At 72.6% G+C, this 43,623-nt stretch carries 30 protein-coding genes; 17 read left to right on the forward strand and 13 right to left on the reverse strand.

The genetic code is table 11. The features are described 5' to 3' along the window. The first annotated feature begins 460 nt into the window (after positions 1-460). From ACZ407_RS24795 to ACZ407_RS24805, 3 genes are all read left to right on the forward strand, one after another. Positions 461-1,687, forward strand: a complete 1,227-nt coding sequence (locus ACZ407_RS24795; protein WP_468131791.1) for an MFS transporter — start codon at positions 461-463, stop codon at positions 1,685-1,687. Positions 1,688-1,719: 32 nt separating this feature from the next. Beyond that, complete coding sequence (locus ACZ407_RS24800; RefSeq protein WP_468131793.1) at positions 1,720-2,229, forward strand: MarR family winged helix-turn-helix transcriptional regulator; 510 nt, start codon at positions 1,720-1,722, stop codon at positions 2,227-2,229. Positions 2,230-2,311: 82 nt separating this feature from the next. Continuing rightward, positions 2,312-2,644 (forward strand): DUF3817 domain-containing protein, encoded by a 333-nt coding sequence (locus ACZ407_RS24805; protein WP_468131795.1) that lies wholly within the window; start codon positions 2,312-2,314, stop codon positions 2,642-2,644. 37 nt (positions 2,645-2,681) lie between these two features. Here the strand turns inward: ACZ407_RS24805 and ACZ407_RS24810 are convergent, their stop codons facing one another. Next, complete coding sequence (locus tag ACZ407_RS24810; RefSeq protein WP_468131797.1) at positions 2,682-3,977, reverse strand: serine hydrolase domain-containing protein; 1,296 nt, start codon at positions 3,975-3,977, stop codon at positions 2,682-2,684. Positions 3,978-4,135: 158 nt separating this feature from the next. Here ACZ407_RS24810 and ACZ407_RS24815 point away from each other — a divergent pair, with 158 nt between their 5' ends. Then, entirely contained in the window at positions 4,136-5,836 is a 1,701-nt protein-coding gene (locus tag ACZ407_RS24815; protein WP_468131799.1) for an acyl-CoA mutase large subunit family protein, read from the forward strand. Between the two features lie 108 nt (positions 5,837-5,944). Here ACZ407_RS24815 and ACZ407_RS24820 read toward each other — a convergent pair whose 3' ends face one another. Beyond that, positions 5,945-6,565 carry a TetR/AcrR family transcriptional regulator gene (locus ACZ407_RS24820; protein WP_468131801.1) on the reverse strand — a complete coding sequence of 207 codons (621 nt, stop codon included), beginning with the start codon at positions 6,563-6,565 and terminating at the stop codon, positions 5,945-5,947. 243 nt (positions 6,566-6,808) lie between these two features. Between ACZ407_RS24820 and ACZ407_RS24825 the strand changes: the two genes are divergently transcribed. The 4 genes from ACZ407_RS24825 (at position 6,809) to ACZ407_RS24840 (ending at position 10,986) form a co-directional block, all read left to right on the forward strand. Continuing rightward, positions 6,809-7,786 (forward strand): tetratricopeptide repeat protein, encoded by a 978-nt coding sequence (locus ACZ407_RS24825; RefSeq protein ID WP_468131803.1) that lies wholly within the window; start codon positions 6,809-6,811, stop codon positions 7,784-7,786. A 565-nt stretch (positions 7,787-8,351) separates the two neighbouring features. Next, positions 8,352-8,984, forward strand: a complete 633-nt coding sequence (locus tag ACZ407_RS24830) for a DUF6230 family protein (RefSeq protein WP_468131805.1) — start codon at positions 8,352-8,354, stop codon at positions 8,982-8,984. A 126-nt stretch (positions 8,985-9,110) separates the two neighbouring features. Continuing rightward, a complete protein-coding gene (locus tag ACZ407_RS24835) occupies positions 9,111-9,713 on the forward strand; it encodes a DUF6114 domain-containing protein (RefSeq protein ID WP_468131807.1) in 603 nt (200 codons plus the stop codon). After that, a complete protein-coding gene (locus ACZ407_RS24840; RefSeq protein WP_468131809.1) occupies positions 9,703-10,986 on the forward strand; it encodes a hypothetical protein in 1,284 nt (427 codons plus the stop codon). Before ACZ407_RS24835 ends, ACZ407_RS24840 begins: the two co-directional genes overlap by 11 nt. Positions 10,987-11,116: 130 nt before the next feature. Here the strand turns inward: ACZ407_RS24840 and pyk are convergent, their stop codons facing one another. The 3 genes from pyk to pta all read right to left on the reverse strand — a co-directional run bounded on the left by pyk (position 11,117) and on the right by pta (position 15,940). Further along, a complete protein-coding gene (gene pyk / locus ACZ407_RS24845; RefSeq protein WP_468131811.1) occupies positions 11,117-12,544 on the reverse strand; it encodes a pyruvate kinase in 1,428 nt (475 codons plus the stop codon). Positions 12,545-12,607: 63 nt separating this feature from the next. Beyond that, on the reverse strand, positions 12,608-13,816 hold the full coding sequence (locus ACZ407_RS24850; protein WP_468131813.1) for an acetate kinase: 1,209 nt from the start codon (positions 13,814-13,816) through the stop codon (positions 12,608-12,610). 39 nt (positions 13,817-13,855) lie between these two features. Next, positions 13,856-15,940 (reverse strand): phosphate acetyltransferase, encoded by a 2,085-nt coding sequence (gene pta, locus ACZ407_RS24855; protein WP_468131815.1) that lies wholly within the window; start codon positions 15,938-15,940, stop codon positions 13,856-13,858. A gap of 281 nt (positions 15,941-16,221) precedes the next feature. On the opposite strand from pta, the gene ACZ407_RS24860 reads away from it, so the two are divergent. Beyond that, a complete protein-coding gene (locus tag ACZ407_RS24860; RefSeq protein WP_468131817.1) occupies positions 16,222-17,247 on the forward strand; it encodes an ATP-dependent 6-phosphofructokinase in 1,026 nt (341 codons plus the stop codon). A 175-nt stretch (positions 17,248-17,422) separates the two neighbouring features. Here ACZ407_RS24860 and ACZ407_RS24865 read toward each other — a convergent pair whose 3' ends face one another. After that, the gene (locus ACZ407_RS24865; RefSeq protein ID WP_468131819.1) at positions 17,423-18,118 is read right to left on the reverse strand and encodes a helix-turn-helix domain-containing protein; all 696 of its coding nucleotides are present in this window, start codon (positions 18,116-18,118) and stop codon (positions 17,423-17,425) included. 211 nt (positions 18,119-18,329) lie between these two features. On the opposite strand from ACZ407_RS24865, the gene ACZ407_RS24870 reads away from it, so the two are divergent. Continuing rightward, positions 18,330-18,935, forward strand: a complete 606-nt coding sequence (locus tag ACZ407_RS24870; RefSeq protein WP_468131821.1) for a TIGR03086 family metal-binding protein — start codon at positions 18,330-18,332, stop codon at positions 18,933-18,935. 99 nt (positions 18,936-19,034) lie between these two features. On the opposite strand, the gene glgB is transcribed toward ACZ407_RS24870, so the two are convergent. The 4 genes from glgB to ACZ407_RS24890 all read right to left on the reverse strand — a co-directional run bounded on the left by glgB (position 19,035) and on the right by ACZ407_RS24890 (position 26,797). Beyond that, entirely contained in the window at positions 19,035-21,425 is a 2,391-nt protein-coding gene (gene glgB / locus ACZ407_RS24875; protein ID WP_468131823.1) for a 1,4-alpha-glucan branching enzyme, read from the reverse strand. A 130-nt stretch (positions 21,426-21,555) separates the two neighbouring features. Continuing rightward, positions 21,556-23,007 (reverse strand): maltokinase N-terminal cap-like domain-containing protein, encoded by a 1,452-nt coding sequence (locus ACZ407_RS24880; protein WP_468131825.1) that lies wholly within the window; start codon positions 23,005-23,007, stop codon positions 21,556-21,558. A gap of 89 nt (positions 23,008-23,096) precedes the next feature. Beyond that, positions 23,097-24,791, reverse strand: coding sequence for a maltose alpha-D-glucosyltransferase (gene treS / locus ACZ407_RS24885; protein ID WP_468132050.1), 1,695 nt, complete (start codon positions 24,789-24,791; stop codon positions 23,097-23,099). Next, a complete protein-coding gene (locus ACZ407_RS24890; protein WP_468131827.1) occupies positions 24,785-26,797 on the reverse strand; it encodes an alpha-1,4-glucan--maltose-1-phosphate maltosyltransferase in 2,013 nt (670 codons plus the stop codon). The genes treS and ACZ407_RS24890 overlap by 7 nt, the downstream gene beginning before the upstream one ends. Positions 26,798-27,140: 343 nt before the next feature. Here ACZ407_RS24890 and ACZ407_RS24895 point away from each other — a divergent pair, with 343 nt between their 5' ends. The 3 genes from ACZ407_RS24895 to glgP all read left to right on the forward strand — a co-directional run bounded on the left by ACZ407_RS24895 (position 27,141) and on the right by glgP (position 31,320). Further along, positions 27,141-27,737 carry a Uma2 family endonuclease gene (locus tag ACZ407_RS24895; RefSeq protein ID WP_468131829.1) on the forward strand — a complete coding sequence of 199 codons (597 nt, stop codon included), beginning with the start codon at positions 27,141-27,143 and terminating at the stop codon, positions 27,735-27,737. Positions 27,738-27,852: 115 nt separating this feature from the next. After that, positions 27,853-28,557: an antibiotic biosynthesis monooxygenase gene (locus tag ACZ407_RS24900; protein ID WP_468131831.1), complete on the forward strand. Its 705-nt coding sequence runs from the start codon at positions 27,853-27,855 to the stop codon at positions 28,555-28,557. 117 nt (positions 28,558-28,674) lie between these two features. After that, positions 28,675-31,320, forward strand: a complete 2,646-nt coding sequence (gene glgP / locus ACZ407_RS24905; RefSeq protein WP_468132052.1) for an alpha-glucan family phosphorylase — start codon at positions 28,675-28,677, stop codon at positions 31,318-31,320. A 175-nt stretch (positions 31,321-31,495) separates the two neighbouring features. Here the strand turns inward: glgP and ACZ407_RS24910 are convergent, their stop codons facing one another. After that, on the reverse strand, positions 31,496-32,512 hold the full coding sequence (locus tag ACZ407_RS24910) for an Lrp/AsnC family transcriptional regulator (RefSeq protein WP_468131833.1): 1,017 nt from the start codon (positions 32,510-32,512) through the stop codon (positions 31,496-31,498). Positions 32,513-32,629: 117 nt separating this feature from the next. Here ACZ407_RS24910 and ACZ407_RS24915 point away from each other — a divergent pair, with 117 nt between their 5' ends. Next, complete coding sequence (locus tag ACZ407_RS24915) at positions 32,630-34,201, forward strand: MFS transporter (RefSeq protein ID WP_468131835.1); 1,572 nt, start codon at positions 32,630-32,632, stop codon at positions 34,199-34,201. A 115-nt stretch (positions 34,202-34,316) separates the two neighbouring features. Here ACZ407_RS24915 and ACZ407_RS24920 read toward each other — a convergent pair whose 3' ends face one another. Beyond that, entirely contained in the window at positions 34,317-36,590 is a 2,274-nt protein-coding gene (locus ACZ407_RS24920; protein ID WP_468131837.1) for a M4 family metallopeptidase, read from the reverse strand. Positions 36,591-36,975: 385 nt separating this feature from the next. Between ACZ407_RS24920 and ACZ407_RS24925 the strand changes: the two genes are divergently transcribed. Then, positions 36,976-38,451, forward strand: coding sequence for a sugar transferase (locus tag ACZ407_RS24925; protein WP_468131839.1), 1,476 nt, complete (start codon positions 36,976-36,978; stop codon positions 38,449-38,451). An 18-nt stretch (positions 38,452-38,469) separates the two neighbouring features. On the opposite strand, the gene ACZ407_RS24930 is transcribed toward ACZ407_RS24925, so the two are convergent. Beyond that, positions 38,470-39,414, reverse strand: a complete 945-nt coding sequence (locus ACZ407_RS24930) for a GDP-L-fucose synthase family protein (protein WP_468131841.1) — start codon at positions 39,412-39,414, stop codon at positions 38,470-38,472. Between the two features lie 89 nt (positions 39,415-39,503). On the opposite strand from ACZ407_RS24930, the gene gmd reads away from it, so the two are divergent. Then, on the forward strand, positions 39,504-40,517 hold the full coding sequence (gmd, locus tag ACZ407_RS24935) for a GDP-mannose 4,6-dehydratase (protein WP_468131843.1): 1,014 nt from the start codon (positions 39,504-39,506) through the stop codon (positions 40,515-40,517). 218 nt (positions 40,518-40,735) lie between these two features. After that, a complete protein-coding gene (locus ACZ407_RS24940; RefSeq protein WP_468131845.1) occupies positions 40,736-43,522 on the forward strand; it encodes a CBM96 family carbohydrate-binding protein in 2,787 nt (928 codons plus the stop codon). Positions 43,523-43,623: the final 101 nt, after the last annotated feature.

Raw genomic sequence — 43,623 nt, forward strand, 5'->3', positions numbered from 1 at the left:
CAGACGTTTGCTCTTCCGAGCTGGGCTCCGCCCCAGACCCCGCGCCTCAAACGCCGGCGAGGCTGAAATGTGCCCGGCGGGGCTGGAATGGGCCCGGCGGGGCCGAAAAGCCCGGGGCTCCGCCCCAGACCCCGCGCCTCAAACGCCGGCGAGGCTGGAATGTGCCCCGTCAAGCTGGAGGTTGCCCTGCGAGGCTGGAGCGTGCCCGGCGGGGCCGAAAAGCCCGGGGCTCCGCCCCAGACCCCGCGCCTCAAACGCCGGCGAGGCTGGAAGCGTGCCCCGCGAGGCTGGAGGTTGCCCCGCCAAGCTGGAGCGTGCCCGGCGGGGCTGGAGCGTGCCCCGCGGGGTGGGAATGCGCCCCGCGAGGGGCGTGCCCCGGTGGGGCCGAAAAGCGCGGGGGTCGGATTCGGGGTGGGGCGAATGTGTCGTCTCGGGCGGGGCGGCCGGTCAGGGTCGGGGCATGGATGCCATCGAAGCGGTGCCCGCGCGCGGGTTCCGTGCCGCGCTGCACGCAAAAGAGTTCCGGGCCGTCTTCGCGGCCCACCTCGTCTCCCTCCTCGGCCTCGTCGTCGCCGAGATCTCGCTCACCGTCCTCGTCTACCGCCTCACCGGCTCCCCCCTCCTGAGCGCCCTCACCTTCGCGCTCGGCTTCCTCCCGTACCTGCTCGGCGGCACCCTCCTCGCCGGGCTCGCCGACCGGTACCCGGTCCGCCGGATCCTCGTCGCCTGCGACCTCGTCTGCGCCGGCTGCGCGGCCCTGATGGTGCTGCCCGCCGTGCCCGTGGCCGCGCTGCTCGCCCTGCGCTGCGCCATGGCCTTCGTCGCGCCCCTCTTCCAGGGCGCCCGCAACGCCTCGCTCCCCGACGTCCTCGGCACCGGCGAAGCGCTCGTCCTCGGCCGGTCCCTGCTGCGGATGGTCGCGCAGAGCGCCCAGCTCGCCGGCTTCGGGCTGGGCGGGCTGCTGCTCGTCGTGGTCCCGGCCCGCGGGGCCCTCGCCCTGACCGCCGCCGCCTTCCTCGGCTCGGCCCTGCTGCTGCGCTTCGGCACCCGGCGCCGGCCGGCCCGGGCCGCCGCCGGGCCCCGCCCGGGCCCGCTGTCCGGGTTCCGCGCGGTGTTCGGGAACCGCCGGCTGCGCGCCCTGACCCTGCTCTTCTGGGTGCCGCCCGCCTTCGCCGCCGCGCCCGAGGCGCTCATGGCCCCGTACGCCGACGGCATCGGCGCCGGGACCGCCGCCCTCGGCCTGCTGATGTGCGCCCTGCCCGCCGGCACGATCGCCGGGGAGCTGTGGGCCGGCTCGGTGCTGGGCCCGGCCGCCCGGGCCCGGATCGTGTACCCGTGCGCCGCCGCCGGACTGCTCCCGCTGCTCGGGTTCGCACTGCGCCCCTCCGCGGCCCCGCTCGTCCTGCTCCTCTTCCTCGCCGGGCTGGCGCACGCGTACACCATCGGCCTGGACCGCTGGTACGTGGACGCGGTCCCGGAGGAGCTGCGGGGACGGGCGATGACCCTGCTCAGCACCGGGATGATGACCCTCCAGGGGGCCGGCATGGCCCTGGCCGGGCTGGCCGCCGAGGCCGTTCCCCCGCACCTGGTCTCCGCCGGCGCCGCCGCCCTGGGCACGCTCTGCGTCCTCGTACTCCTCGGTGAACTGCGGGCGACCGCAGGTGACCGAAAGCCGAGACGGGGCTGAACCGCGATGTTCCCGGGCGGTAGGGTCGCCGGGTGTCCAAACCGCTCAGCCTTCCCTTCGATCCCATCGCCCGCGCCGAGGAGCTGTGGCAGCAGCGCTGGGGTGCGTCCCCCGCGATGGCGGCGATCACCTCGATCATGCGGGCCCACCAGATCCTGCTGGCCGAGGTGGACGCGGTCGTGAAGCCGTACGGGCTCACCTTCGCCCGCTACGAGGCCCTGGTGCTGCTCACCTTCTCGAAGGCCGGCGAGCTGCCGATGTCGAAGATCGGCGAGCGCCTGATGGTGCACCCGACCTCCGTCACCAACACCGTGGACCGGCTCGTGAAGTCGGGCCTGGTCGCCAAGCGCCCCAACCCCAACGACGGCCGGGGCACCCTCGCGACGATCACCGACAAGGGCCGCGAGGTGGTCGAGGCGGCCACGAAGGACCTGATGGCCATGGACTTCGGGCTGGGCGTCTACGACGCGGAGGAGTGCGCGGAGATCTTCGCCCTGCTGCGCCCCCTGCGCGTGGCGGCCGCCGACTTCGAGGAGAAGTAGCCCGGCCCCGGGCCCCAGCCCCCCCGCCCGCGGGGGTGGCCCCGGTCAAGATCGGCCATATCGGGCGGCTACGCTCGTGGGCATGAAGAAGAGCGTGCTGACCAGGTACCGGGTGATGGCCTTCGCCACCGCCGTCATGCTGCTCGTGCTCTGCACGTGCATGATTTTCAAGTACGGCTTCGACAAGGGCGCCGACCTGACCTTCGTGGTCTCCCAGGTCCACGGCGTCCTCTTCATGATCTACCTGGTCTTCGCGTTCGACCTCGGCTCCAAGGCCAAGTGGCCCTTCGGGAAGCTGCTGTGGGTCATGGTGAGCGGCACCATCCCGCTCGCCGCGTTCTTCGTCGAGAAGAAGGTCCGCGCCGAGGTCGAGCCGCTGCTCGCCGACGCCGAGCCCGCCGTGGCCAAGGCCTGACCGGCCCCCGCCGCGGCGGGGGCGGGCGCCCCGCCGGCTACGACGCCGACGGGGTCGGCTTGCCGGGGGTCACCGGCTTCTTCAGGAAGTAGACGTTGTCCGGCGAGACGACCTGCGTGATCGCCTGGCCGATCAGGGTGCTCGGCTCGTGCCCGTCCACCGTGATGTCCGTGTTCAGGATGACCACCATCGTGGCGTCCGCGTCCGGCAGGTGCATCACCAGGTCCTCGTAGCCGGGCAGCGAGCCGTTGTGCCCGACCCAGCCCCGCACGTTGAACAGGCCCAGCCCGTAACCGGCGCCCTCGATGCCCGTCGGGAGGGTCTTCAGGCGCTGCAGCTGGGTGGGCTCGGAGACCAGCTCCGTGCCGTCGGGGGTGCGCCCGGTGGCGATCACGGTCGCCCACGTCCGCAGGTCCTCCAACTTGGAGATCATCGCGCCGGCGGTCCAGCCCCAGGACGGGTTCCAGTCCGTCGCGTTCGCCTCCTTGCCCGACAGGGTCTGGTTCGTGTAGCCCTGCGGGTGCGGGGAGGGGAAGGCGGCGTCGGTCGGGAAGATCGTGTTCTTCAGGCCGGCCTTCCGGATCACGTTCTCGGTGATGTAGTCGCCCGCGTCCTGCCCGGTGATCCTCTCGATCAGCAGGCCGAGCAGGACCAGGTTGGTGTTCGAGTACTCGAACCGGGCGCCGGGCTCGAAGCCCACCGGCTTGTCGCTCCTGAAGGCGTAGTCCAGCAGCTCGTCCGGCGTGTACGGCTTCGCGGGGTCGGACAGCAGGTCGCGGACGAACGCGTCCTCCGTGGTGTAGCTGACCAGGCCGCTGCGCATCTCGGCGAGCTGGCGGACCGTCACCCTGTCGGCGTTGGGCACCTTGGTGCCGTTCGACAGCTCGGAGATGTACGTGCCGATCGGCGCGTCCAGGTCCACCTTCCCCCGGTCGACCAGCTCCAGTACCGCGGTGACCGTGAACGTCTTCGTCACGCTGCCGATGCGGCTGTACATGTCCGGCGTCATCGGGGTCTTCTCGGCCTTGTCGGCCACCCCGAAGGTCTTCACGTACGTCTGGTCGCCGCCGGGCCGCCAGACGCCCACGATCGCGCCCGGCACCCCGGCCTTGCGCAGCGCTTCGGCGACGGCCGTGTCCAGCCGCTGCACCACCTCCGGGTCGCCGAGGTCGGCGAAGTCCCCGGGCTCCACGGCGGCCGCGGCCGCGGCGCGGGGACCGGGCGGCCGCCCGTCGTCCCCGTGCGCGAGCCCCGGGGCCAGCGGTACGGCGATCAGCCCGGCCGTCACGGCGCCGGCCCAGGTCCTGCGCAGCCGGATGCTCGAGTACCTCACGGGAACCTCCTCGCACCCCGAGTGCCCCGAGGACAAAGACGCCTCCCAGCGTAGGCACGTCCCGATCAAGGCCGCACGGCGAGCCCGCCGGGGCCTTCCGGCGACTCTCCGGGATCCGCCATCGACATTTACTAGGACGTCCTAGTAAATTCGAAGCCATGGACGCTGACGCCATCGAGCAGGGCCGCCTCCGCTGGCAGGCCCGTTACGACCGGGCCCGCAAGCGGGACGCCGACTTCACCACCCTTTCCGGCGACACCGTGGAGCCCGTGTACGGGCCGCGGCCGGGCGACACCTACGAGGGCTTCGAGCGCATCGGCTGGCCGGGCGAGTACCCGTACACCCGCGGTCTGCACCCCACGGGCTACCGCGGCCGGACCTGGACCATCCGCCAGTTCGCCGGCTTCGGCAACGCCGAGCAGACGAACGAGCGCTACAAGATGATCCTGGCCGCCGGCGGCGGCGGGCTCTCCGTCGCCTTCGACATGCCCACCCTCATGGGCCGCGACTCCGACGACCCGCGCTCCCTGGGCGAGGTGGGCCACTGCGGCGTGGCCATCGACTCGGCCGCCGACATGGAGGTCCTCTTCAAGGACATCCCGCTCGGCGACGTCACCACCTCCATGACCATCAGCGGTCCGGCGGTGCCCGCCTTCTGCATGTACCTGGTCGCCGCCGAACGCCAGGGGGTGGACCCGGCGGTGCTCAACGGCACCCTGCAGACGGACATCTTCAAGGAGTACATCGCGCAGAAGGAGTGGCTCTTCGAGCCGGAGCCGCACCTGCGCCTCATCGGCGACCTGATGGAGTACTGCGCGCAGGGCATCCCCGCGTACAAGCCGCTCTCGGTCTCCGGCTACCACATCCGCGAGGCCGGGGCCACGGCCGCGCAGGAGCTCGCGTACACCCTCGCCGACGGCTTCGGCTACGTGGAGCTCGGCCTCTCCCGCGGCCTGGACGTGGACGTCTTCGCGCCCGGCCTGTCCTTCTTCTTCGACGCCCACCTCGACTTCTTCGAGGAGATCGCGAAGTTCCGCGCCGCCCGCCGGATCTGGGCCCGCTGGATGAAGGAGGTCTACGGGGCGAAGACCGACAAGGCCATGTGGCTGCGGTTCCACACCCAGACCGCCGGTGTCTCCCTGACGGCCCAGCAGCCGTACAACAACGTGGTGCGCACCGCCGTCGAGGCCCTCTCCGCGATCCTCGGCGGCACCAACTCCCTGCACACCAACGCCCTCGACGAGACCCTCGCCCTCCCCAGCGAGCAGGCCGCCGAGATCGCGCTGCGCACCCAGCAGGTGATCATGGAGGAGACCGGGGTGGCCAACGTGGCCGACCCGCTGGGCGGTTCCTGGTACGTGGAGCAGCTCACGGACCGGATCGAGGCCGACGCCGAGAAGATCTTCGACCAGATCAAGGAGCGCGGCCTGCGCGCCCACCCCGACGGCAGGCACCCCATCGGCCCGATCACCTCGGGCATCCTGCGCGGCATCGAGGACGGCTGGTTCACCGGCGAGATCGCCGAGTCGGCCTTCCGCTACCAGCAGGCCCTGGAGAAGGGCGAGAAGCGGGTCGTCGGCGTCAACGTGCACCACGGCTCCGTCACCGGCGACCTGGAGATCCTGCGGGTCAGCCACGAGGTCGAGTGGGAGCAGGTGCGCGCCCTCGGCGAGCGCAAGGGCCGCCGCGACGACGCCAAGGTGAAGGCCTCGCTGGACGCGATGCTCGCCGCGGCCCGCGACGGATCGAACATGATCCCCGCGATGCTGGACGCGGTACGGGCCGAGGCCACGCTCGGCGAGATCTGCAACACGCTGCGGGACGAATGGGGCACCTACACGGAGCCCCCGGGCTTCTAGCCCCGGGCTTCTAGCCCCCCGGGCTTCCGGCCCCCGGGCTCCCGTCCGCCGGCTTCCGGGCCGCGGGCGGGCGCCCGCGGCCGCCGTGCCACCGGGGCGCCGCGCAGCTCACAGCTGCGCGGCGCCCTTCAGTCCGTGCATGAGCAGGGCGGTGAACGAGGACACCCACAGCCCGTCCACCGGCTCGGAGCTGACCAGCGCCCGGTGCACCACGGTCCCCGCGATCACGTCGAAGATCAGGTCGGTGGTGTGCCCGGCGAGGCCCGCGTCCTGCTCGTACGGCAGCTCCCCGCGGGCCTGCGCCCGCTGCCGGCCCAGCACCACCAGGTGCTTCTGCCGGTCCACGATCGCCGACCGGATCCGGTCGCGCAGGGCCTCGTCCCCGGTGGACTCGGCCACCACCGCCATCAGGGCGGTACGGGCCTCCGGGCGCCGCAGCAGCTCGGCGAACTGGAGGACCACCCCCTCGATGTCGGCCTCCAGGGAGCCCCGGTCGGGCAGCTCCAGCGCGTCGAAGAGCTCCGCGACGGCGTCCACGACCAGCTCGTTCTTGCCCGCCCAGCGGCGGTAGAGGGTGGTCTTGGCGACCCCCGCACGGGCCGACACGTCGCCCATCGTCAGCTTGGACCAGCCCAGCTCGACCAGGGCCTCCCGGGTCGCGGCCAGGATCGCGGCGTCCGCGGCGGCGCTGCGGGGGCGTCCTGTGCGGGCGGGTGGTCTGGAATGCATGGCGGTGACCATACCCGTCGGTAGGGATACGTCCTGTGGCCCACATCACGCAGCGCCGGAGCCTGCGGGCAGTTACGCTACGGCTCGTAGCGTAAGAGCGACAACCACAGGCGCCAGGTGGGGACCCGGCGCCGACGCTCGTGCCCTCCGGCCACGGCCGGCGGCACTGCACAACCGGCCTTCGGACCGGACGTTTTCGGCCGGTCTTTTCGCGGTCGCGCGCGCAGGGGGGAGGATGTACGCATGCAGCCCAGAAACATGTCCATGAGCGGCGTTGTCGACCTCGCCGCTGTGAAGGCGGCCGGCGAGGCCAAGGCGAAGGCCGAGCAGGCGCGGGCCGAGGCCGCGCGCCAGGGCGGCAGCGCTGCCGTACCTCCGTCCGCGCTGGTCATCGACGTAGACGAGGCCGGCTTCGAACGCGATGTGCTGCAGCGGTCCGCCGAGGTCCCGGTCGTCATCGACTTCTGGGCCGAGTGGTGCGAGCCCTGCAAGCAGCTCGGCCCCCTGCTGGAGCGCCTGGCCGTCGAGGCCAACGGGCGCTTCGTTCTGGCCAAGGTCGACGTGGACGCCAATCAGATGCTGATGCAGCAGTTCGGCATCCAGGGCATTCCCGCGGTCTTCGCGGTGGTGGCGGGCCAGGCCCTGCCGCTCTTCCAGGGCGCGGCGCCGGAGGCCCAGATCCGCGAGACCCTGGCCCAGCTGGTCCAGATCGCCGAGGAGCGCTTCGGGCTGACCGGCATCGCCGTGGACCCGGCCGCCGCGGGCGAGGGCGCGGGCTCCGCGCGGACCGCCGCTCCAGCCGGCCCGTACGACGCCCTGCTGGAGGCGGCCGTGGCCGCGCTCGACGCGGGCGACCTGGCCGGCGCGATCCAGGCGTACAAGAACGTGCTCGCCGACGACCCGGCCAACTCCGAGGCGAAGCTGGGCCTGGCCCAGGCCGAGCTGCTCTCCCGGGTGCAGGGCATGGACCCGCAGGCCGTGCGCGCCGCGGCGGCCGCGAACCCGAACGACCCGCAGGCGCAGATCGCCGCGGCCGACCTGGATCTCGCGGGCGGGCACGTGGAGGACGCCTTCGGCCGCCTGATCGACACGGTCCGCGTCACCGCGGGTGCCGAGCGGGACGCCGTACGCGTGCGGCTGCTGGAGCTGTTCGAGGTCATCGGCGCCGACGACCCGCGGGTCGGGAAGGCCCGTACGGCCCTCGCGCGCGTGCTCTTCTGAGGCGTGTGCGCAGCGGAGCGGCGTGACGCCACGGCGTACGCGGTTCTGTTGACACCGAGGTAAACAACGGCCGCGCTTTACCAAAACTTGGTAATCGCGGCCGCTGTTACTCGCAGTAAATCGAACCCCGGGATCTGCCCGGTTTGTCGAAGCGCGTCCCCTTCTGTCGCGGCCCGCGCTGCCACCCTGCGTACCCGCCCGAGGCCGTCCGGACGCACGGCGGTTATCGGGCCGTTACTAGCCAGTAACGACCCCCCTTGTGCCCCGGCCGTGAATGCACCACGATCGGCCACGCTCGGTCCATCGCATTGATGGGTCCCCACCGGGCGGACCGGAGCCTGGCGGCACCGGTCCGGGACAGGGGGGTCTCTGCCGTCGGCAGGGCCTGTCCTCCGGCCGTGCGCGAGCGCGGCCCAGTGGTTGTCGCTCGGGGGTGGTCGCCGGTGATCCTGTCGCGGTTCGCGCCGCCTCGGCCGCTTGCGCTCCTCCGAGGACGTAGCACTTCTCCCATCCCAGGACGGGCTCTGCCCGGACCGGAGATGTACGTCCGAGAAGGAGGAAACAGATGAGTTCCCAGGTTCGTGGCGGGACCAGATGGAAGCGCTTCGCTCTCGTCATGGTGCCGAGCATCGCGGCGACGGCTGCGGTGGGCGTCGGTCTGGCGCAGGGCGCGCTGGCCGCGTCGTTCAGCGTGTCGGGTCAGGACTTCAAGGTCACGGCCGACAAGCTCGAGGGTTACGACCTGATCCAGTACGGCGGTGTCGCCGAGGGTCACGACCTGGCGGGCAACAAGTCCGCGCACCCGGTCACCATCTCCGGGTTCAAGCAGGCCAAGATCACGAACATGTGCCAGTCGCTGGTCACCCCGGTGCCCGGCCTCGGCAACATCACCATGAAGCTCCGTGCGGGCCACAAGGGTGACCCGGCTGTCGCCGACAACATCTACCTGGATGTTGCGGACCTCGACACCAGCGTGTCCACGTTCAAGAACCTGGACATCGGTGTCGCGGTGGGCGACGCGAGCCACACCACCAAGCCGCAGCCGGGCACGGTCAAGAACCCCTACGCGTTCTCGCAGCGCGCCGAGGTGGCCGTCCTCGAGGGTGTCAAGCAGCGCGCCTGGGCCACCACGGCCGGCACGTTCAAGCTGAGCAACCTCAACCTGCAGCTCGTGGCGGGCAACGAGCCCTGCTACTAGGCCTCATGGGCCGTGAGCTGACCCAGTGACCGGACGGGCGGGCCGTCGCCTGCCGACCGTCCGCCCGTCCGGGCACCAGCACTTCACGTAGTTCTCCGTACCACCGTTTCCAGGGAGCTGTAGTCCATGAACGCCGAGACCCCGGGTTCCCACGAAGACATGCACTGGCTCCGCTACGGGCGGATGAAGTTCCGCGACTGGCGCGGTCAGCGGCCGTTCTGGGCCGGGTTGTTCACGCTGCTCGGCGGTGTTCCGATCGCCTACTTCCCCTACGCGGACGTGCGGCTGGGCAACATCACCATCGCCATGGCGACCACGGCGGGCGCCGGATCGCTCATCATCGGTGTGCTCCTGGTGACGCTGGGCCTCGCTCTCTGGTTCCAGCAGGCCATCCGCATCTTCGCGGGCGTCGCGGCGATCCTGCTGGCCCTGGTGTCCCTGCCGGTCTCCAACTTCGGCGGCTTCCTCATGGGCTTCCTGTGCGCCCTCTTCGGCGGCGCCCTGGCGCTGTCCTGGGCCCCGGGCGTGCCGCAGGAGGACGCACCCGAGGCCGGTGCCGGTCCCGAGGACGCGCTCGCCCCGCAGGCCGGCGGCGAGTTCCCGGGCCCCCGCACGGAAACGGATCCGCAGGACGGCTTCTACGAGCACGCGCAGGGCGTCTCGTTCCAGAAGCCCGATGCGCCCGAGACGACTGCCCACGCCAATGGCGGGAGGAACAGTGCGGGGTGACGAGACGCAGCGGGCGGTGGCCCCTGGCGCAGAGTCCCGTGAACGGAAGGGCCCGCGGCACGCGGCGCCGAGGAAGTCGCTGCTGACGAAGATCCAGATACCCGCCGGCAAGGCCATGGCCCTCGCGGCGATGCCCACGGCGGTGCTCGTCGGGATGGGCATGGCGCCCAAGCTCGCCCTGGCCGACGACAAGGACATACCCTTCGCCCCCGGACCGTGCGTGACGCGTTCCGACGAGCCGGTCGAGTCCGAGTCCCCCTCGCCGACCAAGTCCCCGGAGGCCACGCCGGCGCCCTCGGCCTCGCCGAGCGCGACCGCGAGCCCCGGAGCGAGCACCGGCCCGGTGCCGGGCGCCTCGCCCTCCGCCTCGAAGTCCGCCGGGCCGGACGCCTCCCCGGAGTCGCGGACCAGTGCCCCGGCCACGCCGGAAACCAAGCCCGAGACCCGGACGGTCGTGGACCCCCTCGACCCGCTGGGCGTCGGCGACAAGGTCAAGGACATCCTCGACGAGCTGGGCCGCCCGCTGCGCGACCGCACCCCGGACCCGACGCCGACGGCCACCCCGCCCGCCGTGCAGGCGCCCGGCACGGCGCAGCGCAAGCCCGCCGCCGACCCGACCGACCCGACCGAGCGGGCGATCCGGGACGCGGCCAAGCAGGCCGGCGCCGGGGTCGAGGAGCTCTCCGAGTCCGTCAGGAAGACGAAGGAGAAGGCCAAGGACGAGACGGGCGCCGGGGACGAGGAGAAGGCCGCCGAGGACGCGGACAAGGACAAGGACAAGGACGGCAAGGAGCCGTTCCCCTGTCCGACCCACGACCCGGAGGCCCTGGCCAACGCCGAGCTGGAGACGGGCGTACCGCTGCTGCCCGACGAGCCCTGGTACCTCGACAGCTCGCTGCTGACCCTCTACGGACTGGACTACCACGGCATCGTCGAGGTGAAGACGGCCGGCGGCAAGATCAAGAAGGTGCTGAAGTTCACCGCCTCCTCGATCGACATCAAGGACCTGCACCAGACGATCGTCGAGAGCGGCGTGACCGCCCACGTCAAGGCCCGCCCCGGCTCCACGTCCACCTTCCGCGACGGGACGGTCACGATGTACACGGACGAGCTGAAGGGCAACCTCTTCGGCATCGTCCCGATCACCTTCAGCCCGGACACCCCGCCCCCGGTGAACGTGCCCTTCGCCTTCTTCACCAACGTGAAGCTGAAGCAGGCGGGCCAGTTCGGCGGCACGCTGACCGTCCCCGGCCTGAAGAACTGGATCGACTAGCCGGCGCCCCGCCCGCCTCCTGCGGTGCACGCGCAGCACACCGAGGGCGGCACCCCGGTCCCCCGAAAGGGACCCGGGTGCCGCCCTCGGTCTCTGTGCGGCAGAGCGTCCGTGCGGCGGCCGGCCCGCGTCAGGCGGTGGCGCCGCCCAGGTGGTGCACCCGGACCATGTTGGTGGTGCCGGGCACGCCGGGGGGCGAGCCGGCGGTGATGATCATGGTGTCCCCGGCGTTGTAGCGGCCGAGCTTGACCATCTCGGCGTCCACGAGGTCCACCATCGCGTCGGTGTTGTCCACGTGCGGGACCACGTACGAGTCCACGCCCCAGCTCAGGGTCAGCTGGTTGCGGGTGTTCACGTCGGTGGTGAAGGCGACGATCGGCTGCGTGGCGCGGTAGCGCGACAGGCGGCGGGCGGTGTCTCCGGACTGGGTGAAGGCGACCAGGGCCTTGCCGTCGAGGAAGTCCGCGATCTCGCAGGCCGCGCGGGCGACCGAGCCGCCCTGGGTGCGCGGCTTCTTGCCCGGGACCAGCGGCTGGAGGCCCTTGGAGAGCAGCTCCTCCTCGGCCGCGGCGACGATCTTCGACATCGTCTTGACGGTCTCGATCGGGTAGGCGCCCACCGAGGACTCGGCGGAGAGCATGACCGCGTCGGCGCCGTCGAGGATGGCGTTGGCCACGTCGGAGGCCTCGGCGCGGGTCGGCCGGGAGTTGGTGATCATCGACTCCATCATCTGGGTCGCGACGATCACCGGCTTGGCGTTGCGGCGGCACATCTCGATGAGCCGCTTCTGCACCATCGGGACCTTCTCGAGCGGGTACTCGACGGCCAGGTCGCCACGGGCCACCATGACCGCGTCGAAGGCGGCGACCACGTCGGCCATGTTCTCGACGGCCTGCGGCTTCTCGACCTTGGCGATGACCGGGACGCGGCGCCCGACCTCGTCCATCACCCGGTGGACGTCCTTGACGTCGTTGGCGTCGCGGACGAAGGACAGCGCGACCATGTCGCAGCCCATCCGCAGGGCGAACCGGAGGTCCTCCACGTCCTTCTCGGACAGGGCCGGGACGTTCACCGCGGCGCCGGGCAGGTTGATGCCCTTGTGGTCCGAGATGACACCGCCCTCGATGACGATGGTCCTGACCCGCGGGCCGTCCACCTCGGTGACCCGCAGCTCGACGTTGCCGTCGTTGATCAGGACCTGGTCGCCCTTGGCGACGTCGCCCGGCAGCCCCTTGTAGGTGGTGCCGCAGATGGACTTGTCGCCCGGGACGTCCTCGGTGGTGATGGTGAACTCGTCACCGCGGACCAGCTCCACCGGGCCCTCGGCGAAGGTCTCCAGGCGGATCTTCGGGCCCTGGAGGTCGGCGAGGACGCCGACCGCCCGCCCGGTGTCCGCCGAGGCCTTCCGGACGCGGTCGTACCGCTCCTGGTGTTCTGCCTGGGACCCGTGGCTGAAGTTGAATCGGGCCACGTTCATGCCTGCCTCGATGAGCGCTTTCAGCTGCTCATACGAGTCGACGGCGGGGCCCAGCGTGCAGACGATTTTGGAACGGCGCATGAAGCGGATCCTATCGGGTTTGTTTCGTAGCGGAATATTCCGTCTGGCGGAAAGTCCAAGTGACTAACCGGTAACCAGCGCGTGCACCTGGGTGGCGATTTCCAGCTCCTCGTCCGTCGGCACCACGGCCACCGCCACCCGGGCGTACTCCGCGGAGATCAGGCGGGGCTCGCCGGACCGCACCGCATTCGCCTCCAGGTCGAGTGCCAGGCCCAGTTCGGCCAGCCCGTCCACCGCAGCTTGGCGCACCGCCGCCGCGTTCTCGCCGACCCCGGCCGTGAACACGACCGCGTCCACCCGGCCGAGCACCGCCGAGTAGGCCCCGATGTATTTCTTCAGCCGGTGGACGTACGTGTCGAACGCCACTTGCGCCGCGTGGTCGCCCTCGCCCGCCCGGCGCAGGATCTCCCGCATGTCGTTGTCCCCGCACAGGCCCAGCAGCCCGCTCTTCTTGTTCAGCAGCGCGTCGATCTCGTCCACCGACATGCCGCCCACCCGGGCCAGGTGGAAGACCACGGCCGGGTCCAGGTCCCCCGAGCGGGTGCCCATGACCAGCCCCTCCAGCGGGGTCAGGCCCATGGAGGTGTCCACGCACACGCCCCCGCGGACCGCCGAGGCCGAGGCCCCGTTGCCCAGGTGCAGCACGATGACGTTGACCTCCTCGGGGGCCTTGCCCAGCAGCGCGGCCGCGGCCCGGGACACGTACGCGTGCGAGGTGCCGTGGAACCCGTACCGGCGCACCGCGTACCGGTCCGCGGTCTCCGCGTCGATGGCGTAGCGGGCCGCCGCCTCCGGCATCGTCGCGTGGAAGGCGGTGTCGAAGACCGCCACCTGCGGGAGGTCGGGGCGCAGCGACCGGGCCACCTCGATGCCGGTGATGTTCGCCGGGTTGTGCAGGGGGGCCAGCGGCACCAGGTTGCGGATCTCCGCCAGCACCTCGTCGTCGATCACGGTCGGCGCGGTGAACCGGGTGCCGCCGTGCACCACCCGGTGCCCGACCGCGGCCAGCTCCGGCGAGTCCAGCCCCAGCCCGTCGGCGGCCAGCTCCGCGGCCACCGCCTTGAGCGCGGCCCCGTGGTCGGCGATCGGGCCCTCCTGCTCGCGGGCCGCGGCCCCGGTCCCGGGCAGCGGGGTGTGCACGAGCCGGGAGGTCTCCTCGCCGATCCGCTCCACCAGGCCGGTGGCGAGCCGGGACCGGTCGGCCATGTCGAGCAGCTGGTACTTCACCGACGAGGAGCCGGAGTTGAGGACGAGTACGCGCGATGCGGTCACGATGGGGGTCTTTCCTTCGGAAGGGTGGAGGGCTGGGGTTCAGGCGCCGGCCGGGCCGCGGGACTGCGCCTGGATGGCGGTGATCGCCACCGTGTTGACGATGTCCTGGACGAGGGCCCCGCGCGAGAGGTCGTTGACCGGCTTGCGCAGGCCCTGCAGGACCGGGCCGATGGCCACGGCGCCGGCCGAGCGCTGCACGGCCTTGTACGTGTTGTTGCCCGTGTTGAGGTCCGGGAAGACCAGCACGGTCGCCCGGCCGGCCACGTCGGACTCCGGCAGCTTGGTCGCGGCCACGGAGGGCTCGACGGCCGCGTCGTACTGGATGGGGCCCTCGATCAGCAGGTCGGGGCGCAGCCCGCGGACGGTCTCGGTGGCCTTGCGGACCTTGTCCACGTCCGCCCCGGTCCCGGAGGTGCCGGTGGAGTACGAGAGCATCGCGATGCGCGGCTGCACCCCGAACGCGGCGGCGGTGGCGGCGGACTGGACGGCGATGTCCGCGAGCTGCCCGGCGTCCGGGTCCGGGTTGACCGCGCAGTCCCCGTACACGAGGACCCGGTCCGCCAGGCACATGAAGAAGACGGACGAGACGATGGAGGCGTCCGGCTTCGTCTTGATGATCTCGAAGGCGGGGCGGATGGTGGCGGCGGTGGAGTGCACCGAGCCGGAGACCATGCCGTCGGCCAAGCCCTCCTGGACCATCAGGGTGCCGAAGTAGTTGACGTCGGTGACCACGTCGTTGGCGAGCTCGACGGTCATGCCCTTGTGGGCGCGGGCCTTGGCGTAGTACTCGGCGAAACGTTCCCGTAGCGGGGAGGTCTGCGGGTCGATCACCTCCGCCCCGCTCACGTCGATCCCCAGGTCGGCGGCCTTCTTGAGCACCGCCTGCTCCGGGCCGAGCAGGGTGAGGTCGCAGACCCCGCGGCGCAGCACCACGTCCGCCGCGCGCAGCACCCGCTCCTCGGTGCCCTCGGGGAGCACCACCCGGCGGCGCTCGGAGCGGGCCCGCTCCAGCAGCTGGTGCTCGAACATCATCGGCGTGACCCGCGTGGAGCGGGCCACCGAGATCCGGTCGCGCAGCCCGGCGGTGTCCACGTGCCGCTCGAAGAGGCCGAGGGCGGTCTCCAGCTTGCGGGGGGTGGCCGAGTTCAAGCGGCTCTGGAGCGCGAACAGTTCGGCGGCGGTCGGGAAGCTGTTGCCGGCCACCGAGACCACCGGGGTGCCGGGCGCCAGCCTGGAGGCCATGGCCAGGACGTGCGGGGCGGGGCGCTCGTTGAGGGTCAGCAGCACGCCGGCGATCGAGGGGGTGCCGGAGGTGTGCGCGGCGAGGGCCCCCACCACGAGGTCGGAGCGGTCCCCGGGGGTGACCACCAGGCAGCCGGGGGTCAGGGCGTTGAGGAAGTTCGGCAGCATGGCCCCGCCGAAGACGAAGTCCAGGGCGTCGCGGGCCAGTCCGGCCTCGTCGCCGAGGAGCACCTCGCCGCCCAGGGCCTGGGTGATCTGCGAGACGGTCGGGGCGGACAGCGACTTGTCCTCGGGCAGCACGTAGCAGGGCACGGGCAGCCGGGCGGACAGCCGCTCGGCTATGGACTCCCGGTCCGCCGGGGCCACCCGGTTCACCACCATGGCCACCACCTGGCAGCCCAGGGCCTCGAAGGCGCGGTAGGCGTTGCGGGCCTCGGCGCGGACCGCCTCGGCGGGCTGCGCGGTGCCGCCGACCACGGGCACGACCACGGCCCCCATCTCGTTCGCCAGCCGGGCGTTCAGCCCGAGCTCGTCGGGCAGGTTCGTCTCCGCGTAGTCCGTGCCCAGCACCAGGACCACGTCGGCCTCGCGGGCCACCCGGTGGTAGCGGTCCACGAGCCGGGACACGAGCTCGTCCACGCCCTTCTCGGCCAGGAGGGCCGAGGCCTCCGGGTACTCCATGCCGTACGCGGTGGCGGCGTCCTGGTCCAGCCGGTAGCGGGCCTTCAGCAGGTCGAACAGGCGGTCGGGTCCGTCGTGCAGGAGGGGGCGGTAGACGCCGACCCGGCCCGTCTGGCGGGCCAGCAGCTCCATGATCCCCAGCTCCACGACCTGGCGGCCGTCCCCCCGGTCGATGCCGGTCACGTACACGCTGCGCGTCACGCCTGCTCTCCGTCCCTCGGCCCGCCGGTCGGGCGGCGGTATGTGTGTAGATTTCCCCGTTAGGGTGGGCTTGACCTCTTGACAATACCCCTGCGGGTGGGTACGACGCCCGCCGGAAGAAGGCCCTCCGGAACGGGACCAAAGGCCCTGTGGGCGGAGCACCACAGAGCGCGGCCCGTCCGGAGCCCGTGGAACAATCGGACAAGCCTGGCCCCCCGGGGGCAGGCGGCCACACCGGGTACATCCGCACATGTACGACCCAGGAGCAGGAGCACAAGGCGATGCGCATCGGAGTTCTCACCGCAGGCGGCGACTGCCCTGGCCTGAACGCCGTCATCCGTTCGGTCGTGCACCGCGCCCTCGTCGGCCACGGCGACGAAGTCATCGGTTTCGAGGACGGGTTCAAGGGGCTGCTCGACGGCCACTACCGCCCCCTCGACATCAACGCGGTCAGCGGCATCCTCGCCCGCGGCGGCACCATCCTCGGCTCCGCCCGCATGGAGCGCGCGCGGCTGCACGAGGCCGCCGAGAACGCGGCGGAGCTGGCCCGGCGCTACGGCATCGACGCGCTGATCCCGATCGGCGGCGAGGGCACGCTGACGGCCGCCCGGATGCTCTCCGACGCCGGCATGCCGGTGGTGGGCGTGCCGAAGACCATCGACAACGACATCTCCTCCACCGACCGCACCTTCGGCTTCGACACCGCCGTCACGGTCGCCACCGAGGCCATCGACCGCCTCAAGACCACCGCCGAGTCGCACCAGCGGGTCATGGTGGTCGAGGTCATGGGCCGGCACGCGGGCTGGATCGCCCTGGAGTCCGGCATGGCCGGCGGCGCCCACGGCATCTGCCTCCCGGAGCGCCACTTCCAGGTGGACGACCTGGTGAAGATGGTGGAGGAACGGTTCTCCCGCGGGAAGAAGTTCGCGGTCATCTGCGTCGCCGAGGGCGCCCACCCCGCCGAGGGCTCGATGCCGTACGAGAAGGGCGCCATCGACCAGTACGGACACGAGCGCTTCGCCGGCATCGGCAACCGCCTCGCCATCGAGCTGGAGCACCGCCTCGGCAAGGAGGCCCGCCCGGTCATCCTCGGCCACGTCCAGCGCGGCGGGGTGCCGACCGCGTACGACCGGGTGCTCGCCACCCGCTTCGGCTGGCACGCGGTCGAGGCCGTCCACCGCGGCGAGTTCGGCAACATGACCGCGCTGCGCGGCACGCAGATCGTGATGGCCCCCCTGGCCGAGGCCGTCACCACCCTCAAGACGGTCCCCGAGGACCGCATGTACGAGGCCGAGTCCGTCTTCTAGACCGCGTGCCGGGCCCCGCGGGAGCGGCCGTCGGGCCCGTCCCGCCGGGACCTCCGGCCCCGATCCGGCGCCGAACGGCCCCGGTTCCCTCCGCACCGGAGGGGGCCGGGGCCGTTCCCGTACGGCCGCCGGGGCGGCACGGGGACGCCCCCGGCGGCCCGGCGGGCTCCGCAGGTCAGCGGCCCGTCGCGCGCGCCAGCTCCCAGAACCGCCCCACGATCTGCGCGAGGTAGGTGCGCCCGGCGTCCCCGTTCGCGGCCTGGCCCCCGCCGCCGCCCCAGCTCAGGGTGGCGACCATCGTGGACTGGTACTCGTCGTAGAGCTGCCCCAGCACCGCTTCCAGATGCTGCTTGGGCACCGGGATCAGCTTCGCGAGCGGCCGTACGTACGCCTGCCAGCGCGTGGTGACGGCGTTGCGCAGGTGCTCGGCGAGCTCCTCCTCCTTGCCGGTCGCGGTCACGAAGGCGGGCAGCGAGAGGCCGAGGGCCTGGGCGAGGGCCGCGGACTGCCGCTCGTTGCCCTTCCACCGGCCCGACTCCTCCATCTTCAGGTAGGCGCCCACCTCCACCCCGGTGCGCCGGGCCAGCTCCTCGGGGCCGAGCCCGCGGGCGATCCGGTGTTCCCGCAGGGTGGTGGGCTCGGCGAGGAGTTCGCCGGGGGAGCACCACAGCACGCCGGCGAGCGCGGTGAGCTCGGCGGCGGTGGGGGAGGAGTCGCCCCGCTCCCAGGCCATCACCTCCTCCGGCGAGACCGCGATTCCGTACTGGGCGCGCAGGCCGTAGGCGACGTGGCCGGGCGCCATGCCCAGGGCCGCCCTCAGGCGGCGGGCGGCGGGGGCATTGAAGGGGGGGCTGGATTGCACGAGGCACACCGTAGGAGCGGCGGGGGGCCGTCGACTACGGGCTGTTCCCCCAAGGTCACAACTCGTAGGAACATCCTAGGATCCTCTGCGGTTTGGGCGGTTTTCCCCGTGACCGTCCGGTAGCGGAATCCCGTCAAGATCGTCGATGTCTACGGAGTCTTCCGGCCGGGCGGCCCCCTGTCCAGGGGCGGGTGCCCCCCGCCTGCCCGACCATGGGGCCATGACCCCGCGACCGCCCGGCGAGTCCGTCGCCGACCGCTACCGCCGCCACGCCGACGCCTTCGAGCGCAAGATCGCCGCCGTCTCCGACCCCGCCGTCTGGGACCGCCCCTCGCCCTGCGCGGAGTGGACCGCCGGGGAGGTCGTGGCCCACATCGTGGACATGCACCGGGTGATGGTGCTGCCCTTCCGCCGCGAGCTCACCCCCGGCGCCGACCCGCTGACCTCCTTCCGCTTCGCCCGCGCCGCGGTGGAGGCCGTACTGGGCGACCCGAAGCTCGCGGGCACCACCGTCGACACCCCGATGGGCAAGGTCACCGCCGCCCAGCACATCGACCGGGTGGTCAGCGAGGACATGGTCCTGCACGGCTGGGACCTCGCCCGCGCCACCGGCCAGGACGACACCATGGACCCCGCCGACGTGGACCGCATCCACGCCGCCACCGCCGCCATCCCGGCCGGGGACATGGAACGGCTGCGCACCCCCGGCGCCTTCGGGGAAGGGGTGGTCGTCTTCGGCCCGGAGGTGCCGGTGCCGCACGACGCGCCCCTGCAGGACCGGCTGCTCGGGCTGATCGGCCGCGACCCCGGCTGGTCCGCCCCCTGAGGCACCGGGACGCGGTGCCCGCCGCCCCCGTGCCCCGGCGAGCCGGCGGACGCGCCCACCCCGGCGCGGGCGGGGGCCCGCCCGGGGCCCCCGCCCGCCTCACACCGCCCGGACCACCGGCCGGAACCAGACCGTCGCGAGCGGCGGCAGCGTCACCCGCAGACTGGCCGGCCGCCCGTGCGCCGGCACCTGCTCGATCCGCGTGGGCCCGGAATGGCCCACCCCGCTGCCCCCGAACCGCTCCGCGTCCGTGTTCAGCGCCTCCTGCCAGGCCGGGAACCGCTCCGGCACCCCCAGCCGGTAGTCGTGGCGCACCACCGGCGAGAAGTTGCTGACGGACAGCAGCGGGGAGCCGTCGGCCGCGTACCGCAGGAAGGCGAACACGTTGTCCTCGGCGGCGTCCGCCTCCACCCACGCGAAACCCTCGGGCACGGTGTCCTGCTCCCACAGCGCCGGCGCCCCCGCGTACACCCGGTTCAGCTCGCGGACCAGGTCCCGCACCCCGCGGTGGTCGCCGGCCGCCGCGTACGTGGGGTCCAGCAGCCACCAGTCCGGCCCGCTGGCCTCCGACCATTCGGCGCCCTGCGCGAACTCCTGCCCCATGAACAGCAGCTGCTTGCCCGGGTGCGCCCACATGAAGCCCAGATAGGCGCGGTGCCCGGCCCGCTGCTGCCACCAGTCGCCCGGCATCTTCGACACCAGCGCCCGCTTGCCGTGCACCACCTCGTCGTGGGAGATCGGCAGCACGTAGTTCTCGCTGTACGCGTACACCATCGAGAAGGTCATCTCGTGGTGGTGGTACTTGCGGTGCACCGGCTCGTGCTCCACGTAGCCCAGCGAGTCGTGCATCCAGCCCATGTTCCACTTCAGCCCGAAGCCGAGGCCGCCGAAGCCGCCCGGACCGGTGTGGTGGGTGGCCCGCGTGACCCCGTCCCAGGCGGTGGACTCCTCCGCGATGGTCACCACCCCCGGGCAGCGCCGGTACACGGTCGCGTTCATCTCCTGGAGGAAGGCCACCGCGTCGAGGTTCTCCCGCCCGCCGTGCTCGTTGGGCGCCCACTCGCCCTCCTTGCGGGAGTAGTCGAGGTAGAGCATCGAGGCCACCGCGTCCACCCGCAGCCCGTCGACGTGGAACTCCTCGCACCAGTACACGGCGTTGGCCACCAGGAAGTTGCGGACCTCCTTGCGGCCGTAGTCGAACTCCAGCGTCCCCCAGTCCGGATGGGCCGCCCGCCGCGGGTCCTGCGGCTCGTACAGGGGCCGCCCGTCGAACTCCGCCAGCGCCCACTCGTCCCGCGGGAAGTGCGCCGGCACCCAGTCCAGGATCACCCCGACCCCCGCCCGGTGCAGGGAGTCCACCAGGAAGCGGAAGTCGTCCGGCGTGCCCATCCGGGAGGTCGGCGCGTAGAAGCCGGTGACCTGGTAGCCCCAGGAGCCGCCGAAGGGGTGCTCGGCGATCGGCATCAGCTCCACGTGCGTGAAGCCCAGCTCCTTCACGTACGCCGGGAGCTGCTCGGCCAGCTGCCGGTACGAGAGCCCCGGCCGCCAGGAGCCGAGGTGCACCTCGTACACGGAGAACGGCGCGGCGTGCACCGGCCGGGCCCCGCGCCCGGCCAGCCACTCCGCGTCGCCCCACTCGTACGCCGAGGAGGTCACGACCGAGGCGGTGGCCGGCGGCACCTCGGTGCGCCGGGCCATCGGGTCCGCCCGCAGGGTGTGGCTGCCGTCGGGGCGCGCGATGTCGAACTTGTACAGCGCCCCCTCGCCCACCCCCGGCAGGAACAGCTCCCACACGCCGCTGCCGCCGAGCGACCGCATCGGGGCCGAGGTGCCGTCCCAGTGGCAGAAGTCCCCGGTGACCCGCACCCCCTGGGCGTTGGGGGCCCACACCGTGAACCGGGTGCCCGCCACCCCCTGGTGCTCCATCGGCCGGGCCCCGAGCGCCGTCCACAGCTCCTCGTGCCGGCCCTCGCCGATCAGGTGCAGGTCCAGCTCCCCGAGCGCCGGCAGGAACCGGTACGGGTCCTCCACCTCCGCCTCGGTGTCCTCGTACGCGACGAGCAGCCGGTAGTCGGGGACCTCGGCGAGCGGCAGCAGCCCCCCGAACAGGCCGTCCCCCTCGTCGTGCAGGACCGCCCGCAGCCCCTTGGCCACGACCGTCACCGTGCGGGCGAACGGGCGCAGCGCCCGGAAGGCCACGCCCCCGCGGGTCACGCGGGCCCCGAGGATCGCGTGCGGATCGTGGTGGCGGCCCTCCAGCAGCCGGGCCCGGTCCTCCGCCCCCAGCGCGGGACCGGGCCGCACCCCGGTGCGGGCGGCGGGGGCCCGGCGGGCCTGCGGGGGGCGGGTCTTCGCCGGCCGGGCGGGCGCGGGCCCGGCGGGCGGTGGCGCCGGGGCGGCCGGCGCGGAGGCCTGCGGCACGGGGGCCGCCGTGGCGGCGGGCGAGGCCTTCTCGGCGGTGGGGGATGACGGCTGACGGGCGGCGCTCACGTGGGCGGCCTCCTCGGGGGCTGCGTGGCGGTGGGGGGCGGAAGGGTGCCGGCGGTCGGGGAAGAGCGGGCCGGGGGGGAAGGACTCGGAAGGAGCGGGCGGGGGCGGGGGAGCGGGGGCGGGGAGCGGCTCAGGGCGAGGGGGCGGCGGCCAGGCGGCGGACGGCGGCCAGCGGCACGTGCAGCCAGTCGGGGCGGTGGCGGGCCTCGTACCGGGTCTCGTAGACCGCCTTGTCCGTCTCGTACGCGCGCAGCAGGACGGCGTCCTCCCGCGGGTCCCGTCCGGCCGGGCCCGCGTAGCCCTCGCAGAACGCGGCCCGGCAGGACTCCGCCCAGCCCGGGTCGAAGGGGTGGTGGGAGCGGGCCGCGTAGTCGAAGGAGCGCAGTATCCCGGCGATGTCCTTCACCGCCGGCTCGGGCCGGCGGCGGTCGGCCAGCGGCCGGGCCGGCTCCCCCTCGAAATCGATCAGGGACCAGCTCCCGTCGGCGGCCCGCAGGGTCTGCCCCAGGTGCAGGTCCCCGTGGATCCGCTGGGCGGGCACGGTCCGGCCGCGGCCGTCGGCCAGGGCGTCGAACGCCGCCCGCAACCCGCTCTCGTACGGCCGCAGCGCCGGGACCTCCCGGACCGCGGCCGCCAGCCGGGAGGTCATCCCGGCGGCGAGGCGGGCGGTGCGCTCCGGGCCGAGCACCAGCGTGGGCAGGGCCCCGGCCAGCGCCCGGTGCACCTCTGCGGTGGCCTCGCCCAGCCGCCGCGCCTCGGAGGTGAAGTCGGCCCCCGCGCCGAGCCGCCGCAGGGCGAGCTGCCAGCCGTCCGCGCAGTCGCGCAGGTACGGCTGGAGCACGCCCAGGGTGAGCGGCTCGGCGCCCGGCAGCTCCGCCTCGTACCAGGCCACCGGCGCCGGCACCCGGGTGCAGCCCGCACGGGCCAGGGCCCTGGGCAGCTCCAGGTCCGGGTTGAGCCCGGGCCCGACCCTCCGGAACACCTTGAGGATGTACGTTTCCCCGTACACCAGGCTGGAGTTGCTCTGCTCCCCGGACAGCGGCCGCGGCAGCAGCCCGGCCGGGATGGCCGCCCCCGGATCGCGGTCGAAGCGCAGCGGCGGGAGGGTGCCGGGGGAGCGCAGCCGCTCCAGCAGCAGGCCGGTGAGCCGCGGGTCGCCGAGCGCCTCGTACACCGTCAGCCCGGCGTACGGGCCGCTCTCCACCCGCCCGATCAGGGTGGGGGCGAGGGCGGGCGGCAGGGCCGCCCGCAGGCCGAGGAACAGCTGGTAGCAGTCCTCGTCCACGGTCACCAGCAGGTGGAGCAGCCCAGGGGAGGCCCCCGGGGGAAGCAGCTCCACCGCGGACACCGGCCGCAGCCGCTGCATGGCGCGCCCCTTGCCGGCGAACCACCGCTGCCGGGGCAGCCAGGCGCGCAGCAGCGGCTCCAGGGCGGCCGGGGCGGCGGCCGCCGGGGGTGCGGACCCGGCCGCGGTGGCGGCCGGGCCCGTCAGGACCGGCCCGGCCGGGGCCGCGGCGGCGGGCAGGGGCGGGGCCGGGCGGCGGGCCGTGGCACGGCCCCGGGCGGAGGCGGCCTCCGACATGGCATCGCGTCCTTTCGACGGGCCCGCCGGGGTGCGCGGGGTGGGCCGGATCGGGGCAGTTGCTGTCCGGTCGTGTGCAGGAGGCCGCGTCATTCGCCGCGCAGCCGGAACCAGTAGAAGCCGTGGCCCGCCAGGGTCAGCAGGTACGGCCACTCGCCGATCGGCGGGAAGCGGACCTCGCCCGTCAGCTCGACGGGCACCCGGCCGTTGAAGGCCCGCAGGTCCAGTTCGGTGGGCTGGGCGAAGCGCGAGAAGTTGTGCACGCACAGCACGAGGTCGTCCTTGTACTCGCGCAGGAACGCCAGCACCGCCGGGTTCGACGAGGGCAGTTCGGTGTACGAGCCCAGCCCGAAGGCCGGGTTCTGCTTGCGCACCTCGATCATCCGCCGGGTCCAGTGCAGCAGCGAGGAGGGCGAGGTCATCGAGGCCTCGACGTTGGTGACCTGGTAGCCGTGGACCGGGTCCATGATCACCGGCAGGTTGAGCCGGCCCGGGTCGCAGGAGGAGAAGCCCGCGTTGCGGTCGGGCGTCCACTGCATCGGGGTGCGCACCCCGTCCCGGTCGCCCAGCCAGATGTTGTCGCCCATGCCGATCTCGTCCCCGTAGTAGAGGACGGGGGAGCCGGGCAGGGACAGCAGCAGGGCCGTGAACAGCTCGATCTGGTTGCGGTCGTTGTCCAGGAGCGGGGCGAGCCGGCGCCGGATCCCGACGTTGGCGCGCATCCGGGGGTCCTTGGCGTACTCCGCGTACATGTAGTCGCGCTCTTCGTCCGTGACCATTTCGAGGGTGAGCTCGTCGTGGTTGCGCAGGAAGATGCCCCACTGGCAGCCGGAGGGGATCTGCGGGGTCTTCGCGAGCACCTCGGAGACCGGGTGGCGCGACTCCCGGCGCACCGCCATGAAGATCCGCGGCATCACGGGGAAGTGGAAGGCCATGTGGCACTCGTCCCCGCCGGAGGCGAAGTCCCCGAAGTAGTCGACCACGTCCTCGGGCCACTGGTTGGCCTCGGCGAGCAGCACGGTGTCCGGGTAGTGCGCGTCGATCTCGGCCCGCACCCGCTTGAGGAGTTCGTGGGTGCGGGGCAGGTTCTCGCAGTTGGTCCCCTCCTCGGCGTAGAGGTACGGGACGGCGTCCAGCCGGAAGCCGTCGATGCCGAGGTCGAGCCAGAACCGCAGGGCCGAGATGATCTCCTCCTGGACCGCCGGGTTCTCGAAGTTGAGGTCCGGCTGGTGGGAGAAGAAGCGGTGCCAGTAGTACTGCTTGCGCACCGGGTCGTAGGTCCAGTTGGACGTCTCGGTGTCGATGAAGATGATCCGGGCGTCCTGGTACTGCTTGTCGTTGTCGGCCCACATGTAGTAGTCGCCGTACGGGCCGTCCGGATCCGTGCGGGACTGCTGGAACCACTCGTGCTGGTCGCTCGTGTGGTTCATGACGAAGTCGATGATCACCCGCATCCCGCGCTGGTGGGCGGCGTCGACGAACTCCACGAAGTCCGCGAGGTCCCCGAACTCGGGGAGCACGGAGGTGTAGTCGGAGACATCGTAACCGCCGTCGCGCAGCGGGGACTTGAAGAACGGCGGCAGCCAGAGGCAGTCGACGCCCAGCCACTGGAGGTAGTCGAGCTTGGCGGTCAGCCCCTTCAGGTCGCCGATGCCGTCGCCGTTGCTGTCGTGGAAGGAGCGGACGAGGACCTCGTAGAACACCGCCCGCTTGAACCAGTCCGGATCGCGGTCCTTGGCGGGGGTGTCCTCGAAGGTGTCGTGCACGGGGTCGTTCATCATGATGCGGGTGACCCTCCGGTCGCTCCGTTCGGCGGGGACGGGCGCAGTGCGGCCAGCACGTGCGCGGGCCGGACGCCCGGTTCGAGGCGCACGTAGTTGGCCCTGCCCCAGTGGTACGTCTCGCCGGTGAGCTCGTCGCGCACCGCGAGGGACCCGTGCCAGTCGAGGCCGAGTGCCGGCATGTCCAACGAGACGGTCGCCTCCTGGGTGTGGTGCGGGTCCAGGTTGACGACCACCAGTACGAGGTTGCGCCCGCCCGGCCCCTCGGCCGTTTTCGAGTACGCGATGACCGCGTCGTTGTCGGTGTCGTGGAAGTGGATGTCGCGCAGCTGCTGGAGGGCCGGGTTGCGGCGGCGCAGCCGGTTCAGCGCGGTGATGAGCGGGGCGAGGGAGCGGCCCTCGCGCTCGGCCGCCGCCCAGTCGCGCGGACGCAGCTGGTACTTCTCGGAGTCGAGGTACTCCTCGCTGCCCTCGCGCAGCGGGGTGTTCTCGCACAGCTCGTAGCCTGCGTAGACGCCCCAGGAGGGGGACAGGGTGGCGGCGAGGACGGCGCGCGCCTCGAAGGCCGGGCGGCCGCCGTGCTGGAGGTACGCGTGCAGGATGTCGGGCGTGTTGACGAAGAAGTTGGGCCGCATGACGGCGGCCGAGTCCCCCGAGAGTTCGGTCAGGTACTCCGTCAGCTCCTGCTTGGTGTTCCGCCAGGTGAAGTAGGTGTACGACTGCTGGAAGCCGATGGCCGCCAGGGTGCGCATCATCGCGGGGCGGGTGAAGGCCTCCGCCAGGAAGATGACGTCCGGGTCCGCCTTGTTGATCTCCCCCAGCACGCGTTCCCAGAAGACGACCGGCTTGGTGTGCGGGTTGTCCACGCGGAAGATGCGCACCCCGTGGTCCATCCAGTACCGCAGGACGCGCACGGTCTCCCGGACCAGGCCGTCCATGTCCTGGTCGAAGTCGATCGGGTAGATGTCCTGGTACTTCTTCGGCGGGTTCTCCGCGTACGCCACGCTGCCGTCGGCCCGGTGCCGGAACCACTCGGGGTGCTTGGCCACCCAGGGGTGGTCCGGGGAGCACTGGAGGGCGAAGTCGAGGGCGATCTCCAGGCGCAGGCTGGCCGCCTTCGCGACGAAGCGGTCGAAGTCCTCGATGGTGCCGAGGTCCGGGTGGACCGCGTCGTGCCCGCCCTCGGGGGAGCCGATGGCCCACGGCACGCCCACGTCGTCGGGGCCGGCGGACAGGGAGTTGTTGGGGCCCTTGCGGAAAGTCTGACCGATCGGGTGAACGGGCGGCAGGTACACCACGTCGAATCCCATGGCCGCGATGGCCGGCAGCCGCTCGGCCGCGGTCCGGAAGGTGCCGCTGACGGGCGGCCGGCCCTCCTCCACGACGGCCCCCTCGGAGCGCGGGAACATCTCGTACCAGGCCCCGTACAGCGCCCGGCGGCGCTCGACGAGGAGCGGCAGCGGCTTCGAGGCGCTGACCAGCTCGCGGTACGGGCGGGCCGCGAACGCGGCGTCCACCTGCGGGGTCAGGGCCGCGGCCAGCCGGGCGGCGGCGGGCCGGTCCTCGTCGCGCAGCGCGTCCGCGGCGGCCAGGACGTGCTCCCGGCCGTCCTTCTTGGGGATCTTCGCGGCGGCCCGCTCGTAGAGCTCTGCACCCTCCAGCAGCACGAGTTCGGTGTCGATCCCGGCCGGGACCTTGATCTGGGCGGTGCGGCGCCAGGTGGCGACCGGATCGCTCCAGGCCTCCACGGTGTACGTCCACCGCCCTTCCACGGAGGCGGAGACCCGGGCCCCCCACCGGTCGGTGCCGGGGGCCAGCTCCCGGAGGGGCACGGGGGGCTGCTGCCGGCCCTGCGGATTGCGCAGCACGACGTGCGCCGAGACGGCGTCGTGCCCCTCGCGGAACACGGTGGCGCTCACTTCGAAGACCTCGTCCACCACCGCTTTGGCGGGGCGGGTGCCGCAATCGACGGCGGGGCGGACGTCCAGCACGGGAATGCGACCGATCATGGGATCACCTGGGGGCTCATCGCGGGCTTCGGTGCTCTACCTGCGTCGGGTACCGACGGCTGTGCACGCTCTGTTCGCTCTGTTTCTAGCCGCTCAGTGGACGGCTGGGCTGCGGGCATGGCCGCTCCTGTCCGCGTTCACTCGGGTGGCGGGAAGGGGGAGACGGGATGTGCCGTGCGGGTGCCGTGCGCTGTACCCGGGGAGCCCTTCCCTGGCACGCCGCCGGGCAATCCGCCTACCGCCAGGTAAACGAGAAGCCCTATTCCGCCCGCACATGCCACGACCGCAGCCGAGGCCGGAGCCGGGCTGGGTACGCTGGCCGCGGCTCTCACCAGGAGGACAGATGGCCGACCTCACACCGGAAGACAAGAGGCGTTTGCACGATCTCGCCGAGCAGATCGCGGAGCTGGCCGAACACCATGAAGGCCAGTGGAAGGTGCAGACCGGCGACGGGCGGATCCTCGTCGCGATGATGAGCCCGACCGCCCCGCACGGGCTCAACGTGGTGCGGCTCAGGCGGCAGATCGAAGCCCAGGCCCCCGAGGTGGTCGCTCTCAACGACACCAACATGCACGATCCCGGCACCGGTCTCACGAAGATCCCGGACCTGATGGTCATCACCGAGGAGGACGCGGACGACGCCGCCAAGACGGTCGACTCCCATGACGTGCTCATGGCGGTGGAGGTGGTCTCGCCGAGCAACTCGCTCGACGACATCCGGGAGAAGCTCGCGGACTACCCGCGCATGGGCATCCCCCTGTACGTCGTCGTGGACCCGCGGCACGACCGGCGGACGGTGACCGTGCACAGCGATCCGGAGCCGGGGGCCGACGGGGTGCGGTACCGCAAGACCGTGCCGCACTCCTTCGGGGACCTCGTCGGCGCGGGCCGGTGGACCCTCGACACCACCACCCTCAAGAGCTACCCCGCCGACTGGTGACCGGCTGACGGCCGCGGCCGAAGCGGGTTGACCTCAAGTGCGGTTGAGGGCGGAGGGTGGCGGCAGCGGGCGGCGCACACCGCGCCGCCGCACCCCCCAGCCGAGGAGAGCCGCCATGACCGCAGCCGCCGCCCAGCCGCTCCACCGCCCCGACCTCGCCCGCGCCGGAGTCGGCCTCGTCAAGGCCAGCACCTGGCGGACCGGGACCCCCGAGCGCCAGGACGCCGCCGTGGCGGCCATCCGCACGGCCTGGCTCGGGCGCGACTGGCCCGATCTCGGCCTGCTCTCGTACACCGTGCTCAAGGGCACCGACGGGGACACCCTCTTCCACTACTCCCAGTGGCAGGACGAGGAGGCCTACCGGGAGTTCTTCCGCACCTTCCGCGACGACCGCAACGAGGAGATCGACGCGGCCGTGCCCGGCATCGAGCGGGTCGGCATCGCCTCCTACACCCCCTACCTGCGGCTGGGCCCGCGCAGCGCCGCGGTGCCCGGCTGCATCGTGGTCGTCGACGTCGACTTCGCCGGGGGAGACCCCCGGGGCTGGGTGGACGCCGTGGCCGAGGCCCTGGCCACCGACCCGGCCCCCGCGCCCGGCGGGATCTCCGGGAACTTCCACATCGGCACCGACGGCACCAGGGTCCTCAACTACGCGGAGTGGGAGAGCGAGGAGGCACACGTCCGGGCCCTCGCCGCCCCGGGCCGCGGGGTCGGCTCCGACACCCCGCAGTGGCGCAGGGTGCTCGCCGAACCCGCCACCGCGGGCAGCCGCTTCACGCGGTACCTGCCCGCGCTCTCCCTGCACCCCGCCGACCGCTGAGCCCGCACCGGCAGGGTTGGCGGCGCCGGGGGGTGGACAGGGTTCCTCGGGTGAAGCCCGGAGGCACAACGTCGTGCGTCCGCTCCGAACCGCACTTCCCCTGACAAGGTGGAACACGTGAAGGCCATCCGTCGATTCACCGTGCGCCCCGTCCTGCCGGAACCGCTGCTCCCGCTCCACCACCTCGCGCGCAACCTGCGCTGGTCCTGGCATGCGGAGACCCGGGAACTCCTCCAATCCGTAGACCCCGAGGGGCTGCAGCAGGCGGGCGGCGATCCCGTCCGGCTGCTGGGCTCCGTATCCGCCGACCGCCTCGCCGAACTGGCCCGGGACCGGCGGTTCCTGCGCCGGCTCGCCGCCGCGGCCGCCGACCTGGACGACTACCTCGCCGGCGAGCGGTGGTACCAGCTCCGCGAGTCCGTGGAGCCGCTGCCGGCCGCCATCGCCTACTTCTCGCCCGAGTTCGGGATCACCGCCGCCCTGCCGCAGTACTCCGGCGGGCTCGGCATCCTCGCCGGCGACCACCTCAAGGCCGCCAGCGACCTCGGCGTCCCCCTCATCGGCGTCGGACTCCTCTACCGGCACGGCTACTTCCGCCAGTCCCTCTCCCGCGAGGGCTGGCAGCAGGAGCACTACCCGGTGCTCGACCCCAACGAGCTCCCCGTGGACCTGCTGCGCACCGAGGACGGCAGCCCCGCCCGGGTGGGCCTCGCCCTGCCCGGCGGGCGCCTGCTGCACGCGCACATCTGGCAGGCCCGGGTCGGCCGGGTGCCGCTCCTGCTGCTGGACTCCGACGTCGAGGACAACGACCCGGCCGCCCGCGAGGTGACCGACCGGCTCTACGGCGGCGGCAGCGACCACCGGCTGCTCCAGGAGATGCTGCTCGGCATCGGCGGGGTGCGGGCGGTGCGCACGTACTGCGCGCTCACCGGGCACCCGCAGCCCGAGGTGTTCCACACCAACGAGGGCCACGCCGGGTTCCTCGGGCTGGAGCGCATAAGGGAGCTGGACCGGGAGGGGCTGCCCTTCGAGGCCGCCGTCGAGGCGGTCCGCGCCGGGACGGTCTTCACCACCCACACCCCCGTGCCCGCCGGCATCGACCGCTTCGACCGGGGCCTGGTCGCCCGGCACTTCGGCGAGGGCGGCGAACTCCCCGGGCTCCCTGTCGAGAAGATCCTCGAACTCGGCCGCGAGACCTACCCCGGCGGGGACCCGGGCGTCTTCAACATGGCGGTCATGGGCCTGCGCCTGGCCCAGCGGGCCAACGGGGTGTCCACCCTGCACGGCGCGGTCAGCCGGGAGATGTTCGCCGGGCTCTGGCCGGGCTTCGACCCCGAGGACGTGCCGATCACCTCGGTCACCAACGGGGTGCACGCCCCGACCTGGGTGGCCCCCGAGGTGATCCGGCTCGGCGCCCGGCAGATCGGGGCCGGCCGCACCGAGGACGCGCTGTCCGTCGGCGGCTCGGCCCGCTGGGACGCCGTGGCCGACATCCCCGACCAGGAGATCTGGGACCTGCGCCGGGTGCTGCGCGAACAGCTCGTGACCGAGGTGCGGGAGCGGCTGCGCGCGTCCTGGCGGCAGCGCGGGGCCGGCAACGCCGAACTCGGCTGGGTGGACGGGGTGCTCGACCCCGACGTGCTGACCATCGGCTTCGCGCGCCGGGTGCCCTCGTACAAGCGGCTGACGCTGATGCTCCGCGACCCCGAGCGGCTGCGCCGGCTGCTGCTGGACCCGGAGCGGCCGGTGCAGATCGTGGTCGCGGGCAAGGCGCACCCCGCCGACGACGGCGGCAAGCGGCTCGTGCAGGAGCTGGTGCGCTTCGCCGACGACCCGCGGGTGCGGCACCGGATCGTCTTCCTGCCCGACTACGGGATGGCGATGGCGCAGAAGCTCTACCCGGGCTGCGACGTCTGGCTGAACAACCCCCTGCGGCCGCTGGAGGCCTGCGGGACCAGCGGGATGAAGGCGGCGCTCAACGGCTGCCTCAACCTGTCGGTGCTGGACGGCTGGTGGGACGAGTGGTTCGAGCCGGACTTCGGCTGGGCCATCCCCACCGCCGACGGCCACGGCACCGACGAGGACCGCCGCGACGACCTGGAGGCGGCGGCGCTGTACGAGCTGATCGAGCAGCGCGTCGCGCCCCGGTTCTACGACCGGCAGGGCGGCCGGGGCGGCGCCGGACTGCCGGTCCGCTGGATCGAGATGGTCCGCCGGACGCTGGTGTCCCTGGGACCCAAGGTGCTGGCGGGCCGCATGGTCCGGGAGTACGTGGAGCGGCTGTACGCGCCCGCGGCCCTCGCCCACCGGGCGCTGACCCCGGGCGCGGCGCGGGAACTGGCCGCCTGGAAGGGCCGGGTGCGGGCCGCCTGGCCGCGGGTGGCGGTGGACCACGTGGAGGCCTCGGCCGCGGCCCCGGTGGGCGGCACCGCCGAGCTCGGGGCCACCCTGACCCTGCGGGTGCAGGTCACCCTGGACGTGCTCGCACCGGACGAGGTGGAGGTGCAGGCGGTCGCCGGGCGGGTGGACGCGGCGGACGTGATCGCCGACGCGCGCACCTTCCCGCTCAAGCCCGCCGCCGGTCCCGACCTGGACGGGCGCTGGCTGTACGAGGGGCCGCTCGCGCTCGACCGGACGGGCCCCTTCGGCTACACCGTGCGGATCCTCCCCTCGCACCCGCGGCTGGCGACCCCGGCCGAACTCGGCCTGCTGGCGGCCCCGCTGGACCCGGGCGGGGAGGGCGCGGGCGTGGTCCTGAGGTGAACCGGGGCGGTGCCGCCGGGTCCGCCCGGCGGCACCGTCCGCTGCCCGCTGCCCGCTGCCCGCTGCCCGCTGCCCGCTGCCCGCCGCCCGGCGGCACTCCCGGCCGCCCGCGCCACCCGGCGGTACTCCTCGCCGCCGGGCTCCCGCCCGCCCGGTCCGGCGGCCCGGCGCCCGCCTACGGCAGGGCCGGCGGGTCCACCAGGCGGTCGCCCTCCACCAGCATCCCGGCCCGCTTCAGGTTGCGCAGGGTCGGGATGCTCTCCACCTGCCGGACGTCCGGCACCGAGCCGATCCCCTCGGTGAGGTACGTGTACAGCCCGTCGGTGTCCCGGCACACCGCGACCGCGACCAGGCTCGCCGCCCCCGTCACCGCCGCCGCGAACGCGATCTCCGGATGGCCCGCCAGGGCCGCCCCCACCGCCGCCAGCCGCGCGGGCGGCACCGTCACCAGCAGCGTGGTCACCGTGTGGAAGCCGAGCACCCGCGGGATGATCTCCACGTCGAAGTACAGGGCCCCGCCCTCCCGCAGCTGGGCGAGCCGGCGCCGGGCGGTGGACTCCGACAGGCCCGCGGCCGCCGCGAGCTCCGGATAGCCCGCCCGGCCGTCCCGGGCCAGCACCGCCACCATCGCCCGCTCGGCCTCGTCGAGGACGAGCGGGGCCGGCAGGGCGGGCCCGCCGAGGTCGAAGGGCGGGACGCCCGCCCGCAGCCGCTCCTGCTGCTCCGCGTCCAGCAGGTCCGCCCCCACCCAGCGCCCCGGCCCGCCGGTGAACATCCGCAGCAGGGTGTGCGCGCTGACCCCCGTGACCCGCCGGGTCCGCGGCAGCTTCTCCAGCAGCAGTTCGTCCCGGTCCTCGCGGGAGCGCGCCTTGGTGATGCAGTGGATCTCCGTACCGCCCGAACCGAGGGTCACCCAGGCGGTGTCGGGCCGCCGGGCCAGCGCCTCGGCCACCGGGAGCGCCGCGTCCGGCGCGCAGTGCACCCGTACCCAGGACTCGAAGAGGCCGACCCGGCGCCCGAACGGCAGCCCGATCACCCGGATCAGGCCCCCGGTCCGCAGCCGCCGGTAGCGCCGGACCACCGTCTGGTCGGTGACGCCCAGGACCTCCGCGAGCCGGCTGAAGGAGGCCCGGCCGTCGATCACCAGGGCCTGGATCAGCGCCTTGTCGAACTCGTCCAGGGTGGCATGCATGGTTTCCAGCATCCCAGAGCCCCCGATCACAGAAAACCGCCGCAACAGGACGACTGGATACGGAATTCACGCCGCCGCTGCGAACTTGGGTCCACCAACCGGAACCGAGGAGAACCCATGCGCAAGTGGCTTCCGCTCACCGCGGTGTGCCTGGGGGCGTTCATGCTCCTGGTGGACGTCACCATCGTCACCGTCGCCCTCCCCGACATGGCCGTGGACATGGACACCGGGTTCGCCGGGCTCCAGTGGGTCATGGACGTCTACGCCCTCGCCCTCGCGGCGCTGCTGCTCGCCGCCGGGGCCCTAGCCGACCGGATCGGCCGCCGCCGCACCTACCTCGGCGGACTCGCCCTGTTCGCCCTCGCCTCCCTCGCCTGCGGCCTGGCCGGCGGCCCCGGCGCGCTGATCGCCTTCCGGGCCGTGCAGGGGGCCGGCGCGGCCGCCATGTACGCCACCACCATGGCCCTGCTGACCCACGCCTACCAGGGCCGCGACCGCGGGGTGGCCTTCGGGATCTGGGGCGCCGTCAACGGGGCGGCCGCCGCGGCCGGACCCATTGCCGGGGGCCTGCTGACCGAGCACCTGGGCTGGCGCTGGATCTTCTTCGTCAACCTGCCGCTGTGCGCCCTGGCCGTCCTCGTCACCCTCCGCTCACTCGGCGAGTCCCGCGATCCCGGCGCCAAGGGGCTGGACCTGCCGGGCACGGCCTCCTTCACCGTGGCCGCGGCCGCCGTCACCTACGGGCTGATCCGCGGCGGGGAGTACGGCTGGTCCTCGGGCACCACCCTCGGCCTGTTCGCCCTGGCCGCCCTCGCCCTCGCGGTCTTCCTCGCCGTGGAGTCCCGCCGGGACCGGCCGATGCTCGACCTGGCGCTGTTCCGCAGCCCCGCCTTCGTGGGGATCATGTCCGCCTCCCTGCTGCTGTCCGCCGCGGCCTTCTCGTACTTCCTGTACGTCTCGCTGTGGCTCCAGTCGGTGCTGGGCATGAGCCCGGTGGCGGCGGGACTGGCGCTGGTGCCGCTGAGCGCGGCCGGCTTCCTGGTGGCCGTCCTGGCCGGACGCCACCTGCACGGGGTGCCCGCCCGCTTCACGGTGGGCGGCGGGCTGCTGCTCATCGGGGCGGGCTCGCTGCTCCAGGCCGGGCTGGACGCGGGGGACTCGTGGACCGCGCTGCTGCCCGGACTGCTCGTCACCGGCACCGGGGTCGGCGCGGCCACCCCCGCGCTGGCCGCCGCGGCCATGGCGGCCGTGGCCCCGCAGCGGGCCGGCATGGCGGGCGGGGCCCTCAACACCTCGCGCCAGCTGGGCAGCGCGTTCGGGATCGCCGTCCTCGGCGCCGTCTTCCACGCCGGGCTGCGCGGGGAACTGCCCGCCGGCTCCGGCTCCCTGGCGGACGCGCTGACCTCCGGGCAGGCGGCGGCCGTGATCGCGGGGGCCCCGGAGTCCTCGCGGGCGGGGCTGGCCGCGCTGGTCGAGCGGGCCTTCGCCGCCGGGCTGCGGGACACGTACCTGGTGGCGGGCGGGATCGCACTGGCCGGTGCGCTCCTGGTGTTCCTGCTGGTGCGCCCCGCGGCGGGTGCCGCGGGGCGGCCGGGCGGCGCCGCGGGGCCGGGCCGTCCGGGCGGCGCCGCGGACGCGGGCGCGGGCCGTCCGGCGGCGGGCCGGCCCGGTGCGGAGGCCGCCTCCTGAGGGCGGGCCCGGTGCGGGCACGCGGAACGGCCCGGGGACGTGGCGTCCCCGGGCCGTTCCCCGTTTCTTTCACAGGGTGCGGTACGTCCGGCTACCGCTGCCGTTCACCGGCCGCTCAGAAGGTGAGCTTCCAGCTGTTGATGTAGCCGGTGTCCAGGGAGGCCGCGTCGCGGACCCGCAGCTTCCAGACACCCTGGGCGACCTCGGAGGAGGCGTTCACGGTGAACTGCTGGACGATGTTGTCCGCGCTGCCGCCGGTGCGGTTGCGCAGGTTGTAGACGGAGCCGTCGGGGGCGACCAGGTCGACCACGAGGTCACCGACGTAGGTGTGGACGATGTTCACGTCGACCTTGAGGGCGCTGGACGCGTTGCCCGTGCGGTTGACGGTGATCGGCGACTCGACCGTGGCGTTGTCGTTGATCGCGTAGTCGTTCGTGTTCTCGAACACGTTCGGCTGGACGGTGCCGACGGTCCACGCGAAGTTCGCGGTCCCGGTCTGGTTCGCCGAGTCGGTCACGGTGACCGTCGTGTTGTAGGTGCCCGCGGTGCTCACGGTACCGGTGATCAGACCCGTGGAGGAGTTGATCGACAGGCCGGTCGGCAGGCCGGTGGCCGCGTAGCTCAGGGCACCCGCGTTGCTGCTGGTGGCCTGGATCTGGAGGTTCACGGCGCTGCCGGTGACCGTGTTCTGCGGGCCCGGGTTGGTGACCGAGACCCCGTTGGGGATGCGGGCGCCGACGTTGATGGCGGCCCAGGCGTTGGCGACGTTGTTGTACGTGGTCGAGCCCACGCCGTACAGGTCGCCGGCGGCCTTCAGGGTCTGGACGCGGGCGTCCGCGTAGTTGGTGGTCGAGCTGAAGTAGCCGACCGTCAGGGCGCGGAACCAGATCTTCTCGGCGGCGGCGCGGCCGATCGCGGTGACCGGCAGGCCGTCGGAGGTCGGCGAGTTGTAGCTCACGCCGTTGATGACCTTGGCGCCCGAGCCCTCGGAGGCCAGGTAGAACCAGTGGTTCGCCGGGCCGGAGGAGTAGTGGACGTCGATGCTGCCGATGCCCGAGTACCAGGCGTCCTTGGACGAGCCGTCCTTGCTCGGCTTGTCCATGTAGCGCAGCGGGGTGCCGTCGCCGTTGATGTCGATCTTCTCGCCGACCAGGTAGTCGCCGACGTCCTGCGGGTTGTTGGCGTAGAACTCGACGGCCGCGGCCATGATGTCCGAGGTCGCCTCGTTCAGGCCGCCGGACTCGCCGGAGTACTGCATCTTGCCGGTGACCGAGGTCAGGCCGTGGGTCATCTCGTGCGCGGCCACGTCGATCGAGGTCAGAGGCTTGAGGCTGCCCTCGCCGTCGCCGTACGTCATGCAGAAGCAGCTGTCCTGCCAGAACGCGTTGACGTAGGCGTTGCTGTAGTGGACGCGGCTGTACGGGGCCACGCCGTCGTTGCGCAGGCCGTTGCGGCCGTGCACGTTCTTGTAGTAGTCCCAGGTCAGCTGGGCCCCGTAGTGGGCGTCGGCGCCGGCGGTCTCCACGTTGGAGGCGCTGCCGTTGCCCCAGATGTCGTCCGGGCCCGTGAACAGGGTGCCGGTGCCCGACGTGCCCTTGTTCAGGTTGTAGGTCTTGTGGCTGCCGCGGCCGGCGTCGGTCAGCGTGAAGTTGCTGCCGGACGCCGAGGTGCCGAGGGTGACCTGGCCGCTGTACTGGGTGTTGCCGGTGCCGGTCTCGACGGCCTGCCACTGGGTGATCTTCGCGCCGGTCTTGGCGTTGGTGATCACGTGCAGCTCGTTCGGGGTGCCGTCGTGCTGGAAGCCGCCGACCACCGTCTCGAAGGCGAGGACCGGGGCACCGCCCGCGGCCCAGATCACCTTGCGGGCGCCGCGGGCCGCCTTGAGCTCCTTGGAGCCCTCGGACTTGGCGGCGGCCACGGCCTGCTTCTCGGCGCCGGAGGCCGACACTGTCGCACCGGTGTCGGCCACCTTGATGGCGTGGCGGGTGGCCTTGGTGACGGTCTGGGAGGCGCCCTTGGCGTGGACCGTGAGGTCGCCGCCGAGGACGGGCAGACCGGCGTACGTCCGCTCGTAGGTGGTGTGGACGGTGCCGTCCGCGTCCTTGACCACGTCCCGGACGACCAGCTTCTCCTGGGCGCCGAGGCCCAGGGACTTGGCCGTACGGGCGGAGGCGGCAGTGGCGTCTGCTATCAGCGAGGCCCGCTGCGAGGGGGTGAGCTTGACCAGCGCCTTGCCCGGGTTGGGCTTGGCGGCTGCTGCGGCGGGGACGGCCTGCGACGCGGTCGCGTCGGCGCTGGCGGTTCCGGCCTGGATGCCTACGGCCAGCATGGCAGCGGCGGCGACGAGGGCGCCGGCCGCGGTGGCACGCCGGTGGGGGGTGGGACTCAACGCAGACTCCTTCTGCAAGGGGGGTTCCGGACGGCTGGGTAGGCCTCCGGGCAGAGCAGGGCTGTGCGAGGAATGCTCCGGAAGAGTGCCACCCGAGATGTGTGGATGTCAGGGCCGCGTCAAAAGGTTGGCCGGAAATCGTTCGTTGTCCGAAGATGAAGGTCCGCTATACGAACAATTCACCTGGTTGTGCTCCCGCACGACCACGGGAAGTGGAACGAGGGATACCGCCCGTTAACGAACGCGCAACGAGGGGTCTCGTTCGCGTAAACGGGGATTCTCGTACGGGCGTTTGTCGTACTGTTTCCCGGTGCGTTGGTCGCGCGCCGCTTGGGGAAGCGGCGGGCCCTGCGCAGCGTCATCCACCAACGTGCCAGGGGGGCCCATGAGGCATGTTCACGTTCCCGCTCCGCAAGTGGCCAGATCAGGACCAGTGTCAGAAGTGATTCGCCGTGGCCTCGGGGACAAGGCCCGCTGGTACCTGCCCGCCGCCGTGGCCGCCGACTTCGTCGGCGCCGGCGTGCCGGTCGCCCTCGTCTTCGACGCGGCCCAGCAGGCCAGGCCCGCATACTGCGCGCTGGCCGCCGCCCTCGCCTGGACCGGCATACAGGCGGCCCGCCGCCGGTACGCATTCCGGGCGCTCGGGGAGTCCCGCGGAGTGCTGCCCGTACTCCACGACTGGCTGATTCTGATCGGCGTGCTGGCCGTGGCCCGGGCCGCGACCGAGGAGAGCACCCCGCGGCTGGCCGCTCTCGGCGCCCTGCTGCCCGCCCTCCTGATCACCGTGGCCTGCCGCAAGCTCACCTACCGGCACCTCGGCGCGGCCCGCCGCGAGGCCCAGGCCGTCAGCCGGGTCCTCGTCGTCGGGGAGCCCGGCGCCGCCGAGGCCGTCATCGGCCACCTCGCCGCCCGCACCGACCACCCGTACGTGGTCGTGGGGGTCATCCCGGTCGGCTCCGGCGCCCTCACCAGCGGGGTCCCGGAGGCCGCGCGGATCTCCGGCACCATGCCCGGGGCCCCGGGCGAGGACGCGGGAGCCGTGCTCGCCGCCGTCCGGAGCCACCACGCGGACCTGGTCCTGGTCGCCCCGGGCGCCCGGATCGCGGGGGAGCGGCTGCGCCGGATCGCCTGGGCCCTGCACGACGAGGGCCTCGAACTCGCGGTCTTCCCGGGGCTGGTGGAGGTCTCGCCCAAGCGGCTGGAGACCCTGTCGGCCGGCGGACTGGCCGTGCTCCGGGTGGCCCCGCCCGTCAGCCGCGGCATCCAGCCCGTGCTCAAGTCCGTGCTCGACCGGGTCGGCGCCGGCCTGGGACTGCTGCTCCTGGCCCCCGTCTTCCTGGGCATCGTCGCCGCGATCCGGCTGGGCTCCCCCGGTCCCGCCTTCTACCGCCAGCGCCGCATCGGCCGCGACGGCGAGCCCTTCACCATGTGGAAGTTCCGCACCATGGTGGTCGACGCCGACCGGCTCAAGAGCGAGCTGGCCGCGTCGAACGAGAACGACGGGCACATGTTCAAGATGCGCCGGGACCCGCGGATCACCCGCGTCGGACGGCTGCTGCGCCGCACCTCCCTCGACGAACTGCCGCAGCTCGTCAACGTGCTCACCGGGGACATGTCCCTGGTCGGCCCGCGCCCGCCGCTGCCCGAGGAGGTGGCCCGCTACGACGAGGTCGAGCTCCGCCGGCTCACCGTGCGCCCGGGCATGACGGGTCTGTGGCAGATCAGCGGCCGCTCGGACCTGTCCTGGGACGAAACGATTCAGCTGGACCTCCAGTACGTCGACAACTGGTCCTTCACCAGTGACGTCGACGTCGTGGCCCGTACGTTCCGCGCCGTCGTCGACGGCCGCGGAGCGTACTGAGGGGTCCGGTACGTGAGATCAGCTCTGCTCGCGCCACCAGCGGTAGGTCGCCGCGATCCCGTCCTTCAGCGGGATCGCCGGCTTCCAGCCCAGGGAGGTCAGCCGGGTGACGTCCAGCAGCTTGCGCGGGGTGCCGTCCGGCTTGGACGTGTCCCAGGCCAGCCGGCCCGTGAAGCCCGTCACCTCGGCGACCGTCTCGGCCAGCTCCTTGATGGTCAGGTCCTCGCCGCAGCCGATGTTGACCGGCTCGTCCCCGTCGTAGGAGGACAGCAGGACCGCGCAGGCCGCCGCCAGGTCGTCCACGTGCAGGAACTCCCGGCGCGGGGTGCCGCTGCCCCACAGCGTGACCTCCTCGCGCCCCTCGGCCGCGGCCTCGTGGAAGCGGCGGATGAGCGCGGGCAGGACGTGCGAGGTCTCCAGGTCGAAGTTGTCGCCCGGGCCGTAGAGGTTCGTCGGCATGGCCGAGATGTACGAGGCCCCGTACTGCTTCCGGTAGGACTGGACCTGGACGATGCCGGCGATCTTGGCGAGCGCGTAGGCCTCGTTGGTGGGCTCCAGCGGACCGGTCAGCAGGGCGTCCTCGCTGATCGGCTGAGAGGCCAGCTTCGGGTAGATGCAGGAGGAGCCGAGGAACAGCAGGCGTCCGACCCCGGCGGCGTGCGCGCCGGCGATCACGCTCAGCTGGATCTTCAGGTTGTCCTCCAGGAACTGCACCGGGTAGGTGCTGTTCGCCATGATGCCGCCGACCTTGGCGGCGGCGAGGACGACCGCGTCGGGGCGGACGTCCTTCAGGAAGCTCTCGGTGGCCGCGGCATCGCGGAGATCGAGTTCGGTGCGGCCGCGGGTGATCACCTCGTGGCCGTCGGCGGTGAGCCGCCGGGCGACCGCGGACCCCACGAGGCCGCGGTGGCCCGCGACGAAGACGCGGGCGTGCGTGGGCAGGTACGGCAGCGATGCAGTCATGCACCGGATCATGCCAGGCCTGCTCCGACCGCTGGGGACGAACCCCGCAATTCTGTACGAACGACACACTCTCCCTGGGGGAAGCGCCCATGACCAAGACAGCACTGATCACCGGAGTCACCGGGCAGGACGGCTCGTACCTCGCCGAGCTCCTGCTTTCCAAGGGCTACGAGGTGCACGGTCTCGTGCGGAGGTCGTCCAGCTTCAACACGGAGCGGATCGATCACATCTACCAGGACCCGCACACGGCCAACCGGTCCTTCGTGCTGCACCACGCGGACCTCTCCGACGGGGTCGCGCTGGTGAACCTGCTGCGCGACATCCAGCCCGACGAGGTCTACAACCTGGGCGCCCAGTCCCATGTCCGGGTCTCCTTCGACGCCCCGCTCTACACCGGTGACGTCACCGGCCTGGGCGCGCTGCGGCTCCTGGAGGCCATCCGGGCCAGCGGCATCGACACCCGCATCTACCAGGCCTCGTCCTCGGAGATGTTCGGCTCCACCCCGCCGCCGCAGAACGAGCAGACCCCGTTCCACCCGCGCAGCCCGTACGGCGCCGCGAAGGTCTTCGCGTACTGGACCACGGTGAACTACCGCGAGGCCTACGACATGTTCGCGGTCAACGGGATCCTCTTCAACCACGAGTCCCCGCGCCGCGGCGAGACCTTCGTGACCCGCAAGATCACCCGCGCGGTGGCCCGCATCAAGGCCGGCCTGCAGGGCGAGCTGTACCTCGGCAACCTCGACGCCGTCCGCGACTGGGGCTACGCCCCCGAGTACGTGGACGCCATGTGGCGCATGCTCCAGCAGGACGAGCCCACGGACTACGTGGTGGCCACCGGGGTGCCCGCCACGGTCCGCCAGTTCGTCGAGTCCTCCTTCGCGCACGTGGGCCTCGACTGGCAGGAGTACGTCCGCTACGACGCCAAGTACGAGCGTCCCAGCGAGGTCGATGCACTGATCGGCGACGCGAGCAAGGCCCACGCGCTGCTCGGCTGGAAGCCGACGGTCCTGGTGGAGGAACTGGCCCGGATCATGGTGGATGCGGACCTCCGCCAGGTCGAGGACCAGTTGGCCGGGGTTGCCGTACGGATCGACCGCTGACCCCCTAGAGTTTGCATGTCCTGGTCACCGCCCACAGGCAGTGACCAGGACTTGTGGCCGTATGTCCGCAGTGCACCGATTCGCCGGTGCCCGTTGGTATCCAATGGGTCAAGCGGGGTGACCGGGCCCACGCTTGAGCCCTAGTCTGCGCGAGTACATATGGCTGTTCGTATAAATCCAGCCATTCTGAAACCGGGCCACTGTGCCCTGGGGGGCTCATGCGTAGATCCAGAGGGCTCACTGCCGCCCTCGTCCTCTCCCTCGCCGGCGCGGGTGCCGGCGTCGGTCTGGTGCTCATGCCGGAGGCGTCCGCCGTCACCTCTCCGGTCGCGTTCACCGCGGACGACCTGCCGACCTGGCAGCCGAACGGAATCGTCTGGGCCATGGCCCAGACCAACGGCACCGTCTTCGCCGGCGGCACCTTCTCCGCCGTCCGCCCGCCGGTCGGCGGCTCGGGCACCGAGCGGGAGGCCGTGAACTTCGTCGCGCTCGACGCCGCGACCGGTGTGCCGACCGACTGCAAGCTGTCCTTCACCATCGGCGAGGGCACGGCGACGGTCCGCAGCCTGGTGGTCTCCAAGGACGAGAAGACCCTGTACGCCGCCGGCTACTTCGGCGCGGTCAACGGCGTCCCGGTCAGCAGCGTCGCGGCGATCGACATCGCGAGCTGCACCCCCAAGGCCGCGTTCCACCCGTCCTTCCCGGCCACCGTGCGCGCGCTCGCCGTCACCGGCGACACCCTGTACGCCGCCGGCGACTTCAACACCGTCGAGGACCAGACCCGCGAGCGGTTCGCCGCGGTCGACGCCGCCACCGGCGCCCTGAAGCCGTTCACCGCGAACGCCGACGAGCCGGGCCGTGCGGTCGAGGTCACCCCCGACGGCAAGAACGTGGTCCTCGGCGGCGACTTCTTCACCGTCAACGGCGCCAACTCGCACGCCCTGGCCGTGGTCGACAGCACCACCGGCGCGCTGACGAAGACCTACCCGAACGGGTACTTCCCGACCAACTCGGTGGTCAAGGACATCGCGACCGACGAGACGGGCATCTACACCGGCAGCGAGGGCTCCGGCGGCGGGGTCTTCGACGGCCGCTCGGGCATCAGGCTCACCGACTTCACCGAGAAGTGGCGCGACCGCTGCCTCGGTGCCACCCAGTACGTGCTCCCGTACCAGGGCGTGCTGTACAGCTCCTCGCACGCGCACGACTGCTCCACCGAGCTGGAGTACCCGGACGGCCGCCGCCGCCACCTGCTGGCCCAGCCCACCGACCACCAGGGCACCCCCCCGGCCCCGGTCGACGGCTACGTGCGCGGCCCCGGCAAGCTCGGCTGGTTCCCGGACACCAACGACGGCCTGGGCGAGGGCATCGGCCCGCGCGTCATGGCCGTCTCCACCAAGAACGACGTCCAGTACATGTGGGTCGGCGGTGAGTTCACCGCCGTCAACGGCGGCGAGCAGCAGAGCCTGACCCGCTTCGCCTCCACCGGCGACGTCGGCGCCCCGACCACCCCGGTGGCCAGCGCCGCGAGCGTCAAGCCCGGCGAGGCGCAGGTCCGCTGGCGCACCAGCTACGACCTGGACGACAGCAGGCTGACGTACAAGATCTACCGCAACGGCGGGTCGAGCCCGGTCCACACCATGACCGCCGACTCCCTGGAGTTCCTGCGCCCGCAGGCCTCCTGGACGGACACCACGGTCAAGCCCGGCCAGTCGTACACCTACCGGGTCACCGCCACCGACGCGGCCGGCAACACCAGCGCCCTGTCGGCGGCCGCCTCGGTCACCGTCCCGGCCTCGGTCCAGTCGTACCCGAACCAGGTCCGCGCCGACGGCGCCACGCTCTACTGGCGCTACGACGACGCGGTCACCCCGTTCGTCGCGGACTCCTCGGTGAGCGGCGACACCAGCGGCGTGCACGTCAACGGCCCGGCCCTGCGCCAGACCCCCGGCGCGGTCACCGGCGCCAGCACGGCGATCGGCTTCAACGGCACCGACGAGCAGGTCCACAGCGACCACCGGCAGTTCGTGGGCTCCAGCTACACCCTGGAGACCTGGTTCAAGACCGGCACCACCCGCGGCGGCAAGCTGATCGGCTTCGGCAACAACACGACCCGCAACAGCGGCTCGTACGACAAGCAGATCTACATGACCAACTCGGGCCGTCTGTCCTTCGGCGTGTACAACGGCTCCACGCGCACCATCACCACGGGCCTGTTCGACACGTACAACGACAACAAGTGGCACCACGTGGTCGCCACCCAGGGCCCCTCGGGCATGGCGCTGTACGTGGACGGCCAGAGCAAGGGCACCGCGAGCTACACCACGCACCAGAACTACGCGGGCTTCTGGCACGTCGGCGGCGACAACCTGGCCAACTGGCCGAACCGTCCCACGAGCAACTTCTTCGCCGGCCAGATCGACGAGACCGCCGTCTACCCGAGCGCGCTCACCCAGGCCCAGGTGCAGAACCACTACAACCTGGCCAAGGCCCCCTCCGACTCGGTCTCCGAGGTCTCCGCGACCGAGGACACCTACATCAACCAGGGAGCCCCGAGCGCCTCGTACGGCAGCTCCACCTCGATGGCCGTCCGCGGCAGCGGCTCGCTGTACGAGACGTACCTGCGCTTCAACCTGCCGGCCGCCCCGGCCGGCCAGGTCCTGAAGGCCGCCTCGCTCCAGATCAAGACCTCGACCGCGACGGGCGCCGGCACCGCCGACACCGTCTCCGTGGTCCCGGTCACCGGCTCCTGGAGCGGCACGAGCACCTACGCCACCAAGCCGGCCGTGGGCACCACCGCCCTCGGCACGCTCGCGGGCGTGCCGGACGGCTCGGCCATCCACAACATCGACCTCGACACCGCGAAGGTGGCCGCCGCCCTCGGCACGGCCGACTACAGCCTCGCGCTGACCAGCAACGGCAGCGACCCGCTGTGGCTCTGGTCCTCGGAGTCGACGGCCGCGGAGGGCACTCCGCAGCTGATCCTCACCTTCGGCCCGCAGTAGCGGCCCGGTGAACGGGGGTGGGGGGGGGGGGGGGGGGGGGGGGGGGGGGGGGAAGGCTCACTCCGCCTCCTTGCTCCCTCCCTCCTTCGTTCCTTCCCCCC

It is taken from the genome of Streptomyces sp. NPDC030809 (assembly GCF_055572195.1).

Bases quoted from the DNA above. Each gene is read 5' to 3' on its own strand.
- ACZ407_RS24795 (WP_468131791.1), top strand. From the start codon at position 461: ATGGATGCCATCGAAGCGGTGCCCGCGCGCGGGTTCCGTGCCGCGCTG.
- ACZ407_RS24805 (WP_468131795.1), top strand. From the start codon at position 2,312: ATGAAGAAGAGCGTGCTGACCAGGTACCGGGTGATGGCCTTCGCCACC.
- ACZ407_RS24815 (WP_468131799.1), top strand. From the start codon at position 4,136: ATGGACGCTGACGCCATCGAGCAGGGCCGCCTCCGCTGGCAGGCCCGT.
- ACZ407_RS24820 (WP_468131801.1), bottom strand. From the start codon at position 6,565: ATGCATTCCAGACCACCCGCCCGCACAGGACGCCCCCGCAGCGCCGCC.
- ACZ407_RS24825 (WP_468131803.1), top strand. From the start codon at position 6,809: ATGCAGCCCAGAAACATGTCCATGAGCGGCGTTGTCGACCTCGCCGCT.
- ACZ407_RS24830 (WP_468131805.1), top strand. From the start codon at position 8,352: ATGAGTTCCCAGGTTCGTGGCGGGACCAGATGGAAGCGCTTCGCTCTC.
- ACZ407_RS24835 (WP_468131807.1), top strand. From the start codon at position 9,111: ATGAACGCCGAGACCCCGGGTTCCCACGAAGACATGCACTGGCTCCGC.
- pyk (WP_468131811.1), bottom strand. From the start codon at position 12,544: ATGCGCCGTTCCAAAATCGTCTGCACGCTGGGCCCCGCCGTCGACTCG.
- ACZ407_RS24860 (WP_468131817.1), top strand. From the start codon at position 16,222: ATGCGCATCGGAGTTCTCACCGCAGGCGGCGACTGCCCTGGCCTGAAC.
- ACZ407_RS24870 (WP_468131821.1), top strand. From the start codon at position 18,330: ATGACCCCGCGACCGCCCGGCGAGTCCGTCGCCGACCGCTACCGCCGC.
- ACZ407_RS24880 (WP_468131825.1), bottom strand. From the start codon at position 23,007: ATGTCGGAGGCCGCCTCCGCCCGGGGCCGTGCCACGGCCCGCCGCCCG.
- ACZ407_RS24890 (WP_468131827.1), bottom strand. From the start codon at position 26,797: ATGATCGGTCGCATTCCCGTGCTGGACGTCCGCCCCGCCGTCGATTGC.
- ACZ407_RS24895 (WP_468131829.1), top strand. From the start codon at position 27,141: ATGGCCGACCTCACACCGGAAGACAAGAGGCGTTTGCACGATCTCGCC.
- ACZ407_RS24900 (WP_468131831.1), top strand. From the start codon at position 27,853: ATGACCGCAGCCGCCGCCCAGCCGCTCCACCGCCCCGACCTCGCCCGC.
- ACZ407_RS24910 (WP_468131833.1), bottom strand. From the start codon at position 32,512: ATGCATGCCACCCTGGACGAGTTCGACAAGGCGCTGATCCAGGCCCTG.
- ACZ407_RS24915 (WP_468131835.1), top strand. From the start codon at position 32,630: ATGCGCAAGTGGCTTCCGCTCACCGCGGTGTGCCTGGGGGCGTTCATG.
- ACZ407_RS24925 (WP_468131839.1), top strand. From the start codon at position 36,976: ATGAGGCATGTTCACGTTCCCGCTCCGCAAGTGGCCAGATCAGGACCA.
- ACZ407_RS24930 (WP_468131841.1), bottom strand. From the start codon at position 39,414: ATGACTGCATCGCTGCCGTACCTGCCCACGCACGCCCGCGTCTTCGTC.
- gmd (WP_468131843.1), top strand. From the start codon at position 39,504: ATGACCAAGACAGCACTGATCACCGGAGTCACCGGGCAGGACGGCTCG.
- ACZ407_RS24940 (WP_468131845.1), top strand. From the start codon at position 40,736: ATGCGTAGATCCAGAGGGCTCACTGCCGCCCTCGTCCTCTCCCTCGCC.